This is a genomic window from Streptomyces sp. NPDC059832 (assembly GCF_042731715.1).
Taxonomy (GTDB): domain Bacteria; phylum Actinomycetota; class Actinomycetes; order Streptomycetales; family Streptomycetaceae; genus Streptomyces.
Window position 1 is genome coordinate 206,554 of the sequence record NZ_JBHWIY010000012.1, and the last position, 55,085, is coordinate 261,638.

At 70.8% G+C, this 55,085-nt stretch carries 52 protein-coding genes; 23 read left to right on the forward strand and 29 right to left on the reverse strand.

The window, feature by feature from the left end:
• Positions 1–24 precede the first annotated feature (24 nt).
• From ACFV8T_RS22950 to ACFV8T_RS22970, 5 genes are all read left to right on the forward strand, one after another.
• Positions 25–1,062, forward strand: a complete 1,038-nt coding sequence (locus tag ACFV8T_RS22950; protein WP_385330475.1) for a FecCD family ABC transporter permease — start codon at positions 25–27, stop codon at positions 1,060–1,062.
• Positions 1,059–2,123, forward strand: a complete 1,065-nt coding sequence (locus tag ACFV8T_RS22955) for a FecCD family ABC transporter permease (protein WP_385330326.1) — start codon at positions 1,059–1,061, stop codon at positions 2,121–2,123. The genes ACFV8T_RS22950 and ACFV8T_RS22955 overlap by 4 nt, the downstream gene beginning before the upstream one ends.
• A 125-nt stretch (positions 2,124–2,248) precedes the next feature.
• A complete protein-coding gene (locus ACFV8T_RS22960; RefSeq protein WP_385330329.1) occupies positions 2,249–3,103 on the forward strand; it encodes a YndJ family protein in 855 nt (284 codons plus the stop codon).
• Positions 3,100–3,624, forward strand: a complete 525-nt coding sequence (locus tag ACFV8T_RS22965; RefSeq protein ID WP_385330331.1) for a DUF1990 family protein — start codon at positions 3,100–3,102, stop codon at positions 3,622–3,624. The genes ACFV8T_RS22960 and ACFV8T_RS22965 overlap by 4 nt, the downstream gene beginning before the upstream one ends.
• A 37-nt stretch (positions 3,625–3,661) precedes the next feature.
• Positions 3,662–5,098: a lipase maturation factor family protein gene (locus ACFV8T_RS22970; protein WP_385330333.1), complete on the forward strand. Its 1,437-nt coding sequence runs from the start codon at positions 3,662–3,664 to the stop codon at positions 5,096–5,098.
• Here the strand turns inward: ACFV8T_RS22970 and ACFV8T_RS22975 are convergent.
• The 10 genes from ACFV8T_RS22975 to ACFV8T_RS23020 all read right to left on the reverse strand — a co-directional run bounded on the left by ACFV8T_RS22975 (position 5,076) and on the right by ACFV8T_RS23020 (position 15,764).
• Positions 5,076–7,439 carry an alpha-L-fucosidase gene (locus tag ACFV8T_RS22975; RefSeq protein ID WP_385330335.1) on the reverse strand — a complete coding sequence of 788 codons (2,364 nt, stop codon included), beginning with the start codon at positions 7,437–7,439 and terminating at the stop codon, positions 5,076–5,078. The genes ACFV8T_RS22970 and ACFV8T_RS22975 overlap by 23 nt on opposite strands.
• A gap of 143 nt (positions 7,440–7,582) precedes the next feature.
• Positions 7,583–8,932: an ammonium transporter gene (locus ACFV8T_RS22980; protein WP_385330338.1), complete on the reverse strand. Its 1,350-nt coding sequence runs from the start codon at positions 8,930–8,932 to the stop codon at positions 7,583–7,585.
• Between the two features lie 57 nt (positions 8,933–8,989).
• Positions 8,990–9,955: an urease accessory protein UreD gene (locus ACFV8T_RS22985; RefSeq protein ID WP_385330341.1), complete on the reverse strand. Its 966-nt coding sequence runs from the start codon at positions 9,953–9,955 to the stop codon at positions 8,990–8,992.
• 1 nt (position 9,956) lies between these two features.
• Entirely contained in the window at positions 9,957–10,577 is a 621-nt protein-coding gene (gene ureG / locus ACFV8T_RS22990) for an urease accessory protein UreG (protein ID WP_385330344.1), read from the reverse strand.
• A gap of 30 nt (positions 10,578–10,607) precedes the next feature.
• Complete coding sequence (locus ACFV8T_RS22995; protein ID WP_385330347.1) at positions 10,608–11,375, reverse strand: urease accessory protein UreF; 768 nt, start codon at positions 11,373–11,375, stop codon at positions 10,608–10,610.
• A gap of 4 nt (positions 11,376–11,379) precedes the next feature.
• Positions 11,380–13,104, reverse strand: a complete 1,725-nt coding sequence (gene ureC / locus ACFV8T_RS23000) for an urease subunit alpha (protein WP_385330350.1) — start codon at positions 13,102–13,104, stop codon at positions 11,380–11,382.
• Positions 13,104–13,616, reverse strand: coding sequence for an urease subunit beta (locus ACFV8T_RS23005; RefSeq protein ID WP_385330352.1), 513 nt, complete (start codon positions 13,614–13,616; stop codon positions 13,104–13,106). The genes ureC and ACFV8T_RS23005 overlap by 1 nt, the downstream gene beginning before the upstream one ends.
• Positions 13,613–14,434: a cobalamin biosynthesis protein CbiX gene (locus ACFV8T_RS23010; RefSeq protein WP_385330355.1), complete on the reverse strand. Its 822-nt coding sequence runs from the start codon at positions 14,432–14,434 to the stop codon at positions 13,613–13,615. The genes ACFV8T_RS23005 and ACFV8T_RS23010 overlap by 4 nt, the downstream gene beginning before the upstream one ends.
• 4 nt (positions 14,435–14,438) lie before the next feature.
• Positions 14,439–14,744, reverse strand: coding sequence for an urease subunit gamma (locus ACFV8T_RS23015; protein ID WP_385330357.1), 306 nt, complete (start codon positions 14,742–14,744; stop codon positions 14,439–14,441).
• A 57-nt stretch (positions 14,745–14,801) separates the two neighbouring features.
• Positions 14,802–15,764: an urea transporter gene (locus ACFV8T_RS23020; protein WP_385330360.1), complete on the reverse strand. Its 963-nt coding sequence runs from the start codon at positions 15,762–15,764 to the stop codon at positions 14,802–14,804.
• 198 nt (positions 15,765–15,962) lie between these two features.
• Between ACFV8T_RS23020 and ACFV8T_RS23025 the strand changes: the two genes are divergently transcribed.
• Entirely contained in the window at positions 15,963–16,433 is a 471-nt protein-coding gene (locus ACFV8T_RS23025; protein ID WP_385330363.1) for a fluoride efflux transporter FluC, read from the forward strand.
• Positions 16,430–16,804 carry a fluoride efflux transporter FluC gene (locus ACFV8T_RS23030; protein WP_385330366.1) on the forward strand — a complete coding sequence of 125 codons (375 nt, stop codon included), beginning with the start codon at positions 16,430–16,432 and terminating at the stop codon, positions 16,802–16,804. Before ACFV8T_RS23025 ends, ACFV8T_RS23030 begins: the two co-directional genes overlap by 4 nt.
• Before the next feature lie 84 nt (positions 16,805–16,888).
• On the opposite strand, the gene ACFV8T_RS23035 is transcribed toward ACFV8T_RS23030, so the two are convergent.
• Positions 16,889–17,065 (reverse strand): hypothetical protein, encoded by a 177-nt coding sequence (locus ACFV8T_RS23035; RefSeq protein ID WP_385330480.1) that lies wholly within the window; start codon positions 17,063–17,065, stop codon positions 16,889–16,891.
• A 348-nt stretch (positions 17,066–17,413) separates the two neighbouring features.
• Complete coding sequence (locus ACFV8T_RS23040) at positions 17,414–18,898, reverse strand: SDR family NAD(P)-dependent oxidoreductase (RefSeq protein ID WP_385330369.1); 1,485 nt, start codon at positions 18,896–18,898, stop codon at positions 17,414–17,416.
• Positions 18,899–19,158: 260 nt separating this feature from the next.
• Here ACFV8T_RS23040 and ACFV8T_RS23045 point away from each other — a divergent pair, with 260 nt between their 5' ends.
• From ACFV8T_RS23045 to ACFV8T_RS23055, 3 genes are all read left to right on the forward strand, one after another.
• Entirely contained in the window at positions 19,159–20,433 is a 1,275-nt protein-coding gene (locus ACFV8T_RS23045) for a PP2C family protein-serine/threonine phosphatase (protein WP_385330372.1), read from the forward strand.
• Complete coding sequence (locus tag ACFV8T_RS23050) at positions 20,430–22,055, forward strand: ATP-binding protein (protein WP_385330375.1); 1,626 nt, start codon at positions 20,430–20,432, stop codon at positions 22,053–22,055. The genes ACFV8T_RS23045 and ACFV8T_RS23050 overlap by 4 nt, the downstream gene beginning before the upstream one ends.
• A gap of 99 nt (positions 22,056–22,154) precedes the next feature.
• Positions 22,155–22,610, forward strand: a complete 456-nt coding sequence (locus ACFV8T_RS23055; RefSeq protein WP_266430109.1) for an ATP-binding protein — start codon at positions 22,155–22,157, stop codon at positions 22,608–22,610.
• Between the two features lie 41 nt (positions 22,611–22,651).
• Here the strand turns inward: ACFV8T_RS23055 and ACFV8T_RS23060 are convergent, their stop codons facing one another.
• The 3 genes from ACFV8T_RS23060 to ACFV8T_RS23070 form a co-directional block, all read right to left on the reverse strand.
• Positions 22,652–25,015, reverse strand: coding sequence for a GH92 family glycosyl hydrolase (locus tag ACFV8T_RS23060; RefSeq protein ID WP_385330378.1), 2,364 nt, complete (start codon positions 25,013–25,015; stop codon positions 22,652–22,654).
• Between the two features lie 134 nt (positions 25,016–25,149).
• Entirely contained in the window at positions 25,150–27,759 is a 2,610-nt protein-coding gene (locus tag ACFV8T_RS23065; RefSeq protein WP_385330381.1) for a PA14 domain-containing protein, read from the reverse strand.
• 159 nt (positions 27,760–27,918) lie between these two features.
• Entirely contained in the window at positions 27,919–28,599 is a 681-nt protein-coding gene (locus ACFV8T_RS23070; RefSeq protein WP_385330384.1) for a (2Fe-2S)-binding protein, read from the reverse strand.
• Between the two features lie 224 nt (positions 28,600–28,823).
• Between ACFV8T_RS23070 and ACFV8T_RS23075 the strand changes: the two genes are divergently transcribed.
• A complete protein-coding gene (locus tag ACFV8T_RS23075) occupies positions 28,824–30,110 on the forward strand; it encodes a DMT family transporter (protein ID WP_385330386.1) in 1,287 nt (428 codons plus the stop codon).
• On the opposite strand, the gene ACFV8T_RS23080 is transcribed toward ACFV8T_RS23075, so the two are convergent.
• The 3 genes from ACFV8T_RS23080 to eat form a co-directional block, all read right to left on the reverse strand.
• Positions 30,080–31,390: a transglycosylase family protein gene (locus ACFV8T_RS23080; protein WP_385330389.1), complete on the reverse strand. Its 1,311-nt coding sequence runs from the start codon at positions 31,388–31,390 to the stop codon at positions 30,080–30,082. The two genes, ACFV8T_RS23075 and ACFV8T_RS23080, sit on opposite strands and share 31 nt — an antisense overlap.
• 128 nt (positions 31,391–31,518) lie before the next feature.
• On the reverse strand, positions 31,519–32,241 hold the full coding sequence (locus ACFV8T_RS23085; RefSeq protein WP_385330392.1) for a gamma-glutamyl-gamma-aminobutyrate hydrolase family protein: 723 nt from the start codon (positions 32,239–32,241) through the stop codon (positions 31,519–31,521).
• A 107-nt stretch (positions 32,242–32,348) separates the two neighbouring features.
• Positions 32,349–33,818, reverse strand: a complete 1,470-nt coding sequence (gene eat, locus ACFV8T_RS23090) for an ethanolamine permease (RefSeq protein ID WP_385330395.1) — start codon at positions 33,816–33,818, stop codon at positions 32,349–32,351.
• Between the two features lie 281 nt (positions 33,819–34,099).
• On the opposite strand from eat, the gene ACFV8T_RS23095 reads away from it, so the two are divergent.
• From ACFV8T_RS23095 to ACFV8T_RS23105, 3 genes are read left to right on the forward strand one after another with little or no spacing between them, the layout of a single operon-like run.
• On the forward strand, positions 34,100–35,464 hold the full coding sequence (locus tag ACFV8T_RS23095) for a glutamine synthetase family protein (protein WP_385330398.1): 1,365 nt from the start codon (positions 34,100–34,102) through the stop codon (positions 35,462–35,464).
• A 38-nt stretch (positions 35,465–35,502) separates the two neighbouring features.
• Positions 35,503–36,891 carry an aldehyde dehydrogenase family protein gene (locus ACFV8T_RS23100; RefSeq protein ID WP_385330400.1) on the forward strand — a complete coding sequence of 463 codons (1,389 nt, stop codon included), beginning with the start codon at positions 35,503–35,505 and terminating at the stop codon, positions 36,889–36,891.
• 5 nt (positions 36,892–36,896) lie between these two features.
• Entirely contained in the window at positions 36,897–37,682 is a 786-nt protein-coding gene (locus tag ACFV8T_RS23105; protein WP_385330403.1) for a 3-oxoacyl-ACP reductase, read from the forward strand.
• A 246-nt stretch (positions 37,683–37,928) separates the two neighbouring features.
• Here the strand turns inward: ACFV8T_RS23105 and ACFV8T_RS23110 are convergent, their stop codons facing one another.
• From ACFV8T_RS23110 to ACFV8T_RS23120, 3 genes are all read right to left on the reverse strand, one after another.
• Entirely contained in the window at positions 37,929–38,219 is a 291-nt protein-coding gene (locus tag ACFV8T_RS23110) for a phospholipase domain-containing protein (protein ID WP_385330406.1), read from the reverse strand.
• 197 nt (positions 38,220–38,416) lie between these two features.
• Positions 38,417–39,304 carry an alpha/beta fold hydrolase gene (locus ACFV8T_RS23115; protein WP_385330408.1) on the reverse strand — a complete coding sequence of 296 codons (888 nt, stop codon included), beginning with the start codon at positions 39,302–39,304 and terminating at the stop codon, positions 38,417–38,419.
• Positions 39,297–39,893 (reverse strand): TetR/AcrR family transcriptional regulator, encoded by a 597-nt coding sequence (locus tag ACFV8T_RS23120; protein ID WP_385330411.1) that lies wholly within the window; start codon positions 39,891–39,893, stop codon positions 39,297–39,299. Before ACFV8T_RS23120 ends, ACFV8T_RS23115 begins: the two co-directional genes overlap by 8 nt.
• Before the next feature lie 171 nt (positions 39,894–40,064).
• On the opposite strand from ACFV8T_RS23120, the gene gndA reads away from it, so the two are divergent.
• The 3 genes from gndA (at position 40,065) to ACFV8T_RS23135 (ending at position 43,621) form a co-directional block, all read left to right on the forward strand.
• On the forward strand, positions 40,065–41,507 hold the full coding sequence (gndA, locus tag ACFV8T_RS23125) for an NADP-dependent phosphogluconate dehydrogenase (RefSeq protein WP_385330413.1): 1,443 nt from the start codon (positions 40,065–40,067) through the stop codon (positions 41,505–41,507).
• A gap of 216 nt (positions 41,508–41,723) precedes the next feature.
• Positions 41,724–42,824 (forward strand): Dyp-type peroxidase, encoded by a 1,101-nt coding sequence (locus ACFV8T_RS23130; protein WP_385330416.1) that lies wholly within the window; start codon positions 41,724–41,726, stop codon positions 42,822–42,824.
• Positions 42,824–43,621: a family 1 encapsulin nanocompartment shell protein gene (locus tag ACFV8T_RS23135; protein WP_385330419.1), complete on the forward strand. Its 798-nt coding sequence runs from the start codon at positions 42,824–42,826 to the stop codon at positions 43,619–43,621. Before ACFV8T_RS23130 ends, ACFV8T_RS23135 begins: the two co-directional genes overlap by 1 nt.
• A 13-nt stretch (positions 43,622–43,634) precedes the next feature.
• On the opposite strand, the gene ACFV8T_RS23140 is transcribed toward ACFV8T_RS23135, so the two are convergent.
• A complete protein-coding gene (locus ACFV8T_RS23140; protein WP_385330422.1) occupies positions 43,635–45,047 on the reverse strand; it encodes a M64 family metallopeptidase in 1,413 nt (470 codons plus the stop codon).
• Positions 45,048–45,262: 215 nt separating this feature from the next.
• Between ACFV8T_RS23140 and ACFV8T_RS23145 the strand changes: the two genes are divergently transcribed.
• The 3 genes from ACFV8T_RS23145 (at position 45,263) to ACFV8T_RS23155 (ending at position 48,128) form a co-directional block, all read left to right on the forward strand.
• A complete protein-coding gene (locus tag ACFV8T_RS23145; protein WP_385330424.1) occupies positions 45,263–46,639 on the forward strand; it encodes a tetratricopeptide repeat protein in 1,377 nt (458 codons plus the stop codon).
• Between the two features lie 527 nt (positions 46,640–47,166).
• Entirely contained in the window at positions 47,167–47,682 is a 516-nt protein-coding gene (locus tag ACFV8T_RS23150; RefSeq protein WP_385330427.1) for a MarR family winged helix-turn-helix transcriptional regulator, read from the forward strand.
• Positions 47,683–47,684: 2 nt separating this feature from the next.
• A complete protein-coding gene (locus ACFV8T_RS23155) occupies positions 47,685–48,128 on the forward strand; it encodes a hypothetical protein (protein ID WP_385330430.1) in 444 nt (147 codons plus the stop codon).
• A gap of 351 nt (positions 48,129–48,479) precedes the next feature.
• On the opposite strand, the gene ACFV8T_RS23160 is transcribed toward ACFV8T_RS23155, so the two are convergent.
• The 3 genes from ACFV8T_RS23160 to panD are packed head-to-tail and all read right to left on the reverse strand — an operon-like array spanning position 48,480 to position 49,957.
• Positions 48,480–49,106, reverse strand: a complete 627-nt coding sequence (locus ACFV8T_RS23160) for an arylsulfatase (RefSeq protein WP_385330433.1) — start codon at positions 49,104–49,106, stop codon at positions 48,480–48,482.
• Positions 49,107–49,138: 32 nt separating this feature from the next.
• Positions 49,139–49,501: a GNAT family N-acetyltransferase gene (locus tag ACFV8T_RS23165; RefSeq protein ID WP_385330436.1), complete on the reverse strand. Its 363-nt coding sequence runs from the start codon at positions 49,499–49,501 to the stop codon at positions 49,139–49,141.
• 30 nt (positions 49,502–49,531) lie between these two features.
• Positions 49,532–49,957, reverse strand: a complete 426-nt coding sequence (gene panD / locus ACFV8T_RS23170) for an aspartate 1-decarboxylase (protein WP_385330439.1) — start codon at positions 49,955–49,957, stop codon at positions 49,532–49,534.
• A 646-nt stretch (positions 49,958–50,603) separates the two neighbouring features.
• On the opposite strand from panD, the gene ACFV8T_RS23175 reads away from it, so the two are divergent.
• Entirely contained in the window at positions 50,604–50,774 is a 171-nt protein-coding gene (locus tag ACFV8T_RS23175; RefSeq protein ID WP_307797638.1) for a helix-turn-helix domain-containing protein, read from the forward strand.
• 225 nt (positions 50,775–50,999) lie between these two features.
• Positions 51,000–52,178, forward strand: a complete 1,179-nt coding sequence (gene tcmP / locus ACFV8T_RS23180) for a three-Cys-motif partner protein TcmP (protein ID WP_385330442.1) — start codon at positions 51,000–51,002, stop codon at positions 52,176–52,178.
• A gap of 6 nt (positions 52,179–52,184) precedes the next feature.
• Here the strand turns inward: tcmP and ACFV8T_RS23185 are convergent, their stop codons facing one another.
• Positions 52,185–52,931 carry a DUF5131 family protein gene (locus tag ACFV8T_RS23185; RefSeq protein WP_385330444.1) on the reverse strand — a complete coding sequence of 249 codons (747 nt, stop codon included), beginning with the start codon at positions 52,929–52,931 and terminating at the stop codon, positions 52,185–52,187.
• 807 nt (positions 52,932–53,738) lie between these two features.
• Here ACFV8T_RS23185 and ACFV8T_RS23190 point away from each other — a divergent pair.
• Complete coding sequence (locus tag ACFV8T_RS23190; RefSeq protein ID WP_385330446.1) at positions 53,739–53,951, forward strand: hypothetical protein; 213 nt, start codon at positions 53,739–53,741, stop codon at positions 53,949–53,951.
• 91 nt (positions 53,952–54,042) lie between these two features.
• On the opposite strand, the gene ACFV8T_RS23195 is transcribed toward ACFV8T_RS23190, so the two are convergent.
• The 3 genes from ACFV8T_RS23195 to ACFV8T_RS23205 all read right to left on the reverse strand — a co-directional run bounded on the left by ACFV8T_RS23195 (position 54,043) and on the right by ACFV8T_RS23205 (position 54,844).
• On the reverse strand, positions 54,043–54,225 hold the full coding sequence (locus tag ACFV8T_RS23195; RefSeq protein WP_385330448.1) for a hypothetical protein: 183 nt from the start codon (positions 54,223–54,225) through the stop codon (positions 54,043–54,045).
• Positions 54,226–54,266: 41 nt separating this feature from the next.
• Complete coding sequence (locus tag ACFV8T_RS23200) at positions 54,267–54,500, reverse strand: hypothetical protein (RefSeq protein WP_385330451.1); 234 nt, start codon at positions 54,498–54,500, stop codon at positions 54,267–54,269.
• Positions 54,501–54,649: 149 nt separating this feature from the next.
• Positions 54,650–54,844, reverse strand: a complete 195-nt coding sequence (locus ACFV8T_RS23205; RefSeq protein ID WP_385330453.1) for a hypothetical protein — start codon at positions 54,842–54,844, stop codon at positions 54,650–54,652.
• Positions 54,845–55,085 lie beyond the last annotated feature (241 nt).

Here is a 55,085-nt window from a genome sequence, read left to right on the forward strand (position 1 = left end):
CGCCTGGGCCAGACCACCACCCCCATGGCCACCCCCACCCACCCCCCCCCGACTGGTCCCGGCACCTCACGGGCCGGCACCGCTCGGCGGGTGTCCTCCCTCGTCGTCGCACTCGTCGTTCTCGTACTCGCCGTCTTCGCGAGCATCATGTTCGGCAGCCGGACCACCTCGTTCGGCGATGTGCTGCACGTGCTGTCCGGCACCGCCGATCCGAATGTCACCACCATCGTCGAGAGCCGCTATCCGCGGACCGCGCTCGGTGTGCTCGCCGGTCTCTGCCTGGCCGTCGCGGGCACCCTCATGCAGGGAGTGACCCGCAATCCGCTGGCCGATCCCGGCCTTCTCGGGATCAACGCGGGCGCCTCCGCGAGCATCGTCGCCGCGACGGCGTTCCTCGGGGCGACGGGCAGCACGGAGACCATGTGGTGGGCGCTGCCCGGTGCCCTGATCGCCGGCCTGCTCGTCCATGCGATCGGCTCGGCGGGTTCGGGCAGCGGGCCGGTGCGGCTGGTGCTCGCCGGTGCGGTGCTCTCCGCCGTGCTGATGGCATTCATCCAGGCGGTGACCCTGAGCCGCCCGAAGGTGTTCGACAGCTACCGGTACTGGGTCGTCGGCGCGCTCGGCGGACGGGACTTCGACGTCTTCTGGTCGGTCCTGCCGTTCGCCGTGGCCGGTCTGGTGCTGGCCGCGGTGCTCGGCCCCGGCCTCAACACGCTCGCCCTCGGTGACTCGACCGCGGCGTCCCTGGGGGCCCGTCCGGCGCTGGTGCGGGCGGGCGGGCTGCTCTCGGCCACGCTGCTGAGCGCGGCGGCCACGGCGGCGGTCGGCCCGATCGCCTTCGTCGGACTGGCCGTTCCGCATGTGGTGCGGGCGCTGGTCGGGGTCGACTTCCGGGTGCAGATCCTCTTCTCGGCGCTGGTCGGCCCGGCTCTGTTGCTCCTGGCGGATGTCGTGGGGCGGGTGGTGATGCGCCCGCAGGAGCTGATGGTCGGCGTCGTGACCGCGTTCATCGGGGCACCCGCACTGCTCATTGCCGTACGCAGGATGAGGGGCAACTCATGACGTCGCATCAAACCGCGATCCGCACCGCCTCGCCGCGGAAGGTCCTCACGGCCGGCGGGCGGGTGGCCCTGCCGGTCCGGCGGGTGTCCGTGCTGACGGCGCTCGTCCTGTTCCTGCTGCTGCTGGCGGGGGCCGTCGCCACGCTGTCGCTCGGGCGGCTGGGCATTCCGCTCTCCGAACTCGCCGGGGCGGTGACCGGCGGGGCCGAGGGCAAGAACGCATTCGTCATGGAGCGGCTGCGGGGGCCGCGGCTGGTGGTCGCCGTGGGTACCGGCGGTGCGCTCGGGCTCTCCGGGGCGCTTTTCCAGTCCGTCACCCGCAATCCGCTCGGCAGCCCCGACGTGATCGGGCTGGCGTCCGGCGCCGGGGCGGGCGCGGCGATCACCGCGCTGCTGTTCCCGGACACCGTGCCGGTGGCGCTCGGAGCGCTGCTCGGCGCCGTTCTCGCCATGGTGCTGGTCCATGTGTCGACCGGGACCGGATTCCGCAACCCGGCCCGGCTCGTCATCGCCGGAATCGGGGTCGCCGCGATCGGCACCGCGATCACCCAGTACGTCGTCTACGCCATGGAGCGGGACCGGGCCGCCGTGCTCACCGCCTATGTCAACGGCAGCCTGTCGGCACGGTCCTGGGGCGACGCCACCACGATCTGGCTGGTGCTGCTGGTCGTCGCCCCGCTCACGGCACTGATCGCGCGGCGGCTGGACATCGGGGAGATGGGCGACGACATCGCGGGCGCGCTCGGATCGGAGCCCCGCAACACGAAGACCCTCGCGGTGGTCCTCGCGATCGTGCTCTCCGCCGGTGCCGTCAGCGTCGCCGGACCCATCGCGTTCATCTCGCTCACAGCTCCGCAGATCGCCAAGCGGATCACCCGGGTATCCGGCCCGCATCTGGTGCTGTCGGCGCTGACCGGCTCGTTGCTGCTGGTGCTCGCGGATCTCTGCGCCCAGCAACTGCCGCTCTTCGACAACCTGCCCGTCGGCATCTACACGATGGCCATCGGGGGCGTGTACCTCGGGTATCTGCTGATACGGGAGTGGCGCCGGGGAGCCCTCTGAGGCGCCCGGCGCCGGACCCGCCCCGTCCGCCCTCCCCGCGCGGCCCCGCTTCTTGAACACGTTCAAGAAGCGTCGTAGAGTCACCACCGAACGCGCTTGAACACGTTCAAGCCGAGGGGGTCGTGATGTCGGTGCTGGTCGGTCTGATCGTGATGCTGGGCATGCTGGTGGTGGTCCCGGTGGGGCTGCGGCTGGCCGGTGCCCCCGAGCTGGACCGGATACGCCGTCTCTGGCCGCTCTTCGCCGTGCCCGGCGCCGTCGCCCTCTGGCTGCCGCGCGGCGGCCCGGCCACCGTCCTGGCGGCCTGCTACGCGCTCGGGGCCCTACTCCTCGCCCTGCACGCACCGCCGCGGCTGCTCCGCAACCACCGGACGCCCGGGACGCCCACGGTGACACCCGCCGAGATCGCGCTGCTGACCGCCCTGGTCACACCCTCCGTCGCCGCCACGGCCCTGGTCGCCGAACGCTCGGGGCACCCGCTCTTCGGCTTCGGGCTCGGCATCCTCGCGCTGACCGTGCCGCACTTCCACTTCGCCGGATTCGCCGCCGCGCTGGTCTCGGGGCTCGTCTGCCGGATCACCGACAGCCCGGCGGGGAGGTTCGCCGCGCTGAGCGTGCCGCTGGGCACCCTGCTCGTCCTGATCGGCTACTTCATCGGGGACTGGGCCGAACTGGCCGGCGCGGTCGTGCTGACCTCGGGAATGTGGACCGTCGCCCTGCTCACCTGGCGATCGATCCGCGACCGGAACCGGGACGGGATCACCCGGCTGCTGCTCGCCGTCTCGTCCGCCGTGCTCGCGGTCACCATGGTGCTCGCGCTGAGCTGGGCACTCGGCGAAGCAACCGGGCTCCCCCACCCCACACTGACCTGGATGGCCGCCACCCACGGCCTCGGCAACGCACTGGGCTTCGCGCTCTGCTCGCTGCTCGCCTGGCGAAGGCTCCAGAACCGCACCGACCACGAAGGCAGGACGGCATGACCGCACTCACCTACCCCGAGGTCGGAGCCACCCGGCTGGGCCCGCTCCCCGACGGATACCACCACCTCCACCACCGGACCCGGGTCGGCCGCGGCCGGGCCGACTTCGAAGCGGCGGGCGCCGCCGTCACCCGCTGGCGCATGCACCGCGTCTCCGGGGCCGGGGTCCACGCGTCGGCGGACCGCGCCGAGGCCGGGGTCACCGTCCGGGTGTCGCTCGGCGCCGGACCGTTCCGGTTCACCGCTCCCTGCCGCGTCGTCTGGGCGGCCTACGAGAAGGACCTCGTCGGATTCGCCTACGGGACACTGGCCGAGCACCCCGAGTGCGGTGAGGAGTCCTTCGTGGTGGAGTCGGCGGACGACGGGACGGTGTGGTTCACCGTCATGGCGTTCAGCCGCCCGGCCGCCTGGTACACCCGGCTCGCGGGCCCGCTCGTACCGTTGACCCAGCGGTGGTACGCCCGCCGGCTCGGATCCACCCTGCGCCGGATCGTCGCCGAGGGCCGCGCCGAGCGGGGCTGAAGGGCTGAGCGGAGCCGGTGGGCCGATACTGGAAGCGATGGAATGGTTCACCGCAGACGGGTACTGGCTCAGCCGGCTGGTCTTCCAGCGGGCTCTCGCCGGTGTCTATCTGGTCGCCTTTCTCACCGCCGCGCTCCAGTTCAGGGCGCTGATCGGCGAACGCGGCATGCTGCCCGTACCCGATTTCCTGCGGCGTACGGACTGGCGCAGTGCACCCGGCCTGTTCCGGCTCCACTACAGCGACCGCTTCTTCGCCTTCGTCTCCTGGACCGGCTGCGCAATCGCCGCCGCCCTGCTCGCGGGGGCGGACTCGTACCTGCCGCTCTGGGCCGCGATGGCGCTCTGGGCGCTTCCCTGGGCGCTCTATCTGTCGATCGTCCAGGTCGGCCAGACCTGGTACGGCTTCGGCTGGGAATCGCTGCTGCTGGAGACCGGATTCCTCGCCGTCTTCCTCGGCAACGCGCACACGGCGCCGCCGGTCCTGGTGCTGTGGCTGCTGCGCTGGGTGCTGTTCCGGGTCGAGTTCGGCGCCGGGCTGATCAAGATCCGCGGCGACGAGTGCTGGCGCAAGCTGACGTGTCTGTACTTCCACCACGAGACGCAGCCGATGCCGGGGCCGCTGAGCTGGTTCTTCCACCGGCTGCCCAGGCCCGTCCACCGGGCCGAGGTGGCGGCCAACCACGTCACCCAACTCCTGGTACCGGTGCTCCTCTTCACTCCGCAGCCGGTGGCGAGCGCGGCCGCGGGGCTGATGATCGTCACCCAGCTGTGGCTGGTCGTGTCGGGGAACTTCGCCTGGCTGAACTGGCTGACGATCGCCCTCGCCCTGTCCGCCGTCGACTGGTCCCTGTTCGCCGCGCCGCCCGCGCAGTCCGCGCCGCCGCTCTGGTACGAGATCGTCGTCCTGGCGGTGACCGCGCTGGTCCTCTTCCTCAGCTACCGCCCGGCGCGCAATCTGATCTCCCGGCGCCAGGTGATGAACCGCTCGTTCGACCCGCTGCATCTGGTCAACACCTACGGCGCGTTCGGCAGCATCAGCCGGGTCCGGCTGGAGGTGGCGGTCGAGGGCACGGACGAGGAGGTGCTCCACGACGGCACCGTCTGGCGGGAGTACGGCTTCCGCGGCAAACCGGGCGATCCGCGCCGGATGCCCCGCCAGTTCGCCCCGTACCATCTGCGGCTGGACTGGCTGATGTGGTTCGCGGCGCTGTCCCCCGCGTACGCCCACCCCTGGTTCGGCCCCTTCGTGGAGCGGCTGCTGGAGAACGACCGGGACACCCTGCGGCTGCTGCGTCACAACCCCTTCCCCGACGCCCCGCCCGCGCATGTCCGCGCCAGGGTGTACCACTACCGGTACACGACCTGGCGCGAACTGCGGGCCACCGGACGCTGGTGGCACCGGACCTATGTGCGGGACTTCATGCCCCCCGTCTCACTCGGTCCCTCCTGGCTCAGCCCGACCAGGCGATCTTGAACACCCAGGCGTGCTTCCCGGTCCTGCGGGCCGCCGCGGGTACGTCGATCACCAGCGAGCCGCCCCGGACGCGCCAGTTGAGCGGCCGGTCGTGACCGAGCAGGGTGATCCGGTCACCGCTGCGGACCGGCACCGGTGCCTCGACGGTGAGGGTCGCGCCCGGCCGCACCAGGGAGTGGATGTAGAACGCCCGGTTCGGCCGCAGGGTGAACCGCAGATCCTCACCGAGCTGCGGCATCCGTGACCAGTACGTGGTGTCGTAGATCGCCTCCCCGTTCGTCTTCAGCCACTCCCCCGTCTCGCGCAGCCTGCGCTGCATGATGTCGGGGATCGTGCCGTCGGCCCTGGGCCCGATGTCCAGCAGGAAGTTGCCGTTCTTGGAGACGATGTCGACGAGCGAGTGCACGACCTCCTCGGCCGTCATGTACTTCTCGTCCGGCGTCTGGGCGTTGTAGCCGTAGCTGTACGGGTCGAGGCCTCGGCTGGACTCCCACTTGGCGGTGACGATCTGGTCGTACGTCGTGTACTCGGGCGTGGTGAAGTCGTACGGGCCGATCCCGGAGCGGTTGTTGACGGTGACCTCGACCGGGCGGGCCCGGTTCTTGGCGTGGTTGAAGTACTCGGCCAGCACCCGGTGGCTGTCGTTGTCGCCGCCGATGTCGCACCAGAGGATCTCGGGGTCGTAGCCGTGGATCAGCTCCAGCATCTGCGGTCCCTGGAACTCGGTGACGTAGTCCTTGCCCGCCGTGTGCCCGGTGTACGGGACGGGCTCCAGGGTGTACGGATTGCGCGGGGCGTGACCCATCCACGGGTGGTCGGGGTTGAACCATTCGGGCATCGAGAAGTACAGCCCGGGGTGGAGCTCGGGGGTGTAGCGGCGCGAGGCGTCGAAGAGCTCCTTGACCAGGTCGCGCCCGGGGCCCATCTTCACCGAGTTGCGGTCCGAGAGCTTGGTGTCCCAGAGCGCGAAGCCCTCATGGTGCTTGGAGGTGAGGACGTGGTACTGGGCACCGGCGTCCCGGAACAGCTCCACCCAGGAACGCGGGTCGAAGCGTTCGGCGCGGAACCTCGGGATGAAGTCGTCGTAGGCGAAGGACTCGCCGTAGGTGTCGCGGTGGTGGGCGTGGGCGGGGTTGTCGGGGTCCTGCATCTGGTTCCAGTACCACTCCGCGTACTGGGTGCCGACCGGCGCCCAGGCCGGTACGGAGTAGACCCCCCAGTGGATGAAGATCCCGAACTTCGCCTGCTGGAACCAGTACGGCGCCTGGTGGGTGGAGAGGGAGGCGTCCGTCGGTGCGTAGTCGGGGACGCCGAGGGTGAGCGAGCGCCGGACGGTGGCCGCCGCCGCTCCGCGTCCGCGCGCGACAACGTTGCCTTCCTGGGTGGTGCCGGGTGCGGTGCCGGGTCTGCTGCGGATACCGATGCGGACGCGGGCCTGCTCGCCGGGGGCGAGGCGCAAGACGCGGGCGGGCGCGACGGTACGGGCTCCGGGCACGTCCACGGAGAGGGTGAGGCCGTCGGCGGCGAGAATGCCGACCGTGCCCGCGTTGACGACGGTGGCCTCGACGCTCTGGGTGCCGGAGTCCAGCAGCGAGGTGGTGGAGTGGGCATCGCGCAGCGCCAACGCCCTTCCCTGCGCCGCCGGTTGGAGCGAGAGGGCGAAGATGTGCAGGGAGGACTTGTTCGCCTCGGCGGGCTGGGTGGTGGGCAGGGTGAGCGCGACGGCTTCCCTGGCCGGGTCGAGCGCGATCTCGCTGACGGCCATGGACACCTGGTGCGGGTCCTTGGCACCGTCGGCGCTGTAGCGGTACGCGGCGGTGAGGGCGCCGCTGCCGCCGTACCAGTCGGGCCCGCCGAGCACGGGGGTCGCCGTGGTGCCGTCGGCGTAGTGGACCGTGGCCCTGCCGGACGCGGCGCCGTAGCTGCACGAGGTGAGGAAGAGGCCGGAGAGATAGCGGCCGGGCGGCAGGTCGATGCGCTGGCCGAGGGCGACGACGTTGTTCCCGGCACCCGCCGCGGAGCCGGGGAAGAGGAAGACGGTGCCGCCGATCTCCCGTTCCCCGGCGGGGAGTTCCTCACCCGGGAAGGTGTAGCCGGAACCATCGAAGTCGCCGCCACGGGCGTCGGCGGTGTCGATGCCGTCATTGTCGAACCACTTGTCGAGAGGCACGGGCACGGCGGCGGGAACGGTGCCCCACCCGCCGTCATCGGTGCCGGCTCCGGTGCGCGGGGCGGCCGCGGGGTGCGGGGCCGCATCGGCGGTGGCGGGGGTGAGCAGGGCGGCGCCGACTGCCGCCCCTGCCGTCATTCCGAGTACATGGCGTCTGGGAAGTTCGGTCATGACATCCGATGATTGGAGTGCGACTCGAACCTGTCAATGCAATCTTCCAGACAGAACGAAACACGTTCCCCAGACTCATCCGATGACTGTGCTGGGCGGCGATGAGGGCCGCCCCCTGACGGGCCCGGCCCCGGCAGGGCCCGTCACTTGGACTCCTCCCGGGCCCGCAGCAGCCTGGTGATCTGCCTGACGAGTTCGTCGTCGCTGGTCACAGCCTTTCCGGAGACCAGGGCGCCGAGGCGCTCGGCGGTCTGGAAGTCGTAGGCGCGCTCCCGCTCCGTACCGGGAACGCTGTCGTACTCGTCCTTCGCGCGGAAGCCGACGGCCAGATCGACCACCTTCGCGATGATCCAGGTGAGGATGAAGGAGAACGCGATCACGGAGACGATGGCGATGAGCTGCTTGCCCAGCAGTCCCCAGCCGCCGCCGTGGAAGAGCCCCTTCTTGCCGCTGATCCGCGCGGTGGCGAACAGGCCGACCATGATCAGGCCGACCAGACCGCCGACGCCGTGCACACCGACCACATCGAGCGTGTCGTCCACGCCGAAGCGGTACTTGAGCGTGATGGCGAAGGCGCAGACCGCCCCCACGACCAGGCCGGTGATGACGGCGCCGAGTGTGTTGATCTCGCCACAGGCGGGAGTGATGGCGACCATGCCCGCGACGGCGGAGGAGACGACACCCATGGTGGTGACCGTCCCGGTGCGCCATTTCTCGACCAGCGGCCAGGTGATCATGGCGCCCGCGGCGCCGAGCTGGGTGTTGATGAACGCCGCGGCCGCGGTGCCCTGGTCACTGAGCGCCGAGCCGGAGTTGAAACCGAACCAGCCGAACCAGAGCAGCCCGACACCGATCACCACGAGCGGAACGTTGTTGGGCCGCTCCTCGCGACGGGCGAAGTCGCGCGGTGCCCGCAGCACCAGTGCGACGGCGAGCCCGGCGACCCCGGAGTTGAGTTCCACCGGCAGACCGCCGGCGAAGTCCAGGGCACCGAGGTGCTTGACGATCCACCCGTCCTGGTCGAACACCCAGTGCGCGAGCGGGATGTAGACGATGAGCAGCCACAGGACGACGAAGACGAGCCAGCCCTTCATCGTGGCGCGGTCGGCGATCGAGCCGCTGATCAGCGCGACCGTGATGATCGCGAAGCCCATCTGGAACGTGCTGTAGACGAAGGTGGGAATGTGACCGGTGAGGGTGGTCAGTCCGATGTCGTGCATGAACACGTGATCGAGGTTGCCGATGAGTCCGGCGCCGCCGACATCCGGTCCGAACGCCAGCGAGTAGCCGATCACCCACCAGACGAGCGTGCCGAAGGCGAGCGCGGCGAAGCTCATCTTGATCATCATCAGGATGTGCTGGGTGCGCACCATGCCGCCGTAGAAGAACGCCAGTCCCGGCGTCATCAGCAGCACCATGGCGGTGGAGGCGAGCAGCCAGGCGGTGTCGCCGGAGTCGTACGCGGGTGGCATCGGCGCGGGAGCGGTGTTCATCTGCGGAGACCTCGTCGTGGGGGGGCGGGAGGGGCACGGGGGCTGGTCGGTGATGTGTTACGGCTTGCGCAGATCGGGGGCCGGGTGACCGGTGAGCAGCCGGCGCACGGCGTCCCAGGCGGCGGCGTGCGCCGCGGCGACCCTGACGGGACTGTCGCCCAGGAGCCGGACCCAGGCGCCGCAGTCGCGGGGCAGCACGCTGACTCCGTGCAGGACGCCGAGCCCGGCCAGCGCCTCGTGGAGGGTGTCGGCCAGCTCGGTGGCCGGGGTGCGGTCGGTGACGACGAAGAGCGACGCCACATGGTCGTGCCCGGCGAACACGCCGGGGCCGACGACGCCGTTGCCGCCCGGCCCCGCACCCGGTGCCAGGCGCAGGGTGTCGATGGCGAGGAGGGTGCCGTCGGGCCGGGCGATGTGCAGATCGGTGGCGAGGACCCGGTAGTCGTGACGCTCGCCGCGGGCGAGCCGCCCGGCGGTCAGGGTGTCGCCGACGACCACGGTGGCGCCGGGTGCGACCGTGACCTCGGTGCGCTGGTAGAACCGCGAGTCCTTGAACGGGATCAGCGGGTCCGGCAGATACTCCACGTAGGCGCCCTCGTCCGCCGTGAGGTGCACGCGCTGGCTCGCGTAGTCGTGCTCCATGCGGAAGACCTTGGTGGCCGCCTGGGTGGTCAGGTGCACCTCGGTGCCGGGTCCGCAGCGGAAGTCCATCCGATAGCGGTCGGCCTGGGCGATGCCGCCGCCGGTCGCCATCAGATAGACGTAGCTCATGCCGGGCATCGCCGGGTCGATCCACAACGGCCGCATGATCTGCAGCGGGGTCTTCTGGTAGCGCTCCACGAGTTCGGTGCGACCGCCCCGTACGGCGAAGGCCAGGTCGAGGATGCCGACCTTGGCCGGCGAGCCCGGCCCGAGCGTGTCGGGCACGGACGCCAGGGCCGCCACGTCCGGGGGGACGCGGGCCGCGGTGTAGTAGTCCGGGGCCAGCCGGTCCGGCCGGGGCGGCGACGGGGTGGGGTGCATGTCAGATCAGCGCCTTGCGGCGGGATTCGAGGAATCCCACGACATCCTCGACACCGACGCCGGTGAGGCAGTCGGTGAGGACGACCGGGCGGTTCTCGCGGACCCGGTGGGCGTCGGACTCCATGACGTCGATGTCGGTGCGCACGTATGTGGCGATGTCGATCTTGTTGATGACGAGCAGATCGGAATCGGTGATGCCCGGACCGCGCTTGCGGGGCATCTTCTCGCCCTCGGCGGTGTCCAGTACGAAGATGAACAGGTCGACCAGGGCCGGGCTGAACGTGAGCGTGAGGTTGTCGCCGCCGGACTCGTAGAGCAGCGTGTCGGTGTCGGGGAAGCGCTCCAGCATCTCGGCACCGGCCGCCAGATTCATCGTGGGGTCGTCGCGCACGGCGGTGTGCGGGCAGGCTCCCGTCTCGACGCCGACGACGCGCTCCGGTTCGAGGACCCCGTCGAGGGTGCGGCGGATGTGCTGGGCGTCCTCCTGCGTGTAGATGTCGTTGGTGATGACGGAGGGGCGGTGGCCGCGCTCGATCAGTACCGGTACCAGTGCCTCGATGAGCGCGGTCTTGCCGGACCCGACCGGTCCGCCGATGCCGACCCGCAGTACGTTGTCGTCCATGGTGCTCCCTGGTTCGTGGGGATGGATGGATCAGCTCGCGAACAGCCGTGCCTCGGCGCGTTCATGACGGCCCGACATGATGTCCGAGGCGAAGACGGTGGCGCCGACGTCGGCGAGTTCGCGCCGCAGCGCCGCCTCCGCCGTCGCCTCGATGACGGGTGCGGCGTCCCGCAGCAGCCGCTGCGCTCTTCGGTGATCGGTGAGCCGCAGCCTCAGGGCGGCTCCCGCGAAGCTCGCGCAGAACGCGAACAGGTCCGCGGCGACCGCCTGGCGGACCGGCACACCGGTGGCCGCGTAGATGACGCCCGCGGCCACCGCCTGGGTACCGGGGGCCTCTCGGCGTACGACACGGTCGAAGTGTTCGGTGATCTCCGGGCGGTCGAACACCTCGGCGGCGAGGTCGAGGAGCTGCTGGCCGGTCCGGGTGGCCGCCTGGCGCATCTCGCGACCCAGCTTGGTGGCGAACAGGTGCTCGTCGACTCGGACGACGGCCGCCGCGTCGCCCGCCCGGGTCGCCCGGTGGGCGAGTGCGAGTGCGGTGGCGTCGGCCGGGCCGACGCCGTGCAGCAGCAGATCCTCCAGCAGCAGCGGGAGGCTCTCCCGGTCGACCGCCCCGGCGTGGGCGAAGCCCTCCAGGCTGTGCGACAGCGTGTAGAAGCCGCTCGGGAACGCCGAGTCGGTCAGCTGGAGGCTGACCAGCAGCGGCCCGAGCGCGGGCTCGGCGGCCGGTGTCCCGGCGATGGCCTCGCCCGACGCCCGGCCGGGTTCGCCCAGGAGGTCGCTCTCGTCGCGATACATCGGCCTAGACCAGGAAGAACAGGTGGTTGAGGGGAAGTTCCTCGGCCGGGTCGATGGTGGCGATCTTGCCGTTGAGCGTGACCTTGAACGTCTCCGGGTCGACTTTGATGTCCGGCAGCTCGTTGTTGCGGATCATGTTGTGCTTGCCGATGGTCCGGGTTCCGCCCACCGGAAGGATCTTGCGTTCCAGGCCCAGTTCGGCCGGTACCCCGGCGGCGATACCGGCCTGGGACATGAAGGTGACGTGCGTCGCCTGCAGGGCCTTGCCGTACTGCCCGAACATCGGGCGGTAGATCACCGGTTGCGGGGTCGGCAAGGAGGCGTTGGGGTCGCCCATCTGCGCCCAGGAGATGATGCCGCCCTTGATCACCATCTTCGGCTTGGCACCGAAGGAGTGGATGGGCCAGAGCACGATGTCGGCGAGCTTGCCCCTCTCGATCGAGCCGACGTGGTCGGAGATGCCGGTGGCGATGGCCGGGTTGATCGTGACCTTCGCGAGGTAGCGCAGCACCCGCTGGTTGTCGTTGCGGGCCGAGTCGCCCTCCATCGTGCCCAGCTTGTCCTTGCAGTGGTGGGCGATCTGGAAGGCCCGGGTGACGGACTCACCGACCCGGCCCATGGCCTGCGAGTCGGAGGAGACCATGCTGATCACGCCGAGGTCGTGCAGGACCGACTCGGCGGCGATCGTCTCGGCGCGCACGCGGCTGTCGGCGAAGGAGACGTCCTCCGGAATGTCGTGGCTGAGGTGGTGGCAGACCATGACCATGTCGAGCAGTTCGTCCACCGAGTTCTTGGTGTACGGCAGCGTCGGGTTGGTGGAGGAAGGCAGTACGTTCGGCTCGCCGGCGACCCGCAGGATGTCCGGGGCGTGGCCGCCGCCCGCGCCCTCGCTGTGGAAGGTGTGGATGGTGCGGCCGTCGAACGCGGAGCGGGTGTCCTCGAAGAAGCCGCCCTCGTTGAGGCTGTCGGTGTGGATGGCCACCTGGACGTCGTACCGGTCCGCGACGCTCAGCGCGTTGTCGATCACGGCGGGGGTGGCGCCCCAGTCCTCGTGGACCTTCAGGGCACAGGCCCCGGCCTCGATCTGCTCATTGAGCGCCTCCGGCAGGCTGCCGTTCCCCTTGCCCATGATGCCGAGGTTGACCGGGAAGGTCTCGGCCGCCTGGAGGAAGCGGGCGATGTTGTACGGGCCGGGTGTGCAGGTGGTGCCGTTCGTGCCGTCGGAGGGACCGGTGCCACCGCCGATGAGGGTGGTGATGCCGTTGGTGAGCGCCTGCTCGGCCTGTTGCGGCGCGATCAGGTGGACATGGGTGTCGATGGCGCCCGCGGTGGCGATGAGGTGCTCACCGGCGATGGCCTCGGTGCCCGGCCCGATGACCAGGTTCGGGTGGACGTTGTTCTGCGTCTGCGGGTTGCCCGACTTGCCGATGCCGGCGATGAAGCCGTCCTTGATGCCGATGTCGCACTTGACGACACCGACGACGGGGTCGATGACCACGACGTTCGTGATGACGGTGTCGAGCGCGCCCTGGGTGGAGGTGGCCTGCGGGTCGGAGGCCATGCCGTCACGCATGGTCTTGCCGCCGCCGTAGAGGACCTCGTCCCCGTACAGGCCCTCGCTGAAGTCCTTCTCGACCTCGACGACGAGGTTGGTGTCGGCGAGGTGGAAGCGGTCGCCGACCGTCGGGCCGAACATGTCGGTGTACTGCTTGCGCGGCAGGACGGGCATCAGCGCGAACCCTTCTTCTTTGCCTTGGAGTCCTTGGAGTCCTTGGAGTCCTTGGAGTCCTTGGAGTCCTTCGAACCCTTGGTGGTCTTGCTGCTCCCGGGGCCCTTCCGCGGTGCCCCGGAGTCGTCGCCGTCACCGTCCTGCGTGCCCTGGAAGCCCAGCTCGATCGCCTTGCGGACGGCCTCGACCTTGACCGGGTGCGAGGCGAGGCTGCCGTTGAGCAGCCCGCTGAACCCGACGAGCCGGCCGGTTCCGGCGTACGCGCACAGCTCCACGTCGCGCGTGCCGCCGGGCTCGATGCGTACCGACGTGCCGGCGGGGATGTTGAGGTGCATGCCGAGCGCCTTCCGGCGGTCGAACGACAGCGCCGAGTTGACCTCGAAGAAGTGGTAGTGCGAGCCGACCTGGACCGCGCGGTCCCCGGTGTTGTGCACGGTGAGTTCCACCGTGCGGCGACCGGCGTTGATCTCGATCGGTTCCTTGCCGTAGAGGTACCTCTGACGGAACGTCATGCGATGCTCCTGATGACTTGGCCCGCACCATGGACGTGCGGGTGCCGATGCGGGTGCGGATGTCCGTGACCGTGGTCGTGTCCGCCGCCCGGTGGGTGGCTGTGGGAATGACCGTGGTTGTCGGCGGCGGTAAGTCCGGCCGCGATGCCGTCGTCGCCGTGCTCGCCCCGGTGCCGCCGGGCATCGGCCACGCGCTCTGCGAGCACCCGGGCCAGTGCCGCGGGAGCGATCAGCGGACCGGCGGATTCGACCCGTGTACCGGGTACGTCGGGCACCTCGGGCCGCGCGAACGCCGCCGGGAGCAGCACCACGTGCCGCGCGCCCAGCAGCCGGCAGCGCCGGACCCCCTCGGCGGGATCGGGGTCGCCCCCGGCGAACGCGACCTCGACCAGGTCGTGGCTGCCGTAGCGGCGGACCAGGCTCGCGACCCGGTACAGCTCGGCGTCCTCGAACGGGTCGCCGGCCGGGGCCGTGACCAGCAGCGCGGAGCTGTCCGGGGCACGGCCCGCCGCCGCGCGCAGCCAGGCGGTCAGATGCTGGGAGGTGCCGAACGGCTCGGCCAGCACGGTCGCGGCGCGTTCGGCGGCGGGCAGTGCGCGCAGTGTGCGGGCGGCGTCCGCGACGAGTTCCGGGTCGCGGCCGAGCGTCATCGGGACGACGCAGCTCTGCTCGCCCCGGCGGCTCAGCGCGGCGATGGTCCGGAACAGCGCGCGCCCGTTGGGTACGACGGTCACCTCGGGGTCCACCAGGCCGTGCAGCGCCTCTCCGTACGCGGCCTCGTGGCCGCACACGGCGATCACCCGGCAGTGGTCGGACACCGGTTCAGCCGCCGATGGGGTCGTGGCAGGACACCAGTTTGGTGCCGTCCACGAAGGACGCTTCGATCTGGAGCAGTCCGAGCATGTCCCGTACGCCCGGCATGGTGTCGTCCTCGCCGACGACGTGACGGCCGAGTTCCATGCAGTCGGCGACGCTCTTGCCGTCGCGCGCGGCTTCCAGGATCGCCTCGCTGATCAGCGCCACGGACTCGCTGTAGTTGAGCTTGAGGCCACGGCCCCGGCGCTTGCGGGCCAGGTCGGCCACGACGTACACCAGCAGTTTGTCGATCTCGCGAGGTGCGAGGTTCATCGTCAGTACCTTCCTCTGGGATGCGAAAAGGGGGCGGGGTGGGTACGGGCCGGGCGGTCAGCCGCTCCTGCGGAAGCGGGGCAGCAACGGGACGGCCGCCATGAGTACCCAGGTCACGAGGATGAACGGCCAGGTGAAGGTGTGGCCGCCGAACGGTTTGAAGAACGAGGTCAGTGAGGCGGTCAGGCCGGTGGAGGCCGCGGCGCCGAAGAGCGCGTACGCCCCGTTCCACACCGTGGCGGTGAGGAAGACCGCGCCGACGGCGATGGCGACGAGCACGGCGTTGTATCCGTAGATCCCGTCGGCGATCAGCGCGGTGGGGGCGCCGAGCGCCCAGGCGGCGAAGATCCCGACGACGCTGCCGGCCGCCGCGTACAGCACCACGCGCACTCCGGCGAAGGCGAGGCCGACGAGCATGATGAGCCCGACGTACCACGCGTCCACCAGGAAGACCTGCGAGACATTGGTGAAGAAGGCGTGCCACAGGTCGTCCCAGGAGATCGCGGTGTCCCCGCTGGTGGTGCTGGACACGGGCTTCGGCGCTCCGTGCCAGATCCGGCCGAAGGACGGCGCCCCGAGCACCATGACGCCGGAGACCAGGCAGAACGGTGCGGTGAGCGCGGTGAGTCCGTACGGCTTGAGCAGGGTCGTCAGCGTCATGGTCAGTACGGTGCACAGGATCGAGCCGATGACCGCGAGCACATAGGTCGCGGGGTGGTTCCCGAGCGAGGTGACCAGCGCGATGCCGGTGAGGCAGCCGGAGTACCCATGGAGGCCGAGGGCGATGCCGGACCGGTCGACGCGGAGCACGTAGGCGGTCAGCGTCGAGACGGCGGTGCCCAGGGTGGCGAAGAGCCCGATCTGCCAGCCCGCCGCCCACAGCCCGGCGAGGATGAACGCGCCTGTCCAGATGCACGGTTGGAGGTCCACCTGCCCGACTCCGCGGACCGAGGCCAGGAGGAAGGCGGTCGGTTGCCGGCTTTCGAGTTTCCGGACGACAGCCGGCTCGGCGATGGGCAAGGGGAGCTCCAACAGCTCGACGGAGAAGGGCCGCTCCCCTCACGGGACGAAGAGGGCGGAAATTGGCCTACCGCCATCAATGCATATGCCGGGCGGCTCTTCTCGCCGTGCGGTGTTCTGCTACTCCGGTCGAGTCCGTGAGCGCGCCGTTCCGCGTGCTGGGCGTGTGCGTCCGGGTCCGCTCGCTAGGTTCGCCGGATGTTCCCGAGGATGCGACTGCACCACCACACCCATCCCGATCACCATCCGGGGGCGCAGCCGGCCGTCGTGATGGCCGTCGCGATCGGCGGCGCCGCGGGGGCCGTGGCCCGCCACGGTGCCGAGCGGCTCTGGCCGACCGGCACTTCGGCGTTCCCCTGGACGACTGTGCTGATCAACGCCGTGGGCTGCTTCCTCATGGGTGTCCTGATGGTCACCTTGAAGCTGCGCTTCCCCGGATCGCCCCGGCTGATCAGTCCGCTGCTGGGCACCGGTGTGCTCGGCGGGTTCACCACGTTCTCCCACTACACGAACAATGTGCGGCAGCTCTTCGAGAACGGCCGGCCCGGCCATGCGGTCGGCTATCTGCTGCTGACGGTCGTCGTGGCCCTTGCCGCCGTGACGGCGGGCGCCTTCGCCGCGCATTTCGCGCTCGGACGCGGCTACGCGGACCGTGACGGCGTCCTGTGACCGACTGGCTGCTGGTGCTCGCCGGCGCACTGGTGGGGGCTCCGGTTCGTTATCTGCTCGGCGTGGATGCCAAATTCCGCCTCCACACCGCCTTTCCGTGGGGCACCTTCGCGGCCAACGCGGCGGCGGCGTTGCTCCTCGGCTTCCTCTCCGAGGCGGTGACCGACGGGGATCTGGGGCCCCGGGCCCAGCTGCTGCTCGCCACCGGCTTCTGCGGCGCGCTGTCGACCTGGTCGACGTTCTCGTACGAGCTGCTGACCCTCACCTCGGCCCGCCGGCTGGCCATGGCGGCCGGATATCTGGTGCTCACCGTCGGTGCGGGCGTCGGTCTTTCGTTCGCCGGGGCGGCCGTGGCGCATGCGGTCCGGTGAACGGCGCACGCCCCGACCGGCAGAGCTCCGGCCCGCGCGATGCGGGCCGGAGCTCGGGTGTTGGTGCCGGGGTGCGAAGCGGAGTCAGTCGACGCTCGGCAGGATGTGCGGCTCGGCGAGGTCGTCCTCGTAGCCGGCCAGCCGGATCGGTGCGGACCTGGCCCAGACCTCGATGTTCCGGAGCTTCTCGGGCCTGCGGGCCCGGTCTCCGTGCCGTTCGGCCGGTCGCTTCTCGTGCTTCGTCATTTCCGGTGTCGTCACCGCGCACTCCTTTGTGTCGCGTAGCCCCGGGCGTCGCCGATGCTCCGGCCTCATTACCGGGAATCAGCCACCCGTGTGGGGCAGGGGCAAAGAACGGTTCGGTCGCGGTGGCGCCGGGTACGGGGCGGGACGGCGACTTGGTTGACAAGCCTGTCCCGGGACGGTCGAGGAAGGTTTGTGGACTCCTCGATTACGTCCGTTCACATCAGGGTAACCAAATGAGCGCTTCCGCGCTCGATGGAACGTGTGCTCTAGGTCACTTTCAGCCACCGCATATGGAAAAGACCCGACCAGGATCGACTCCCGGCCGGGTCCACGGCGGCGCATCCACGCCGCCTCACCGGGCGACTACCAGTTGGCCGGCGCGTAGTCCTTGAGGAAGCAGCCGTACAGATCCTCGCCGTCCTCGCCGCGCACGATCGGGTCGTAGACGCGGGCGGCGCCGTCGACCAGGTCCAGCGGGGCGTGGAAACCCTCCTCGGCGAGGCGGATCTTGTCGGGGTGGGGGCGCTCGTCGGTGATCCAGCCGGTGTCGACGGCGGTCATCAGGATGCCGTCCTTCTCGAACATCTCCTGGGCGCTGGTCCGGGTGAGCATGTTCAGGGCGGCCTTGGCCATGTTCGTGTGCGGGTGGCCCGCGCCCTTGTAGCCGCGGCTGAACACACCCTCCATCGCGGAGACGTTGACCACGTAGGCGCGCTCGGCGGCCGTCGCCGCCATGGCCGGACGGAGCCGGCTGATCAGGATGAACGGGGCGGTGGAGTTGCAGAGCTGGACTTCCAGCAGCTCCATCGGCTCGACCTCCTCGACCGTCTGGATCCAGCTGTTGGTGTCGTGCAGGTCGGGCACCAGTCCGCCCGCGTCGATCGCCGTCCCGGCGGCGATCCGCTCCAGGGAGGCGGAGCCGGTGACCAGGGCGAGCTCGGTGACGTCCTGCGCGCTCAGGCCTTCCTTGCGCGCGGCCGGCAGGGCCGCGACCCGGTCGACGGTGCCGCTGCCGAAGGTGCCGATGACCTCGGCGGGGGGCAGCTCGCCCGCCGGGAGCGGCGCGGACTCGGCGTTGACCAGCTCGCTGTACGCGTTCGCGGAGCGGCGCACCGTCTGGGCCGCGTTGTTGATCAGGATGTCCAGCGGGCCCTCGGCGGCGACCGAGTCGGCGAGCGCGACGACCTGGGCGGGGTCGCGCAGGTCGATGCCGACGATCTTCAGCCGGTGGATCCACTCGTCGCTGTCCGGCATCGCCTTGAAGCGGCGGATCGCGTCGTTGGGGAAGCGGGTGGTGATGGTGGTGTGGGCCCCGTCGCGCAGCAGCCGCAGCGCGATGTACATGCCGATCTTCGCCCGGCCGCCGGTCAGCAGCGCGCGTCGGCCGGTGAGGTCGGTCCGTGCGTCGCGGCGCGAGCGGTTCTCCTTAGCGCACTGCTGGCAGAGCTGGTGGTAGAACGCGTCCACTTCCACGTACCTGGTCTTGCAGATGTAGCAGGACCGGGGCCGCTGGAGCACGCCCGCGATCTCGGCGCGGGCGGACGACGAGGGCAGGACACCCTGGGTCTCGTCGTCGATCCGGTCGGCCGAGCCGGTCGCGGTGGCTTCGGTGACCGCCTTGTCGTGCGCGGTCTTGGCGGCGCGGCGCTCCTGGCGGCGGCGCTGCTTCACCGTCCGGTAGATCCCGGCCGTGGCACGGCGCACGACGATGGCGTCGGGGTGGTCGACGTCGATGGTGTCGAGTTCGTCGAGCACACTCAGGCAGACGGCCAGCCGCTCCGGGTCGATACCGGGACCGAACTCCTCAGTACCGGGAGCGAGCTCCGGGCTGTCCTCTGTCACCGTCATTGCCGTTCCTCTGTCATCCGTCTCTCGTGGCGCCGACCGCCGTACCTGCTCCTGCCGGGCCGAACGCCCCGATCAAGTCTGCCATGCAACGGATGCTGCTCCGTTCGCGTGACTTCACGGCCGTTCGGCGCGGTTGCCGGGCACGGGTGGTGGACGACCGCGCCGCCCGTGCCCCGCCGCCCCCTTCACGGGTCGGTCACATATGCTTCGCTGCCATACGGCCGGGGTCGGGCCGTGCCGTACGTACAAGGGGGTGCAGAGTGGCCGGGCTCCCCGCGGGCGGTTCTCCGGCGAAACCGGTGCGCTCGGACGCCTTCCCCGCGCAGCAGGGGCCTCCCCCGCTCGGCAACGGTTCGGTGTGGGACGTCGACGCCGTGATCCTGCTGGTCGAGGACGACGCCGGTGATGCGCTCCTCGTCGAGGAAATGCTCGCGGACAGCGAGCTGGACTCCGCCCTGACCTGGTGCAAGACGCTGACGGAGGCACGCCGGTTCCTGGCCGGGAGCCGGACCCCGTGCTGCGTACTGCTCGATCTGCATCTTCCCGATGTGTTCGGTCTCGACGCCGTCACCCAGATCGTCGAGTCGGCGCCGGACGCGGCCATCGTGGTGCTGACCGGCCGGGCCGAGGCCGATACGGGCCTGTCGGCCGTGGCGACCGGGGCCCAGGACTATCTCGTCAAGGGGCGGCTCGATCCGGAGGCGCTGGGCCGCTCGGTCCGGTACGCCCTCCAGCGCAAGCAGGTCGAGCGGGCGTCGGCGGCGCTGCGTGCCAACCGGCTGATGGCGCAGGAGAACGCCCGCCTCGAACGCGGGCTGCTGCCCGTGCCCCTGCTGCTCGACGACTCCTTCGAAGCGGTGGCGCGGTACGAGCCGGGCCGGGCGCACGCCCTGCTCAGCGGGGACTTCTACGACGTGGTGCAGACGTCCGACGGGACGGTGCACGCGGTGATCGGCGATGTGTCGGGGCACGGGGCGGCGGAGGCGGCGCTGGGGGTCTGTCTGCGGGTGGCGTGGCGTACTGCGGTGCTGTGCGCGACCGGCCAGCTCGAACAGGTCAGGCTGCTGGAGGAGATCCTGGTCGCCGAGCGCTCCGACCCGCATGTCTTCGCCACCGTCACCTCGCTCGCCTTCGCCCCGGACCGGCGCCGGGTGCGGGTGGTGCGGGCCGGACACCCCGGACTGCTGCTGCGCGGCGGTGCCCGGGTGAGCTGGGAGGAGCCCGAGCCCGGGATGGCGCTGGGTCTGGTGCCGGGGACGGGGACGGGGCGGTGGAGCGCCTCGGAGCTGTCGCTGCCCGAGGACGGCAGGGTCGTCCTGTTCACCGACGGTCTCTTCGAGGGGCGGTCCGGCCCGGGGTCCCGGCTGGGCGAGGAGGGACTGCTCGCCCTGGCCCGCCGGCACGGGGCGCTGGCGGCCCGTGCCTTCGTCGACACCCTGGTCGACGAGGCCGCGGACGCGGCGTCCCCGTACGGCGGTCTGGCGGACGACGTTGCCGTGCTCCACCTGGGCTGGGGACGGAGCGGCGCACGATGAGCCGCCGCTCCGTGGCGCCGGACACCCGGCGCGGCCCGGCCGCGCGCCTGTCGGTCCAGCACTGGGTGCATCTGATCCTTGCCGTCTTCGTGCTGATCGTCTGCGCCGGATCGATCGTCGGCGGCCTCGTGCTGTCCCGGATGTCCGACCGCACCACCGAGCTGGTGGACCGCATCCAGCCCGCCCGCTCGTCGTCCTTCCAACTGCAGAACGCCTTGCTGGACCAGGAGACCGGGGTGCGCGGTTTCGCGCTCACCGGTGATGCGACCTTCCTGCGCCCCTACGAGCAGGGGATGCGGGACGAGAGCCTCCGGCTGGCCCGGGTGCGGGCGCTCGTCGGGGACGAACAGCCCTTCGCCGACGATCTCGACCGGATCGCCGAAGCCGCGCGGGAGTGGCGGGGCCAGCACGCCGAGCCGCTGGTCACCACGGTCCGCCGGGACGGCCCGGCCTCCGAGTCCTCGGTCCCGATCCGGCAGAGCAAGGACGAATTCGACACGCTGCGGCGGCTGTACACCACCCAGCAGGCCCATCTCGACGTGGCGCGCGACCGGGCCCGTGCCGATCTGAGCACCGCCCGCACCACCCGGGACCGGGTGTTCATCGCGCTGGTCGCGGGTTTCCTGCTGGCCGTGGTCTCGCTGAGTCTGCTGCTGCACCGGATGGTGGGACGGCCGCTGAACCGGCTGACCGCCGCCTCCGACACGGTCCGTTCGGGGGCGTTCCGCAACCGGATCGAGGTCGGCGGACCCTCGGACGTGCGCGCGGTGGCGGCGGCCGTCGAGGACATGCGCCGCCGTATCGTCGAGGAGCTCGCCGATTCCCAGGAACGCGAGAAGCTGCTGGCGGAGCAGGCCCAGGAGCTGCGCCGCTCCAACGCGGAGCTGGAGCAGTTCGCCTATGTCGCCTCGCACGATCTGCAGGAGCCGCTGCGCAAGGTCGCCTCGTTCTGCCGGCTCCTGGAGAAGCGGACCGCTCCATCGCTCGACGACCGGGCCCGGCAGTACATCGACTACGCGGTGGACGGCGCGGACCGGATGCAGGTGCTGATCGACGATCTGCTCGCCTTCTCCCGCGTGGGACGGGTGCACGACAAGTGGAAGCCGGTCGGTCTCGACCGGACCCTCGACCGCGCGCTGGCCGATCTCGCGCTGGTCGTCGAGGAGTCCGGTGCCGCGGTCGTACGGGAGGGCCCGCTGCCCGAGGTGACCGGGGACGCCACGGCGCTCTCCATGGTCTGGCAGAACCTGATCGGCAACGCGGTGAAGTTCCGCCGGCCGGACGTACCGTGCCGGATCACCGTCGGCTGCGTACAGCAGGGCGGGGACTGGCACTTCCTGGTGGCGGACAACGGCATCGGCATCCCGCCGGAGTCCGCGCAGAAGGTGTTCGTCATCTTCCAGCGTCTGCACGGCAGGGACGAGTACGAGGGAACGGGCATCGGCCTGGCCCTGTGCCGGAAGATCGTGGAGTTCCACGGGGGCCGAATCTGGCTGGAAGAGGATGCCTCCGAGGGCACCCGCGTCCGTTTCACGCTGCCGGTCGCCCCCGAAGCACCCGCGCGCGCCGTGGCGGAACCGCTCGTCACGGAGACCGCGGCCGGGCGGACCGGCCATGGCTGAGATCTGCCGGGTCCTTCCCGGAGTGGGACCGTTCGTCGCGGGTAGGCGGACATCGAGAAGCTGTCACCGAACACCCCTGCGTCGCCCTGGCTGGAGCACATGAACGAACAGGTCACCTCGCGACCGGCCGGCTGCCCCTGCCCGGACCGGTCCACGGAGGTTCTGCACAGCGCCGAGGTGTTCGACGGCGAGCCCGGCTGCATCGCGCAGGCACGGGCACTGGCCGACCGCTTCCTGGTCCGGCTGGCCGCCGAATGGCTCGCGGTCTTCGGTGAGCACACCCGCAGCGATCTGCTGCTGGCGGTGAGCGAGCTGGTCACCAACGCGGACCGCTACAGCCAGGGCCCGTATCTGCTGGAACTGGAGGGCACCGCAGAGCGCGTCAGCGTCACGGTGTACGACTCCAGCACCGCCCTGCCGCTGTTCTACTCACCCGATCCGACGCGCCCCGGCGGCCATGGCATGGAGATCGTGGTGGCGCTGTGCGACCGGCTGACCGCCGAACGCGTGCCGGTGGGCAAGCGCATCCGGGCCGAGTTCGAACTGAGCAGCTGAGCTGTGGGGCGGGCGGGACGCCGCCCGCCCCACGACCACCGTCAGCCCAGGGCGGGCGGGGCGTCCGCGGCGGAGGTGCCCCAGGCCGACGGCTCGCTGCCGACCGTGAAGGAGAGCGAGCGGGCCGAACGGATGTCGTCGGTGGTCAGGTAGGTACGCGACCGCGCCGTGCCGTCGAGGCGGGCCGACCGGATGTACCGGTCCGTGGCCGAGGCACCGGGTGCGCTGACCGTGAACGAGCCGCGCGGGTAGTAGCGGCGGTCGAGGCTGATGTCGACGCGCTCGAAGGCGGGTGTGGACAGACCCCAGGTGTCGGTGCCGGGCTGGACCGGGAAGACGCCGATGGCGGACAGCACCATCCATGCGGACATGGTGCCGAGGTCGTCGTTGCCGGTCATGCCGGTCGGGGTGTCGGTGAACAGGGTCAGGGCCGCGTGCACCACGTCGGTGGTCTGCCACGGCCGGCCGGTGGAGAGATAGGTGTACGGGGCGATCAGGTCGGGTTCGTTCTGCGGGTTGTACTTGTCGGCGTTGTAGTACGCGTACGGGCCGTTGACCCAGACCTCACGGGCGGTCTTCGCGGGGTCGGCGAGCAGTTCGTCGTACGCGAAGAAGGAGTCGAGCCGCTGGTTGGCGGCGTCCTTCCCGCCGATCAGCGCGACCATGCCGGGCAGGTCCTGCGGGACGAGCCACTGGTACTGCCAGGACGTGCCCTCGTGGAACCCTTCGCTCTCAGCCGGGTCGGCGGGTCCGGTGAAGGCCCCGGCGGCGTCGCGGGCGCGGAAGAAGCCGGTCGAGGGGTCGAAGATCTTCCGGTAGTTCCGGGCGCGTTCCGCGTACCGCTTCGCGTCGGCCTCGTGGCCGAGATCGCGGGCCATCTCACCGAGCATCGCGTCGGACAGCGCGTACTCCAGGGTGGCGGAGGCCCCGTGGTCGTAGTCCGAGTCGCCGGGCTTGGCGTGCTGCCGGTCCTTGATGTACGGGGCGAACCCGTCCTTGAGGTACTGGACGTTGGCCTCGCGGCCGACGGGTGCGGAGTCGGCGGGCGGGACGCCGTCGGCGTTCTTCTTCAGGGCGCGGTACGCCTCTTCCTCGTGCCCCTTCAGCAGCCCCTGCTGGTAGGCGTTGGTGAGGAAGGGGGTGACCGGGTCGCCGGTCATGATGTTCGTCTCGACCGTGCCGTAGCCCCACTTGGGCAGCCAGCCGCTCTCGGCGTCGATGCGCAGGACCGAGAGCGCCATGTCCCGGGACTCGCGCGGGGCGAGGAGGGAGAGGAGCTGGGCCTGGGTGCGGTAGGTGTCCCAGAGCGACCAGTTCTGGTAGTAGGTGAAAGCCCCGTCGGCGGCGACAGCTCGGTGGACCTTCTGGTCCCAGCCGGTGTAGCGGCCGTCGGTGTCGCTGCCGATGTTGGGGGCGAGGAAGGACCGGTAGAGGGAGGAGTAGAAGGTGCGGCGGAGCCGGTCGCTGCCGCCCTGCGCCGTCACGCCTTCGAGCCGCTTCTCCCAGGCCTGTTGAGCGGCGTGCTCGACGTGGTCGAAGCTGCGGCCGCCCTCGGCATGGAGGTTGAGTGCGGCGCCCCTCGCGTCGACGTAGCTCAGGGCGGTGGTGGCCTCGACCGTGCGGTCCTTCGTGGTGTCAAAGCGCAGCCAGGCTCCGTTGCGTGCGCCGGTGGCCGAGGATTCCTCGGAGCCTTCGGTGACGGTGTCGCCGTTCCAGGTGCCGGAGGTGGTGAACGGCCGGTCGAAGCGGGTGATCGTGTAGAGCGTGTACGGCTTGGTGTCCTGGCAGAATCCGCTGCCGGTGATCGCGGTCCGTACCGTGCGGTTGTCGAGGATCTCCACCTCGGACGAGAGCGTCCGGTGCAGCGACTGGCCCGCGTTGAGCAGGACGTTGGCCTTGTCGGTGGCGGGGAAGGTGTAGCGCTGCACACCGGTGCGCCGGCTCGCGGTGAGTTCGGCGTCGATCCCGGTCTTCAGCCCGACCTTGTAGTAGCCGGGCCTCGCCTTCTCGTCGTCGTGGCTGAACTCCGCCGCGTACTTGGCGTAGTCGGTCTGCCTGATGTCGCCGGTGGTGGGCAGGGCCGGCAGATCTCCGCCGAGCCCGCAGCCGACACCGGAGAGATGGACGGTGGAGAAGCCGCGGATGTGGTTCTCGCCGTAGTCGTAGCCGGTGTTGTGGCCGGTGTCCGGGGAGAACTGCACCATGCCGAACGGCACGGAGGCGCCGGGGTAGGTGTTGCCCTCGTTCTGGGTGCCGATGAACGGGTTGACCAGGTCGGTCAGTTGTTCATCGGCACGGGGCGCGGCCTGGGCCGTGGCCCCGGTGGTGAGGAAGCCGCCGAGGAGCGCGACGGCGGCGAGTGCGGCCGCCGGACCGCGAAGTCGCGGCCGTGGGGTCCGGTGCATGGGGTACTCCTCCTTGGACAACGTTGTCAGAGCGCGATCATTCTTGGTTCCCCGGTGAGGTGCGTCAAGGGTTCGGGCACGAACGCCGCGGTCCGGCCCGGGGCGGACGGGACGGGCCGCGGCGGTGTCACGGGTCAGGCGGCGGGGCACCCCGCCACGACCGGCTGCGACGCATCGCGGACGAGTGCGTCCTGCGCCGCCCGGATCCGTTCGACGTCGGGCTTCACGATCCGGCGGTCGTAGGTGAGGAGCCCGTTCAACTCACCCTCGACGTCCGAGATCTGGGTGTAGACGGCGCCGTTGCTTCCCTTGCAGGCAAGCCTTCGCACCTCGTCGAGCCTGGCCAGGTAGTCGTCGGTGTAGGTGGCCGGGTCGACCGCGATGTACGACTGCTGTACGGCCCAGGCGTGCCCGGGTACGGCCAGCCCCAGCCCTCCGTACTCACCGCTGACCAGGGCGCGTTGTCCGTCGGGCCGCGGCAGCGCGGGGCTCGGGTAGCCGTGCGCGTCGGCGATGTCGCCGTTGCCGCCGTCCACCGCGCCGCAGCAGTTGAGCCCGCTCATGTTGTTCACCGGCCGGGTCGGGTCCCAGGACTTGGCCCGGTCCGCGATGCGGGCCTGGTCGTACTGGCCCCAGCCCTCGTTGAAGGTGACCCACATGACGACGGACGGGTGACCGGAATGTTCGTCGATCATCTCCTTCATCTCGCGCTCGTACTCGGCGCGGGCGGCGGTGGAGGGGTCGACGGTGTTCATCGCGGGCATGTCCTGCCAGACCAGCAGGCCCAGCCTGTCCGCCCAGTAGAACCAGCGGTCGGGCTCGACCTTGATGTGCTTGCGGACGGAGTTGAAGCCCATCGCCTTGTGCATCCGCAGGTCGTACGCGAGGGCTTCGTCCGTGGGTGCGGTGTGCAGCCCGTCGGGCCAGAATCCCTGGTCGAGGGTGGCCATCAGGAAGACCGGCTTGCCGTTGAGGACGGTGCGCGGGGTGCCGTTCACCTTCTCGACGGCGATCGACCGCATCCCGAAGTAGCTCCCGACCCGGTCCGATCCGACGCCTACCTCCAGCCGGTAGAGATGCGGATCGTCCGCGGACCACGGATGCGGTTCCGGCACGGGCAGCTCCAGCGCGGCGCCGGTGCGTCCGCCGACACGTCCGACCTTGCGCTTTCCGTCGTACGCGGTCGCCGTGACGGGCACCCCGTCCCGTACGCCGCGCACCTCGACGGTGACCTTCTCGCCCCGGACATCCGGGGTGATCTTCAGTGAGTCGGCGTGGTCGGCGGCGACCGGCTCCATCCACACCGTCTGCCAGATGCCGGACGACGGGGTGTACCAGATGCCGCTCGGATCGAGGCGCTGCTTGCCCATCGGCGGGTTCTCGCCGTTCGCGGAATCGGTGGGGTCGTAGACCCCGACGATGAGCTCCTGGGTCCGGCCGGGCTTCAGCGCATCGGTGATGTCGGCGCCGAACTTGTCGTAGCCACCCTGGTGTTCGGCCACCCGCCTGCCGTTGACGTACACCTCGGACCGCCAGTCGACGGCCCCGAAGTTCAGCTGGAGCCGCTTGCCGGAGCCGACCTTCCAGTCCTTGGGCACGGTGAAGGTGCGGCGGTACCACATCCGGTCCTCGTGCCGTTCGATCCCGGAGAGCTGCGACTCGACCGGATACGGGACGAGGATCCTCTCGCCGAGCTTCCTGCCGACCGGGGGCCGCACCCCCGCCTTCGCCGTGGCGAACTCCCAGGAGCCGTTGAGGTTCTGCCAGTTCTCCCGGGTCAGCTGGGGCCGCGGGTACTCGGGCAGCGCGTTGTGCGGCCCCACCTCGTCGGCCCACTCGGTGCGGAGCTGGTGCGTGGAGCGGTTCGGCCCACTGGACCAGAAGGCCCCGACGGCCTTTCCGTCCTCCCCGGCCAGCGCCCCCGCGCCGTCGTACCGGACATCGGCGAGCCCCTTGGCGTCCCCGGCCCTGTTGCCGACCACGGGTTCCTTGAGGGCGACGGTGAGGCTTCGCGGGTCGGCGGGATCGGCCTCGACGGCGCCGAGCGGCCACTCGGCGCCCCCGATGACGGCGTCGAGGTGGTTCGCCAGCCCGGCGGGCAGGGGTGCGAGCTTCTGCGCGAAGTCCAGCTTGAGCGTGCGGCCGTCGGCGAGGACGGTGGCGGCGATGGCCCCGTCGTACGCGATGCCGTCGGGCAGCCGGAAGGCGGACTGCGGCACCGGAACCTTGCTGCCACCGGGTTCGGTCCACTTCAGGTGGAGGTTGGATCCTCCCTCGTGCTCGAAGAACTCCACCTTGAGGTCGTACGCCCTGCCCGCGGTCAACTCGACCGGCTGCGAGGTCTGTTCCTTCTCCCAGTCGTCGACCCAGTGGTCGATGACCGGCTTCCCGTCGATCCAGAGCCGGAAGCCGTTGTCCCCGATCATCGAGAAGAGATGGGCGCCGGTTTCCTCCGGCACGATCTTTCCGGTCCACCGGATGCTGGCGTCGTCGCTCCGGCCGGTGGCCGACGCCAGCCGCGGTTCCAGCGTCGGGAAGTCGATGTCCGGGTCGAATCCGGTCGCCTTGAGCTGCCCGAAGTCGAAGGCGCCGGGGGCGGACTGGGTGTAGTACTCGCCCTTCAGACCATGTACCTCGCCGGAACCGGCGGGATCGGGGGCGGCCGATGCGGTGGGTACGGCGGCCGGACCGGCGGCGCCGAGAGCTGCGGCGAGAAGCAGTACCAGGTTCTTTCTGATGCGCACGGATCCTCCTGACTGAGGAAGGGTGGCGGCTCGTTGCAACAGGATGTACAACGTTGGAAGGAACGGCAGTTGGCATGACAGCACGACACCCGAGCCGGTGTCCAGGTGCATGACAAACCAAGGGGGATGCAAGCCTGGTGCCCGGAGGGCGGGGGTGTGTCAGGCGCTCTCGAAGACGCAGTCACCGCACAGGCCGCCGGCCGGTGCGCGGTAGTACAGACAGCAGCTGCGCCGGCGGAACGCCGCGTCGTGCGGGGCGCCGGTGTTCCGGAGGTCGGGGTGGTCGAAGAGTTCGGCGGACAGTGCGCGGGCCCGCGCGGCCACGTCGGGGCGGCGGTGCGTACGTGCCCAGGCGAGGAGTTGGCGCAGGGCTCCGGCCAGTGCGGACCCCGCGTTGCCCCACAGCAGCCGGTCGGACAGCGGGCCGTCCCGGTGGATCGCCTCGGCAAGGGGTACGAGGTGGCCGTACTGGACGACTTCCCGGATCCGGCAGGCGGTGCCGGGCAGCGATTCGGCACCGTCGAGCCACAGATCGTCGGGGGCCGGGTGCTGCGGGTCCCAGTGAAGAGCGCCGGGCGCAAGACCGGGAAAGCGGCCGGTCAGTGCCGCCGGTCCGAGAGCGACCGACCAGAGACGGGAGGCCAGTCCCAAGTGCGCGACGGAGGCGGCCACTCTGCGCTCGGAGGTGCCCAACCGGGCGGCGACGGTGTCGATACGGGCCGTGAGCGGGGTCGACTCCCCCGCGTACAACCGCGCCAGCGCGCGGTGCGCCCCGTCGGGCGGCGCGGTGGTGCGCAGCGCGAAGAATCCGCCCACCGAGGCCGTGGCGGACTCGTCCATCGCATGTGCTCCTTCCCGGCAACCGGCCGTCGGCCCCGACTGCGCGGGCACTGCGGCATGCCACGGCCCGCGGTCCACCGTAACCCGCGGGGTGAGAGCTCTTGAGTCCTCCGGAGGGAGGACTACCGTCCGGAGGAGGACACCGGGACTACGGCCGTACTACCAAAGCAGTACGCCGAATCGCCGCCTCAAGGACGACGACGCAGCCGCGTCGAAGGGACATCGTGGTGTACATGAGTTCCCTTGCGCTGTCCGTGCTGCTGTCACTGGTCTCCGCGGTCGCGTACGCGGCCGGGGCGATCGTCCAGGAGCGCGTGGCGACGACCGGCGACGGCAGCTCGCTCGCACCGCTGCGCAACCGTGTCTGGTGGGCCGCCGTGGCGCTGAACGGCGGGGGCGCGGTGCTCCATGTCGTGGCGTTGGCCTTCGGTCCGCTCAGTCTCGTCCAGCCGCTCGGCGCGCTGACCATCGTCTTCGCCCTGCCGATGGCGGCGCTCTTCGTGCGCCGGCGGGCGGGGGCCACCGCATGGCGGGGCGCGATCATGGCCACCGTCGGTCTGGCGGGTCTGCTGGCGCTCACGGGGAACGCCGAGTCCCACTCCCTGAACGGCTCGGATCAGCTGGTGGTCGCCGGTGTGGCGCTCGGTGCGGTCGCGCTGCTCGCCCTGATCTCCACGGGCGTGCGCCGACCGGTGGTACGGAGCGTGGTCCTGGCCGGAGCGGCGGGCATCGCGTTCGGCATCGCCTCGGTGTTCGTGAAGACGGTGGCGGTGGGGTGGGCCTCCGGCGCACTGGCGGCAGAGCTGCCGGCGCTGCTGGCGATCACCGGTTTCGCGGCCGCCGGGCTGCTGCTCTCCCAGGCCGCGTACCGGGGTGCCGGACTGACCGCGCCGCTGGCGACGGTGACCGTGGTGAACCCGGTGATAGCCGCGATCGTCGGCATCACGATGTTCGGCGAACAGTTCCGGCACGGCACGGCCGGAACGATGCTCGCGCTGGCCTGCGCGGTGGTCGCCGCGGGTGGTCTGATACTGCTCACCACGGAGCGCCTGGGCGCGGAGCACCGCGCCGCACAGGCAACGGGCAGCGGGCTCCCAGGGGCTCCGGTGGACGGAACGGACGCCGAGGGCGAGGAGAGCGAGGGCGCGGAACCCGGTGCCGAGGGCGCCGCCGAACCTGCTCGGGCACCCGGGGTCGCCGGGCTTCCCGGCCCCGTCCCCTCGACGCCCGCCGCCCCGGCGGCCACCCCGTCGGTGCCCGCCTCTTCGGCACCCGTGGCCCCGATGCCTGCCGGGACCGTCGAAGCGGTCCCCGGAACGTCCTCCGCGGCGCGTCCGCTGCCCGTGCTCATGCCGCTGGAGCGCCTGGGCCGGGTGGCGTTCGGGCCGGGTCCGTCGTCCTCCAGCGGCACGGAGCGGCGGGGCCGCCCGTCCGCCGGGCCCGCCGATCCCGATGACGCGGCCGAACGCCAGGGAGCGGTTCAGACGCTGACGCCGCCCGCCCTGAGGTAGGCCAGCGGGTCGACATCCGATCCGTAGCCGGGGCCGGTGCGGACCTCGAAGTGCAGGTGCGGGCCCGTGACATTCCCGGTGGCGCCCGAGCGCGCGATCCGCTGGCCCGCGGAGACATGCCGGCCTTCACGCACGTGCAGGGCGGACAGATGCGCGTACTGGCTGTACTTGCCGTCGCTGTGCCGGATGACGACCTGGTAGCCGTACGCCCCGCCCCAGCCCGCCGAGACGACCGTGCCGGAGGCCACCGCCCTGATCGACGTGCCGGTCGGGACGGGGAAGTCGACCCCGGTGTGATAGCCGCTGGCCCAGGAACCGGCCTGGTGGTACGGGGTGCCGATGCCGGCCGCCACGGGTGCGACGAGACCGGAGTGCTTCTCCGTCCGCTCCTTCGGCCGGTGGCTCTCGGTCTTCTTGGGGTGCGGCTTCGGCTTCGCGGTGTCGTGGTGGGGCTTCGCCGCCTGGTGCTGCGCCGCGGCCGGTCGCTGCTTCGGTTCGGCGGCCTTCCGGGGCTTCGGTTCGGCCTTCGGCTTCGCCTGCGCGGGCGTGCCCGTGCGGGGCGCCGTCCTCGGCGACCGGGCCGTGTCCAGGCTCAGGCGCTGCCCGGGAAGGATGAGGTCGGGGTCATCCCCCACGACCTCGCGGTTCTGTGCGTAGAGGTGCTGCCAGCCGCCCCGGAGGCGCTCGGTCGCCGCGATCGCGGAGAGCGAGTCGCCGCGTGCCACGGTGTACGACGCACGCTTGCCGGGCACGGTGGTCGGGGTGGCGGGGGTGGACGTCCGCTTCGTCGCCGGCTTGCCGGAGGCGGTCTTGCCGGAGGCGGCCTTGCCGGAGGCGGCCTTGCCAGGGGCCTGCACGTGACTGGTCCGCTGCGACTGCGGGGCGATGTCGGCGGCGCCCCCGCCACTGGTCAGCCCCGCCCTCGTCGAGCAGCCCGGCCACGCGCCCGGCCCCTGCGCGTCGAGCACCTTCTCGGCGATGGAGATCTGCTCGTCCCTGGTGGCCAGGTCGGCGCGCGGGGCGTAGACCGTGCCTCCGTAGGCCGCCCAGGTCGACCGGGTGAACTGCAGCCCGCCGAAGTAGCCGTTGCCGCTGTTGATGTGCCAGTTGCCGGTGGACTCGCAGGCGGCGACCTTCTCCCAGACATCCGCCGACGCGGCGCCCGCCGAAGCCGCTGCGATGAGCGGGAGCGCAATGCCCGCACCGCCCGCGGTGACCGTGAGCGAGGCACGGTTGATCCGGCTGGGCTGATATCTGCGGTGCCGTCCGTTCGCGGCCATGACTTGGCTCCCCCACTGGCAGTAGGACACGTCGCAAGCGCCCAACTTATGTGCAGGCAAAGGCCGATGACAAGAGAGCGGCCGGGCCCGCCCGTCCCGGCGGCGCCGCCCCGCCCGGCGTCCGGCGGCTACGGCACGGGCGCGCCCGTCCGGGTGGCGGAGCTTCGCCGGGCCGCCGCGTTCACGAGAGCGGTCATGACCCGGATGTCGTCGCCCATTTCGGGGTGCCACTGGACGCCCAGCACCAGGCTCTCGTGGTCGGTGAGTTCCACGGCCTCCACGGTGCCGTCCGACGCGTGCGCGCTTGCCGTGAGGCCGGAGCCCAGGCGGTCCACGGCCTGGTGGTGGTAGGTGGGCACCCTGCTCTGCTCGGCGACGGCCGCCGCGTACACCGTGCCCGGAACGGGTGTGACGGTGTGTTCGCCGAAGACTCCGGTGCCTCCGGTGTGCCCGTCCAGGTGCTGGTGCAGGGTGCCGCCGCGAGCGACGTTGAGCAGCTGCATGCCCCGGCAGATGCCCAGCAGCGGGACGTGCCGGTCGATCGCCGCCTCGATCAGGGCGAGTTCCCACGCGTCGCGGGCGCGTGCGGGCGCACCGGTGCGGGGGTCGGGCGACTCGCCGTAGCGTGCCGGTTCGACGTCGGCGCCGCCCGCGATCACCACGCCGTCCAGCGCCGCCACGGCCTCCCGGGCCGCGTCGGCGGTGTCGTCCGGCGGCAGCATCACCGCCAGGCCGCCGGCCGCCCGCACCAGGCGCGGGTAGGAGGCGGGCAACAGGGCGGCCGGCATTTCCCACACGCCCCACCGGGCCGGTTCCTGGTAGGTGCTGATGCCGATGACGGGCCGGGTCATGGCCCCCTCCTCCGGTTCGTTCGCTGCTCGGTCGTGGTGCGGCCCCTGTCGCGTACGGGTGCGGCAGGGGCGGGTGTACGTACAACGCCCGTACGTCGCGGTCCCGTTCAGTCCCGCGACAGTTCGGCCTCGGCCGCCGCCAGGGCGGCGAACTCCTCCTCCGGGGCGCTCGCGACGAGGCGGTGACGGCTGTAGAAGGCGAAGTAGGCCAGCGCCACCACGTACACACCGAGAGCGATGAACGCCGCGTCGCGGTCCACCAGGAAGGTCGCCACCAGTGCCGAGCATGCCAGTACGAATGCCACGGACGAGGTGAGCGCGCCACCGGGCGTGCGGTAGGGACGTTCGAGGTGTGGTTCGCGGCGGCGCAGCACGATGTGGGAGAGCGCCATCAGCGCGTAGCTGATGGTGGCGCCGAAGACGGCGACGTTCAGCATCCGGCCGCCGTTGCCGATCCAGGCGGCCAGCGCGAAGCCGATCGCGCCGGAAATCAGCAGGCCGAGGTAGGGGGACTTGCGGCGGTTGGTCAGCGAGAGGAAGCGCGGCAGGTAGCCGGCCCGGGAGAGTGCGAACAGCTGGCGGGATCCGGCGAAGATCAGCGAGAAGAACGAGGCCACCAGACCTGCCAGGCCCGCGTAGTTGACGAAGCGGCTCAGGCCGGTGGGACCGCCGCTTCCCTCCAGCGCGACCACGAGGGGGTTGCCCGCTTCCTGGATTGCCTTCGCGCCCTGGGCGCCGGTGGCGGAGAGGAAGGTGAGCACCGCCAGCCCCACCAGCACGGTCAGCGAAATGGCGAGCGCCCTCGGCATCGACCTGACCGGGTCCTTGGCCTCCTCGGCGGCGAGCGGCACGCCTTCGACGCCCAGGAAGAACCACATGCCGAAGGGGAAGGCGGCCCAGATGCCGAGCAGCCCGAAGGGCAGCCAGGACGAGGAGCCGAACGCGCCGGTGTCCACCGGGATGTCGTCGAGACGGGCCGCGTCGAAGTCGGTGAACGCGCCGATGGCGAAGACGAGCAGAGCGGCCACGGCGACGGCGGTCACGATCAGGCTGAACCGCAGCGCCTCGCCGACGCCCCAGAGGTGGATGCCGATGAAGACGGCGAAGCAGGCGAGGTGGACGGGCCGGCCGGAGGTGAGTCCGAACAGGCCGAGGGATTCCACGTAGTCACCGATGAACAGCGAGATGGCGGCGGGGGCGAGGATGTACTCGATGAGGATGGCCGTACCGGTCAGGAAGCCGCCCCAGGTGCCGAGGGCACGGCGCGCGAAGCCGTAGCCGCCGCCGGCGGTGGGCAGGATGGCGGAGAGTTCCGCCAGCGCGAAGACCAGGCACGCGTACATCAGCCCCATCAGCACGGTGGCCGCGGCGAGTCCTCCGAAGCCGCCCTTGGACAGGCCGATGTTCCAGCCGGAGTAGTCGCCGGAGACGACGTACGCGACGCCGAGTCCGGTCAGCAGGAGCCAGCCCGCGCTGCCCCGGCGCAGGGTGCGACGGTGCAGGTACTCGTCCGTACCGGTGACCGCGCCGGCCGTGCCGCCGGGTGGGCTGGTGGGGGTGTCGGTTCCCTGGGCCATGGGGCGCTCCAGATGTGGGTCGACGGCGCTGCGTCGAGGCGTGGGAGGCGAAGCGGGCCTTCATCAAAGGTTCACCAGCACACCTTTGTGGAACGCCAGGGGAAACACAAGAGGCACGCATCAAACAGCGTTAAGCAGTGGTTACGGATGTGCGCCGCGCTTGCGACGGGTACGCCGGGCACCTCGCCGAAGCCGATTCGCCACCACCGAGCGGACCCTCTTCCCAAGCAATGGTCCCCTGCCATACCTTATGGCTCTCGGTGCACCCAAGGAGGAATCCCGTGGCAGACCGCACACCCCCGCTCGCCGTCGAGGAGCTGCGCTCACTCGTCGCCAGCGGGTCCATCGACACCGTCGTCCTGGCCTTTCCCGATATGCAGGGCCGGCTCCAGGGCAAGCGGTTCGCCGCCGGGTTCTTCCTCGACGAGGTTCTGGAGCACGGTAGCGAGGGCTGCAACTACCTGCTGGCCGTGGACACCGACATGAACACCGTCGACGGCTACGCGATGTCCTCCTGGGAGCGCGGCTACGGCGACTTCGCCATGCTCCCGGACCTCGCCACCCTGCGCCTGCTGCCCTGGCACGAGGGCACCGCGCTGCTCGTCGCGGATCTCGCCTGGAACGACGGCAGCCCGGTCGTCGCCGCACCGCGCCAGGTCCTGCGCCGGCAGCTGGACCGGCTGGCCGGCCTCGGCTACCGGGCCCAGGTGGGCACGGAGCTGGAGTTCATCGTCTTCAAGGACAGCTACGAGGAGGCCTGGGACCGCGACTACCGCGGACTGACCCCGGCCAATCAGTACAACATCGACTACTCCATCCTCGGCACCGGCCGCGTCGAGCCGCTGCTGCGCCGGATCCGCAACGAGATGCAGGCGGCCGGGCTGACCGTGGAGTCGGCCAAGGGCGAGTGCAATCTCGGCCAGCACGAGATCGCGTTCCGCTACGACGAGGCGCTGGTCACCTGCGACCAGCACGCCGTCTACAAGACGGGCGCCAAGGAGATCGCCGCGCAGGAGGGCGTCTCGCTCACCTTCATGGCCAAGTACGACGAGCGCGAAGGCAACTCCTGTCACATCCACCTCTCGCTCACCGACGACAACGGTGACAACGCGATGGCGGGTGACGGCCCGGACGCCATGTCGGACCTGATGCGGCACTTCCTCGCCGGGCAGCTCGCCGCCCTGCGCGACTTCTCCCTGCTGTACGCGCCGAACATCAACTCCTACAAGCGGTTCCAGCCCGGCTCCTTCGCGCCGACCGCCGTCGCCTGGGGCCACGACAACCGCACCTGCTCGCTGCGCGTGGTCGGCCACGGCCGCTCCCGGCGCTTCGAGAACCGGCTGCCCGGCGGCGACGTCAATCCGTATCTCGCCACCGCCGGACTGGTCGCCGCGGGGCTGTACGGCGTGGAGCACGAGCTGGCTCTGCCGGAGGCCTGCACGGGCAACGCCTATACCTCCGAGTACGAGCAGGTGCCGACCACCCTGCGCGAGGCCGCCGACCTGTGGGAGGCGAGCCCCATCGCCAAGGAGGCGTTCGGCGAGGAGGTCGTCGCGCACTATCTGAACATGGCGCGTGTCGAACTCGCCGCCTACGACGCCGCCGTGACCGACTGGGAGCTGCGACGCTCCTTCGAGCGCCTGTGACCTCCGTCCCGTCCCCCACTCCCGATCGAGGCCCGTACGTGTCCCACCAGCCCGCACCGCACAGCCTGGACGTCCTGGACCCGGCCACCGCCGAGGTCATCGCCACCGTCCCGGCCGCCACCGCCGCCGACGTCGACGCGGCCGTCGCCCGCGCCGCCACCGCCCAGCGCGTCTGGGCCGCGGCGGCACCCGCCGACCGCGCCCGGCTGCTCCGCCGGTTCGCCGCCGTCGTCGACGAGCACATCGAGGAACTGGCCCTGTCGGAGGTCCGCGAGGCCGGTCACACCATCGGCAACGCCCGCTGGGAGGCGGGCAATGTGCGCGACCTCCTCGACTACTGCGCGGGCGGTGTCGAACGCCTGCTGGGCCGCCAGATCCCGGTCGCCGGCGGCATCGACTTCACCGTCCTGGAACCCCTCGGCGTCATCGGTGTCATCGCCCCCTGGAACTTCCCGATGCCGATCGCCGCCTGGGGCGCGGCTCCGGCGCTCGCCGCCGGCAACGCCGTCCTGCTCAAGCCCGCCGAGACCACACCGCTGACCGCGCTGCGCCTGGCGGAACTGGCCCTGGAGGCCGGGCTGCCCGGCGGACTGTTCCAGGTGCTGCCGGGCGAGGGGCCGGTGGCCGGCAGTGCCCTGGTGGAGCACCCCGGCGTGGCCAAGATCGTCTTCACCGGCTCCACCCGCACCGGCAAGCACATCATGACCCGCTGCGCCGAACGCGTGAAGCGCCTCACCCTGGAACTCGGCGGCAAGAGCCCGAACGTGGTCTTCGCCGACGCCGATCTGGAGGCCGCGGCGGCCGCTGCCCCGATGTCCTTCCTGGACAACGCCGGCCAGGACTGCTGCGCCCGGACCCGCATCCTGGTCGAGCGCCCGGCCTACGACCGCTTCCTCGACCTGCTGGCACCGGCCGTCGCCGCCGTGGTGGTCGGCGACCCGTCGGACGAGAAGACCCAGATGGGTCCGCTGATCTCGGCCGTCCAGCGGGAGCGCGTGAGCGCGTTCGTGGAAGACCTGCCCGACGGCGTACGGACGATCCTCGGCTCGGCGCCGGACGGCCCGGGGTTCTGGTACCCGCCGACCGTCCTCGCCGGGGTGTCGCCGGACGCCCCGGTGGCCGTCGACGAGGTCTTCGGCCCGGTCGCCGTGGTGCTGCCCTTCGACGACGAGGCGGACGCCGTACGGCTGGCGAACGCGACCGACTACGGTCTGGCCGGATCGATCTGGACGCGTGACGTGGCCCGTGCCCTGCGGGTCGGTCAGGGCCTGCGGGCCGGAAACCTCTCGGTCAACTCGCACTCCAGCGTCCGCTACGCCACGCCCTTCGGCGGCTACAAACAGTCCGGACTGGGCCGCGAACTCGGCCCCGACGCACTCGCCGCCTTCACCGAAACCAAGAACATCTTCATCAGCACGGAGGCCTGAGCACCATGACCGACACCACCACTGTCTGCCGCCGCCTGGTCGGCCGCACCGCCGTAGTCACCGGAGCCGGAAGCGGCATCGGACTGGCCACCGTCCGGCGCCTGGCCGCCGAGGGCGCGCACGTCGTCTGCGCCGATGTGGACGAGGTGAGCGGCAAGGCCGCCGCCGAGGAGGTCGACGGCCTCTTCGTACGTACCGACGTCACGGACGCCGAACAGGTGGAGGCCTTGTTCAAGGCCGCGTTCGACACGTACGGCTCGGTCGACATCGCCTTCAACAACGCGGGGATCTCGCCGCCCGAGGACGACTCCATCCTGGAGACCGGCCTCGACGCCTGGCGCCGGGTGCAGGAGGTCAACCTCACCTCCGTCTACCTGTGCTGCAAGGCCGCCATCCCGTACATGCGCCGCCAGGGCAAGGGCTCCATCATCAACACGGCCTCGTTCGTGGCCCGGATGGGCGCCGCCACCTCGCAGATCTCCTACACCGCGTCCAAGGGCGGCGTGCTGGCCATGTCGCGCGAACTGGGTGTGCAGTTCGCACGGGAGGGCATCCGGGTCAACGCGCTGTGCCCGGGACCGGTCAACACCCCGCTGCTCCAGGAGCTGTTCGCCAAGGATCCGGAGCGGGCCGCGCGCAGGCTGGTGCACATCCCGGTCGGCAGGTTCGCCGAGCCCACCGAGATGGCCGCCGCAGTGGCCTTCCTGGCCAGCGACGACTCCTCCTTCGTCAACGCCACCGACTTCCTGGTGGACGGCGGGCTCACCGGCGCCTACGTCACACCGCTCTAGACCGTGTGCGGACGTGGGGCGGGGCGCCCGGCCGCCCCGTCCCGCGTCCGCGACGACCGCCGACACCACAGGAGTCTTCGCGGCTGACGCACGGTGCGCGCAGGGGCCGGGGGGGGAGGAGTCCGGGCGGCCCAGCAACCGGCACACCCCCCAAAAGCTCGGGTTGTGGGGAGGCAGGAGCGGGTTGTGCCTGGGTCGTGTTTCCCTCTTTCCCCCCCCCCCCCCCCCACCTGCGCGCTCTGCGTATCAGCCGCCGACGCTCGCCGCGCCGGTCTCGATGTGTCCGCTGTACCGCCGCGACCAGGAGGCGTCGCCGCCGACCTTCACCGTGAAGTCGTACCAGCCGTCGGCCGGCGCCACCGCGTTGAAGTGGTCCTGCTCGCTGCCGCCGGCCGCGACGGTGTACGTCCAGGGGCCGTCGGCGCGGTACTGGCCGGAGGTCACGGTGAACGTGACGGCGCTCGCCGATGTGTTGGTGAAGGTGAACCACGGGGCGGGCCTGCCGGTGTCCGGTGCGTTCGCGTACCGGGCGGCCACCTCGCAGGGTCCGGCACGTGGTGGCGCTGGATGCGTCGTTGTGAGCTCGAAGCCAGCACGCCGCGCCGCATGGTCTGCCACCAGATCTTTGGCAAAAGGGTTAAGTGAATAATTGCCGATCCATCAGTGATGCGCGCAGACCCAAAGGTGCCATTGGGGATGTTTGCGGGATGAGCGTCATCGGCCGCCCTCCGGGGTCACCCTCGCGCCCCACGGAATGTCGGGTCGAGCAGTACCGCCCGCAGCCGCTCGGCGAACGCTTCGGGGTCCTCGGCGCAACCGGTGTGCCCACCGGGAAACTCCACGAGCCTGCCGCCCGCTTCGTCCGCCAGCCGGGCGCCCGGAATCGCCGTGAGCAGGGTGCGGGAGTCCTGCCCGACGCCGATGACCAGTTGCTCCGCACCGCGACGCAGGGCCGCCAGGTCCGGTACGTAGCCGCTGAACGAACACAGCACATGCTCCAGGAACACCGGAAGGTTGGCCCGCATCCGCCGGAACGCCTCGGCCTCCCGCGCGGACGGTTCGGGCGCCGCCCGGCGCTCTCCCCCGGCCGGCGGCCCCGCATCCGGGTCCGTCAGGCCCTCGGTCATCGTGGCCAGTGCCGCGGCCACCCCGTCCCGGCGGAAGGATTCGCGCACCGCGGCGAAGAGCTTCCGCCCCCGATCCGGATCGGGCATCAGTGCCACCAACGGCGGTTCGTGCGCGACCACTCGGTGCAACCGTTCGGGGTGGCGGGCGAGCAGGTCCAGGGCGACGATCGCACTCGAACTGGAGCCGAAGACGGCCACCGGCCCGCCGTCCGGCGACAGCAGTTCGATCAGCCGGTGGGCGTCCTCGCTCTGCACCGCCGCCTGCTGGTCCGCCGCCGCGCCGTCGAGCAGGCTGCGCGAGTAGCCGCGCGGGTCGAAGGCCGCGACGGTCCAGCTGTCGGCCAGCCGCTCCGCCATCCGGTCGTAGAGCCCCGCGTCGGCGCTCCCGCCCGGCATCATCAGCAGCAGCGGGCCCTGGCCGCGCACCTCGTAGTACAGCGTCGCCCCGGGCACCTTCAGATGTCCGGTGCGCTCCGGCACCGTGCGGTCAGCCATGATCGGTCTCCCTCTCGCCCGTCGCGGACGGCCAGTGCTCCAACAGGAAGTGCAGGGCCTCGACGGACCGCTCCCAGGACGTCTGCACGTCACGGGGCGCGCCGAAGCCTCCGCTCGCCTCCAGGGCGCAGTAGCCGTGAAAGGTGCTGCGCAGCAGCCGTACCGCGTCCGTGAGATCGGGCTCGGCCAGGCCGTAGCCCCGCAGCATCGCGCCCGTGGTCTCGATGGTGCGGTGGTACGCGGACGACTGGGCGACGATGTCGGGGTCGACCCGCATCTGCGTCGCCTCGTACCGTCCGGGCCGCTCCAGCGCGAAGGCCCGGTAGGCGTCGGCGAACGCGACCAGGGCGTCCCTCCCGGCCCGGCCCGCCACGGCGGCGCCGATCCGGTCGATGAACTCCCCGGCGGCCAGCAGCGCGACCCGGGTCCGCAGGTCGTGCAGATTCCTGACGTGCGAATACAGGCTGGCGTCCTTGACCCCGAAGCCGCGGGCCAGCGCGGAGATCGTGACCTTGTCGAAGCCGATGGAGTCGGCCAGATCGGCCGCCGCCTCCACCACGCGTCCGGTCGTGAGACCCGCGCGAACCATCCGCCACCTCCGTCGAAGCATACCTAGAGCCTCTAGGTATTTTCCTAATATACACAGGAGGGTCCATCCGGGCGATGCCGAACAGGCCGTTCCTGCACCCCGTATCCATACTGAAGATCCCGGCATTGCTGAAGATCCAGGCATCCCCGAAACAGATTGCAGAGCACACAGATGAGCGGCACTGCACAGATCGGCGTCACAGGGCTCGCGGTCATGGGCCGCAACCTCGCGCGCAACTTCGCCCGCAACGGATTCACCGTCGCGGTGCACAACCGGACCACCGCCAAGACGGACGCCCTGGTCGAGGAGTTCGGCGACGAGGGCTCCTTCGTCCCCGCGCGCACTCCGGAGGAGTTCGTCGCGGCGCTGGAACGTCCGCGCAGACTCGTCATCATGGTGAAGGCGGGTGATCCCACCGATGCCGTGATCCAGGAGTTCGCCCCGCTCCTCGAAGAGGGCGATGTCATCATCGACGGCGGCAACGCGCACTTCGAGGACACCCGCCGGCGGGAGAAGGAGCTGCGCGGGCGCGGGATCCACTTCGTCGGCGTCGGCATCTCGGGCGGCGAGGAAGGCGCGCTGAACGGGCCGAGCATCATGCCGGGCGGGTCAACCGAGTCGTACGAATCGCTGGGGCCGCTGCTGGAGAAGATCGCCGCCAAGGCGAAGGACGGCACCCCGTGCACCACGCATATCGGTCCCGACGGGGCCGGGCACTTCGTGAAGATGGTCCACAACGGCATCGAGTACGCGGACATGCAGCTGATCGCGGAGGCGTACGACCTGCTGCGTGCCGTGGCGGGCTACTCCCCCGCGAAGATCGCCGAGACGTTCCGCAGCTGGAACACCGGCCGCCTCGACTCGTATCTGATCGAGATCACGGCGGAGGTCCTCGCCCACACCGACGCGGCCACCGGGAAACCCTTCGTCGACATCGTGCAGGACCGGGCCGAGCAGAAGGGCACGGGCCGCTGGACAGTGCAGATCGCGCTGGATCTCGGGGTGCCCGTCTCGGGTATCGCGGAGGCCGTCTTCGCCCGTTCGCTGTCCGGGCACGCCGACCTGCGCGAGGCCGCGCGGGACCTGCCGGGCCCGTCGGCTTCCCCGCTCGGCGAGGAGGCCGCCGCGGCCTTCGCCGACCGGGTGGAGCAGGCGCTGTACGCGTCCAAGATCGTTTCGTACACCCAGGGATTCCACCAGATCCGGGCGGGCAGCGAGGCGTACGACTGGAACATCGACCTGGGCGCGATGGCGTCGATCTGGCGGGCCGGATGCATCATCCGGGCCGCGTTCCTGGACCGGATCCGGGCCGCCTACGACGCCCGCCCGGACCTGCCGAGCCTGCTGTCCGACCAGCAGTTCGCCGAGGAGATCGGCGCGGCTCAGGACGACTGGCGAGCGGTGGTCGCCGAGGCGGTGCGGCAGGGGGTGCCCACACCGGGATTCGCCGCCGCGCTCGCGTACTACGACGGCCTGCGCGCCGACCGGCTGCCCGCGGCGCTCACCCAGGGCCAGCGCGACTTCTTCGGCGCGCACACCTACCGCCGCACCGACCGCGAGGGCTCCTTCCACACCCTCTGGGGCGGCGACCGGTCGGAGGTCGTCGCGGGCTGACACGGGGAGGCCGGTGCGGGCGGCCCCGCCGGGTCTCCGGTGCGCCCGCCCGTCCCCGGCGGGCCGGCCGCGTTACCGCCGCCGTGGTCGCCCGGCCGGGTGACCCGGAGTGCGACAGCTTCCTGTCTGTGCGTAAGTAACAGCAAGCCCCTTCTTGTTGCCCCTGCCCCGAGCCTGTCGCCGCAGCCCGCCTTTGCCGCCCCAGGGAGCCCACGCATGCCCGACGCCACCCCGGAACCCGCCGCAGCCGGGCCGGACACCTCTCCGGAGCCGGCCGCGGTCCAGCCCGTCGTCGCGCCGCTGACCAGCGCCGCACTGATCCTGGTCGCCACGATCGAGCCCGGTGGCGAGCCCGCCGTGCGCGAGGTGCTGCCGGATCTGGCGGCCTTCTCCCGCTCGATCGGATTCCGGTACCCCGACGCCGGCCTGGTCTGCGTGACCGGCTTCGGTTCCGGGGCCTGGGACCGGCTGTTCGCCGGGCCGCGGCCGGCCCGGCTCCACCCGTTCCAGGAATTGCACGGCGCCCGGCACCACGCTCCCGCCACTCCGGGGGATCTGCTGTTCCACATCCGGGCCGAGCGGATGGACGTGTGTTTCGCATGGGCGGCCCGCCTGCTCGACCGGCTCGGCAGCGCGGTGACGGTCGTCGACGAGACGCAGGGGTTCCGCTACTTCGACCACCGGGATCTGCTCGGCTTCGTCGACGGCACGGAGAACCCCGTGGGGGCGGACGCGCAGTCGGCGGCCCTGGTCGGCGCCGAGGATCCCCCGTTCGCGGGCGGCAGTTACGTCATCGTCCAGAAGTATCTGCACGACCTCGCGTCCTGGAACGCGCTGAGCACCGAGGAGCAGGAGCGGGTCATCGGCCGCACCAAGCTCGACGACGTCGAGTTCGCCGACGACGTCAAGCCCGCCGACTCGCACATCGCCCTCAACACGATCACCGACCCGGACGGCACGGAGCGCGACATCCTGCGCGCCAACATGCCGTTCGGCAGCTTCGGACAGGGCGAGTTCGGCACGTACTTCATCGGTTACGCCGCCGATCCGGAGGTGACCGAGCAGATGCTCCGCAACATGTTCCTCGGCAGTCCGCCCGCCACGCACGACCGCATTCTCGACTTCTCGACCGCGGTCACCGGCACGCTCTTCCACGCCCCCAGCGCCGACTTCCTCGGCGCCCCGCCGCCCTCGCCCTCATCGGCCGGGACCGACGCCCTGCCGGAGCCCGCGTCCGCGCCGGTGACGGCGAAGGCCCCGGCCCGTCCGGCCGACGGTTCGCTGCACATCGGCAGCCTGCAAGAAAGCGCCCAGTGATGAACAATCTCCACCGCGAACTCGCCCCTGTCACGGAAGCCGCCTGGGACCAGATCGAAGAAGAGGCCCGGCGCACCTTCAGCCGCCATGTGGCGGGCCGCCGGGTCGTCGATGTCACCGACCCGGACGGCCCCGGACTGGCGGCCATCGGCGACGGTCATCTGCGCGAAATCGATCCGCCCGCCCCGGACGTCATCGCCCGCGCCCGCACATCGGTGCCGGTCATCGAGTGGCGGGTGCCGTTCACGGTGACCCGGTCGGCCGTGGACGACGTCGAGCGCGGCTCGGACGACAGCGACTGGCAACCCGTCAAGGACGCCGCCCGCACCTGTGCGTTCGCGGAGGACATGGCGATCATCGACGGGTACGCCTCGGCCGGGATCACCGGGCTGCGGGACGGCTCCTCGCACTCGCCGCTGACACTGCCCGCGGATGCCCGCGACTACCCGACCACCGTCAGCCAGGCACTCACCCAGCTGCGGCTGGCCGGCGTCGACGGCCCGTACCGGCTGCTGCTCGGCGCCGACGCCTTCACCGAGGCCACCGAGACCTCCGACCACGGATACCCGGTGGCCACCCATCTGGCCCGGCTGCTCGACGACCAGATCCTGTGGGCGCCCGCCGTCAGGGGCGGTGTGCTGCTGTCCACCCGTGGCGGCGACTTCGAGCTGCGCCTCGGACAGGACCTCTCCATCGGCTATCAGGACCACGACGCGACCAGCATCCGGCTCTATTTCCATCAGGCCTTCACCTTCCGGATGCTGACGCCCGAGGCCGTGGTCCCGATCATCGCCTGAGGCGTTCGAGACCCTACCGCCGGTGCCCGGTCGCCCTGACGTTCCAGGTCAGGGTGTCGGTGGCCAGGGCGCGGACGGCGGGGTCACGGATGGCGTCCGTACGGTCGACGGCCTCGGCGGTCAGCTTGTGCCCGCGACCGTCCGCACGGACTCCGAGCGATGCGGGGGTGACGGAGGTACGCCCCCGGGCGAAGACCCTCTCGACGCCGTCCACGTACCAGCGCAGATCCGTCCTGGCGAGGCCGGTGGCAGCGCCCGGCCGGTGGGTGCGGGTCCCGGCACCGGCGGCATCGAGGTCCGCCAGGCTCACGGCGATGCGCCGGCCCGGCCCGACGGCGGTGCCGGTGTCGACGGCGCTGCTCAGTGCGTTGCCCGCGCGGTAGAACCCGGCGATCATCGCCTCGCGCCCCGGCAGGTTGAACTCGGTGTTGCTCAGCTCCCGCATGATCGATGACTCGGTGGGGCGGTAGAGCCCGAGCGGGTAGTAGGCGCTGCCCTCGTACGCACCGACCGTGCCGCCCGCCGGATCGGTCCGGCCGAGCCAGCGGTACCACTTGGCCCGCTTCTCGGTGAGCTGCGCGGGTGTGTACGTGGTGGAGTTGATCCCGCCCGGCTCGCCGCCGGTCCAGGTCCCGTACCCGGCGTAGGTGTACTCGTCGTCCAGCAGGCCCACCGAGTGCCCTATCTCATGGGCGGCGATCAGGCTGGACGAGGGGTGGTCGGACGAGAGGGTGGAGACTCCGTTGAAGGGCCGGCCCTCGGCCTGGAGTCCGGAGTAGCCCGCGCCCCCGTACTTGGTGGAGTTGGCGATGACGACCACGAGGTCGGCGGCCGGGGCCTTGGCGGCGTACGCGGCCACCTTGTCGATGTCGGCGCAGATCAGCCGCTCGATGTCGGAGCACCAGAAGTAGCTGCCGAGCGCGGTGTCCTTGACGGTGTCCGCGCCGGGATCGCCGCTGATGCCGGACTCGTTGGAAACCGCGTCGACGGTCCACACGTTGAACAGGCCCTGGTAGCTCTTGTAGGGCTCCAGAGCGGTGATGTCGGCCCACTTGGCGGTGGCGTCCGCGTGGAAGTCGGCCTGCTGGCCTGCCGTGTAGCCGTCTCCGATGATCACGACGTCCAGGCGGTCGTCGGACGGGCCGGTCACCGCCTGTTCGCCCACCGTGCCGTCGACGGCGGCCTGGGCCGCGCTCAGCGGGGCGGCGGCTGCGCCCTTCCGGACGGGAGCGGCGACCGGGACCTCGACGGTCCTGCCCGAGCCGCCGGGATCGGGGAAGTACTCGGCCGCGATGCGACGGCCGCCGTCGGAGCCGGTGGGGGCGGCCGACGCCGGTGCGGTGGCAGCGGTCGCCGCCAGGAGGCCGACGAGAGCGAGCCCCGCCGTGGCTCCTGCTGTTCGGCGCGCGCGGAGGCGTATGCGCATGGACAACTCCTTCAGGTCCGGGGGACTTCGCCGGGAAATCCCAGGGCACGACCATCACGTAACTCATGAGTTAAGTCGAGTTAATGCGATGCTTAACCTAGAGGTGCGCGGACCGCCGAACAAGGCCCGGAAACGTGGTGGTTGAGGTTCGTATCCGGGCATTTACGATGCATGGACCGCATTTCGAGGCGGGACGAAGCAGAAGGGGCGGCGCGATGAACGCGAGGCGCACAGCGGGACGGGACGCGGGGCCGGACGAGGATCCCGGCGCCGTCGGCCGCCGCGTCCAGCAGCTGCGCACCGAACGCGGTCTGACGCAACGACAACTGGCGGAACCCGCCTACACGCCCGCCTACATCTCCACGCTGGAGGCGGGCCGGGTACGCCCGTCGGAGGCGGCCGTACGCCACCTCGCGGACCGGCTCGGCGTCACGTACGAGGAACTGGTCACCGGACGCCCCGCCCACCTCGCGACCGCTCTGCGGCTGAAACTCGTCGAGGCCCAGCGGACACTGGCCACCGGTGCCGCCGAGGACGCCGCCGCCGCCTACAGCCGGCTGCTCGCCGAGGCCGGCCGGCACGGGCTCGACGACGAACGCGCCACGGCCACGCTCGGCCTCGGCCACTGCGCGCTGGAGACGGGCGATCTGCCCACCGCCCGCGAGCACTTCGAGGCCGCGGAGCAACTCCTCGCCGACGCTCCGCTCCCCCGGCGCGCCCCGGCCGTCCGGGGCAGGGCGGTCGCCCACCTGCTGGCCGGCGAACTCCGGTACGCCTGCTACCTGCTGGAGAGCGCCATCGACGAGCTCAACACCTCGGGCCTCCAGGATCCCGGCGCGCTCCTGCTGCTGTACACGGCCGCCATCGCCCCGTACATGGACATGGGCGCCCACGCCCGCGCCGCCCAGGCGGGCGAGCTGGCGCTGGCCCTGGCACCGCAGGTGTCCGATCCGGAACTGGTCGCCGGACTGCACCGCAGCGTCGCCCGTACGCTCATCGCGGCGGGCCGTACCGCGGAGGCGGACGCCTCACTCGCCAAGGCGGCCGAGATCTACCAGCAGCTCCAGATCCGTACGGAGCTGGCGCACTGCCACTGGATGCGCGGCTATGTCCACGCGCAGAACGGCGATCTGTCCGGCGCCGAGACCGAACTGCGCGCCGCCCGCGACATGCTGGCATCGAAGCGGGCCGCCCTGTACACGGCCCAGGTCGAGGTGGAGCTCGCCGATGTGCTGCGTCGGCGCGGCAAGGCCGACCAGGCCAGGGAGCTGCTGCACAGGCTGCTGGGCGAACTGCACCCGGACCGGGGCTCGGTCCATGCCGGCGGCGCGCACCGGCTGCTCGGCCTGATCCACGAGGACCAGGGCGATCCGGAGTCCGCCGAGGAGCACTACGTCACCGCGCTGGCCCTGCTGGAACGGGCGGGCGCCGCCGGTGATCTCGCGGACATCTGCCGGCTGCTGGGCGATCTGCTGCGGCGCACGGGCCGGACCGAGGCGGCCATGGACGCCTACCGGACCGGGCTCGGCCACCGGGCCTCCCCCGGCACCACCACACTGGGACCGTCCCCGGTCCGGCCGCCCACCGCCTGATCCCGGCCCCCGCCCGGAATCGGTCAACGGCTCATCGGGACCGGGCGAGAAACGCCTCGACGGTCCGGGCGAATTGGCGGGGGTCGTCGAGCCACGGGAAATGACCGGCACTCAATTGGACGGCCGGTTCGCCCGCGGGAAACAACTCCGCGATGCCGACGGCGACACGGGGAAGCGGGCCGCCGTCCAGCTCGCCCGCCAGGACCAGGACCGGAACCTCCCGTCCGGCCAGTGCGGCGCGGGCCGCTTCGGGGTCGAAGGCGCCCGGGGCCGCGTAGCCCGCCGAGATCGCCGAGGTAGGCGGCGCCGCGCATGGGACCGCCGGGTAGACAGAGCAGCGGTTCCCCCTCGCCCACCACCCGATAGGCGAGTCGGGTTCCGTCGGGGGCGGTGAATGCGGTCATGGCGCGATCCTCATCGCCGGCCCGCCACGCATCAAGCCGTTTGTTCCGTACGCCTCTTGGTCCACACCCTCCACGATTCGTTCCGCACACTCAACGATTTAGTAGCCATGTACTCTATCTGCCATGAGCAACGCACCCGAGGGACCGACCCCCGGCTTCCTGGTATGGCGCCTGTCGATGAAATGGCGGGTCGCCGTCGACCGGGCAGTCGGGCCGCTCGGTCTGACACACGCGCAGTACTCACTGCTGGGATCGCTGCTCGGGATGCAGCGGTCGGGGCTGCGGCCGAGCCAGCGCAGGCTGGCGGATCACACCGGACTGGAGCCGCTGTACGTGTCGAAGCTGGCCCGCGCCCTGGAGGGCGCCGGCCTCGTGGAGCGTACGACCGATCCGGACGACACCAGGGCGGTCCAGCTCTCGCTCACGGAGGAGGGGCGCTCGGTCGCTGTTCGCGCGGTCGACGTCGTGCGGGAGCTCCTGGACCAGCAGTTGGCTCCGCTGGGCGGCCTGGACGGTGCGGACACCGAGGCGTTCGTGCGCACGGTGACGGCGCTTCTCGACGTACCGATCCCCGGAACCCCCGCTCCACCGAAGGAATCGCAGAAACCCAAGGCACCCGATCAACCGACCAAGGAGTAGCCATGTCTGCCACACCGACCGTCAACGGCCAGATCGTAGGCCGGGCCCACTACGCCACGCGCGCCGTCCTCGAACGGCTGCTCGCGGCCACCGGAACCACGTTTCATCAGTCGTTGGCGCTGAACGCCGTCGCGGGCAACGGCGGGGCGATCGAGCGCGGCCGGCTCGTCGACCGCATGACCGACGCGCTGAAGATCGACGTGTCCGTCGTCGAGGCGACCCTGGCCGAACTGACCGCCGCAGACCTGCTGGCGGAGGCCGACGGCACCGTTCCCCGGATCGGCCTCACGGCGGCGGGCCGGGACCGTCAGCAGGCCAACGGGGCCGAGGTCGCCGACCTCACGACCCGGCTGTACGCGGACCTGCCGGCCGAGGACCTGGAAGCGGCGGGTCGCGTGCTCATCGAGGTCACCGCGCGGGCGAACGCCGTCCTGGCAGGGGCCTGAGGCCTACCACCCGGGGACACCGGTCATCCGGCCCGCCGGGGTGACGGCTGCGGTTCCGGCACCGGGTCGGGGCGCGGGGTGGGCGGCTGCGGGATCGGATCCGGCGACGGGCCGGGCGGAACGGGGCCGGGCGGCGGAGGCGGCGGCTCCGGCAGCGGCGACGGCGGTCCGGGCATCGGCCCGGGGGTGGGCGCCGGCGGCACCGGGTCGGGGTACGGATTCGTCATCGAAGGCCTCCGAACGGTTCGGGTGGATCTCCTTCCACCGTCTCCCGGAGCGGCTGCCCGCGCCTGGTGAGTCCCTACGCGCGGGTTCCGGATGATCGCCCGGATTCCGGGAGCCGTACCGAGGTCAGCGCGCGGCGACGGCCGCGGCGGCGAGACCCGGCCGGGGGCTGGAAAGCACCGGGATGCGGGTGACCGTACGGGTGACCGCGTCGGCCATGGACGCCTGCGCCAGCACGATCACATCGCTGTCCGTGACCGCGTCGGCCGCGGTCGCGACGAGGTCCAGATAGCCGTCGCGGTCACCGGCCTCGAAGCGCGCCCAGGCGCCGTCCACCACGACGGTCCGTACGTCGACGGGCCGGTCCCCCGCCTCTTCGGCGAGCAGCGCGAGGGTCGGCGCCAGAGTGCCGGTGATCGACGCGAGAACGACCACGCGGTCCTGTGCCGCGGCGGCGGCTGCCATCGGGCGGTCGACGCGCAGCACGGGAACACCGAGCGTCGCCGACTGCGACTCGGCGACGGCTCCGATCGTCGAGCAGGTGCAGAGAACGGCGCGGACACCATCCGCGACGGCGCCCGCGAGCAGGTCCCGGATCTCGCCCGACACCGCTTCGGGGCCCGCTTCCCTGGCCTTGGCGAGCAGGTCCTCGTGCACGAGATGGCGCAGGGCGAGCCCGGGATGGTCGGCGTCCCGGAGCGCGTCGAAGACCGGTACGTGGACCGGGGAGGTGTGCAGCAGGGCGAGTGTCATCGCCAAACGGTACAGTCCCCGGCCGACGTGGGTCAGTACAGCTCGGGGTGCGCCTTGAGCTGCGTCTTCGCCTGTTCCACCAGTGCTGCCGGCGCCTCGGGAGCCCGGTCGGGGTGGCGCGTCGCCCACTTCGCGGCGTACGGGCAGAGCGGGACGACGGGGACCCCCTCGCGTCCCGCCATGGCGTAGAGCTCCTGGACGAGGGCACCGGCGATGCCCCTGCCCTCGTGGCCGGGTTCGACGACGGTGTGCACGGCGACGAGCGCGGCGGGGTCGCCGTCCATCACGAAGTACGCGACGACGCCGACCGCCTTGCGGTTCTCGTACGCGAGCAGATTGCCGCTCGCGCGGTCGTCGCGGATGTCGGGTTCGATCCGCTCGGTCCGTTCTGCCATGACGGGTGCCCCCTCGGTGGTCGGACCGGGTCAGCGCGCCGCGGGAACGGCGTGCGGGCCCCGTTCGGTGCCGGTGCCGGGCACGGGCGCGGAGGCATCGGCGTCGAGCGCGACGATACGGTTGCCGGAGTCGACGTGCACGATGCGCGGGACCAGGCCGCGCGCCTCGGCGTCGTCGACCTGGGCGTAACTGATCAGGATGACCAGGTCACCCGGGTGGACGAGGTGGGCGGCGGCGCCGTTGATGCCGATGACACCGGAGCCGCGCTCGCCCTCGATGACGTACGTCTCCAGACGGGCGCCGTTGTCGATGTCGACGATGTGCACCAGCTCGCCGGGCAGCAGATCCGCTGCTTCCATCAGCTCGGCGTCGACAGTGACGGAACCGACGTAGTGCAGGTCGGCCTGGGTCACCGTGGCACGGTGGATCTTGGACTTGAACATGGTACGCAGCATCGAGGCGCTCCCAGGCTAGGCTCCCTGCCTGCGTTTTTGCAGGTCAAGTGCTGTTTCCTGCCTTACAACGAGTCGCAAGTTCGGTCAGCTTCCCCCAGGTATTTGAGGACTGATGCTCACCACTTGCTCACTTTTCTGACCCCCCGTCAGGCAGATCGGAGGTCATCCACGGACAACCTGTGGCCGTCTCACCGCGACGACGACGCCAGCCTACGCAACCACCTGGGGCATCCTCGGGGCCGCCCCCATCCCCCCGCCACACCCTGGCTCCGCTCCTGGCGCGAGGGGGCGGGTGACCACGGAGCCGGGCTACGCCTCCGCTACCGAGACGCCCCCTGCCCACCAGCTACTTACGAGACGGCACGGGCGAAACAAATCGCGGGCGGCGCGGGAACATAGCAGCAAATGACCGGCTGGGGAAACCGGTGATTCTCAGGACCATTTCTGTTGTCCGCGCGCCGGCACTTGGTGGTGGCAATCGGCGGACGCTCGCGCGGCACACGGATCGGACCCGCGGTGAGCGAATTTCACTGTTTGATCAGGACATCAGGGAGTCATCTTGCACGAATCGACACGCGCGGCTTCACACCAGCTGAGCTCCACGGCCTACTCGGCACGCGAACGCCACCCTGTCGCGCCGGTTCTTATGGATACAGCCGAGGTAGCGACCATGCTGAACATGTCCGTCAGCTGGGTCTACAAGGAAGCTGCGAAGTTGGGCCTCAAGGGATACAAGCTCGGCCGAGGCCGGAACGCCAAGGTCCTGTACAAAAGGACTGAGGTCTTCAAATGGCTGGAGCAGCAGAAGATTCACTAGTGTGATGCGCCAGAAAAGGCGGTCTTATTGATCCGAAACGCTTTGTGTTCATGCTCGTTGACGATGTGTGAGTGATCTGGTGGGGAATGCGCGGACGTGGTCGCCGGGCGCGCAGGAGGCCGTGCGGTTGCTGGCGGTATCCGCGCTGGCGGAGGGCCGGGACCGGGCGGAGGTCGCTTCCTTGTTCAAGGTGTCGGCCAGGGCCGTGGACAACTGGTGGGCGAAGTGGCAGAGAAAGTCATGGCAACGGGCACGGACAAGGACTATTGGGCTTCGCAGGCGCTGCCGAGTGTTCTCAAGCACAAGCTGCTGGGCCAGTACATTCCCCGCTTCGGCGGGATGACCGGCTCCCGTGGTCGGCACCAGGTCGTGTACCTCGACGGCTATGCGGGCGAGGGACGGTACGAGAGCGGCGACCGCGGCTCTGCGGAGATCGCGATGCAGGTGGCCGCTCATCACCTGGAGAAGAACGCGCTGTTATGGAACTGCTTCTTCGTGGAGCAGAAACCCGATTCCGTTGCCCGTCTGGACCTGGTTGCCGCCCACTACCGCGCCCTGGGCGTGGACGCGAGGGTGCACCACGGCGACGTGGACGGAGTTCTGAGCGAGGTTCTACAGGTTGCCGAAGGGCTCCCGCTGTTCCTGTTCCTTGATCCGTGCGGCCTGGGGCTGCCGTTCGACCGGATCGTTCAGACGCTGAACCAGCGGCGTAGTACTCCGCGGCGGTGGCAGCCAACCGAGTTCTTGATGAACTTCAGCATGGACGCAGTACGGCGCCTGGGAGGCAATGCCCGGTCCGCCCGCGGTCTGGAACGCTCCTCCGAGCGCTTCGATGAGGCGTGTGGCGGCCGATGGTGGCGTGAGTACTTCCGGCCGGATGAGCCGGCCGAAGCGGACGTGGACGAGATCGTGGCAGCCCAGTACGCCCAGCGGCTGAGGGAGAAGACCGGCATGTTCGTGCAGTCGGTGCCGGTCGCCAGAAAGCCCGGGCAGAAGGCGGTGTATCACCTGGTCTTCGGCACGCGCAGCGAGCACGGCCTGTGGTTCCTCGGCGACGCTGTTGCCCGGGCTCGCGACGCGTGGTGGGAGGGGCTTGAGATCAAGGAGGAACAGGAGGACCCGGACACTCTTTTCTCCGCTACCTCGGTGGTCCGCCCGGATCCGCAGGAGGTCACCGACGCTGCCGTGCCCGCCATGGCCGACAACATGGAACGGATACTGCACCAGCAGAAACGGCCCTTCAAACTGCTCAACCACACACTGGACGTGTTCGGTGCCTACTACGGACAGGTCACCGAACCCGCCGCGCGCAAAGCCGTCAAGCTGCTGCACAGCAGCGGCCGGACGGCCAGCACGGGCGTCGGAGGGAAAACCCACGAACTCGTCGTGCAGCCCCCTCGGTGAAAACGGTCAGACGCCGGTAAACGCAGGCATCTGATCCCAGGTACGGCCTTGCAGGGTGCGGCCGCCGGCCTTGGGCGTGTGGCCGCCCCACTGCTTGAAGAAGAACGCGACCCGCTCGTCCAGGCACAGATCACGGATCTGTGTCACCCAGGCCTCTTCCATCGGCCGGCGCCGCGGGCCGGACTCGCCGCCGGCGATCACCCAGTGGATGCCGTCCAGGTTCAGCCCGTCCAGCGGACCCAGCAGCGGCTCACAGGACAGAAACCGGACCGATGCGGGTACCTGCCGCAGATCGTCAACCCGGGGAAGTTCCTTCGCCGTTTCCACTGAGACACCCATCCAGAGGTTCCCCGGCCACACCAGCTGATCGGCGACCTGCCGCAGGCGCCTGGCCCGCTTGGTCAGCACCTGGTACGTATGCTGCGGCGTGTCCGCCATGACCTCGAAGACCTGCCGTACGAAGTCCAACGGCACCCGGGCATGGAACAGATCCGACATGGAGTTCACGAACACCGTCCGCGGGTTCTTCCACCCGTACGGAACGTCCAGCGCATCGGGATGCACGGTCAGATCGAACCCCGGCCCCGACGTCCGTGGATCCCCGTCATTCTGATACTTCGCCGCCCCCATCGCCTTTAACCGCTTGGCCAACGTCAGCGCGTAGCAGTTGTCGCACCCGGAGGAAACCCGGTCACAACCTGTCGTCGGATTCCACGTCGCCTCGGTCCACTCAATTGCGCTTCGATCGCTCATCAGTTACCTCCCCGCCGTCCAACCGCTCCCACCAGACGCGGGACGGCATGTTCAACGAACCAGAACGGGCGTTGACACCCGGCCATCCAATCACCCCAAACACCGCCCGCCCATCGGCTACCTCCAACCTGCGGACATCGCCAGGGAGACCGTCGGCGGGCCGCGAGCACCACGCATCCATCACCCCGGCCACCGGGAGCTGAGCGCCCTTGTAACCCCACCGGCTTCATGCCATAGGCTTCAGCGGCCTCCGGTCAGCAACACGCCTTTCTTTCGCCAGCCGTCTCTTGGTGCGCGCACGGCATTGTGGCGACCGCTCCGGCTTGCTGGGCGCGCTCGGCACGGGCGCGGCGAAGTGCGGCCGCGTGGGTGGCGGCAACTTCGCGGCGGCGCTGAGCGCGGGCCGCGTTGATCGGCCACAGCTGCTCGGCTGACGCCTCCTCAGGCTCCGGGAACACGCGCCGACTCAGCTCGCGCATCGGGCGGGTCTGCCGCTCGACTGCGTCCGCGATGCCCTGTCCACGCCTTGTGTGTCGTGTCTGCTCGCTGCGCAACCGAACCGCTGATCAACGGCGTTCGGGCCCTGACCCAAGGCCCTTCCCCTTCCCGGCCAGACAGCTTTCTGCTGCCATGACGTGGACGGTCAATTACCCGCCTGGCAGCGGGGACACAAAACAGCCTTGGGCGCCCGCCCGGGGCCGGTTGTCTCAACGGAAGGGAGCAATCAGATGCAATTCCGGGCGCCTGACCCTGCTGGCGTGGCGCCGGGGCGGCGGCCGGTACGCCGACCCGGGCTTCGTCGTTCCCGTGGCTGTTCACGACCATGCAGGGCGTCGCCTACAGCTCCCCGCGCAGCGAGCGAACGTCTTCGTGCTGACCTTCGGCTGGGGCGCGTTCATCTACGCCGGGATGGTCGCCCTGTACTTCCTCGCCCGTGCCCTGTGGTCCGTCGATGACGAGATCGGCGAGGCTGTGCCCGGCGAGGGAACCGCTCTGCGCGAGCCGAAGGCCGGCGCCTGAGCTCTGCTCAGTCCACAGCCCGTCGGTCGTCGTCCAGGTGGCCCATGGCGTAGTCGCGCTCGTCAGGGTGGCGGGGCAGGCGGGCCATCACTCACGCGGTCCGGGCGTCCATCCCCTCGCCGAAGTCGGCGGCCAGGCGGCGCGCCTGCCACGTCGTACGCGGGGCGAGGATCCACCGCGCGAGCGGGAAGCGGACCTTCCCAATGCTGGCCGTTGTCGGGCCTGCCCCGTCGGGATCGTCGGCGGAGGGGAGATGGGCATGGGGATCGGGCACGATCGTGAGTCTGGCGTCGGCTCTGATCAAGAAGGCGGCTCTCACTTGGAGATCACCTTGGCGACGACGAACTGGCCCGGCACCCCGACCCCGCCGCCGTCCTGCAGTCCTGGCTCGACTCCCCCGCCGTAGACGAAAGCCTCTCCCGCTCCGAGGTCTACCGGGCCCTGGTCAAGTCCCGGCACCACACCCTGGAGCACCTGCGCCAGATCCCCGCTGACGAGGTCCTCTCCCGCCACGAACCCGAACTCGCGCTGAAGATCCTGCTGGAACACTGCGGGCGCAGCACCGGCCGGTGGGAGGCGCTTGTCACCGCCATGACCTTCGAGTACGACGACACCAAGCTCACCTTCGGCGAGCTCCTCGACTCCTTGGACGGCGCACCCGCAACGGCGCAGACATCCTGACCTGGCTGCTTCGTACGTCACGCGGTCCGCTCCAACGGCTGCGGTGCAGGCAGCGGGCGGCCGGCCTTCTCGGCACGGGCCCGGCGCAGGGCGGCGGCCTCGGTCACGGCCGCCTGACGACGGCGCTGGACACGGGCCTGGTCGATCGGGGCCGGCGCATCGACCGGCACGGCGGGCGGCTCGGGGAACGCCCGGCGGGACAGCTCACTCATGGCGCTCTGCCGCCCCACCTCTGCCGCGATGCCCGGGCGGCGCTCTGCCGGGTCAGGCGACGGTCGCGACGCCGACCGCGGTAACGTGCTCCGTACGGTGGCGACCAGGTGAGACGCAGAACGGGCCGGGCGGGCGCAGCTGGGCGCTGTCGGGCCGACGCCGGGCGGCACCTCCCGGCAGCGCCCTCCTCGACTGCCTTCCCGTCCGGCCTCATCGCCCTGGCGGTGGGCGATTCCCACT

Bases quoted from the DNA above. Each gene is read 5' to 3' on its own strand.
- ACFV8T_RS22995 (WP_385330347.1), bottom strand. From the start codon at position 11,375: ATGTATCGCGACGAGAGCGACCTCCTGGGCGAACCCGGCCGGGCGTCG.
- ACFV8T_RS23105 (WP_385330403.1), top strand. From the start codon at position 36,897: ATGACCGACACCACCACTGTCTGCCGCCGCCTGGTCGGCCGCACCGCC.
- panD (WP_385330439.1), bottom strand. From the start codon at position 49,957: ATGCTGCGTACCATGTTCAAGTCCAAGATCCACCGTGCCACGGTGACC.
- ureC (WP_385330350.1), bottom strand. From the start codon at position 13,104: ATGCCCGTCCTGCCGCGCAAGCAGTACACCGACATGTTCGGCCCGACG.
- ACFV8T_RS23055 (WP_266430109.1), top strand. From the start codon at position 22,155: ATGAACGAACAGGTCACCTCGCGACCGGCCGGCTGCCCCTGCCCGGAC.
- ACFV8T_RS22970 (WP_385330333.1), top strand. From the start codon at position 3,662: ATGGAATGGTTCACCGCAGACGGGTACTGGCTCAGCCGGCTGGTCTTC.
- ACFV8T_RS23115 (WP_385330408.1), bottom strand. From the start codon at position 39,304: ATGGCTGACCGCACGGTGCCGGAGCGCACCGGACATCTGAAGGTGCCC.
- ACFV8T_RS23145 (WP_385330424.1), top strand. From the start codon at position 45,263: ATGAACGCGAGGCGCACAGCGGGACGGGACGCGGGGCCGGACGAGGAT.
- ACFV8T_RS23155 (WP_385330430.1), top strand. From the start codon at position 47,685: ATGTCTGCCACACCGACCGTCAACGGCCAGATCGTAGGCCGGGCCCAC.
- ACFV8T_RS23015 (WP_385330357.1), bottom strand. From the start codon at position 14,744: ATGAACCTCGCACCTCGCGAGATCGACAAACTGCTGGTGTACGTCGTG.
- ACFV8T_RS23185 (WP_385330444.1), bottom strand. From the start codon at position 52,931: ATGAGCGATCGAAGCGCAATTGAGTGGACCGAGGCGACGTGGAATCCG.
- ACFV8T_RS23160 (WP_385330433.1), bottom strand. From the start codon at position 49,106: ATGACACTCGCCCTGCTGCACACCTCCCCGGTCCACGTACCGGTCTTC.
- ACFV8T_RS22975 (WP_385330335.1), bottom strand. From the start codon at position 7,439: ATGACCGAACTTCCCAGACGCCATGTACTCGGAATGACGGCAGGGGCG.
- ACFV8T_RS23080 (WP_385330389.1), bottom strand. From the start codon at position 31,390: ATGGCCGCGAACGGACGGCACCGCAGATATCAGCCCAGCCGGATCAAC.
- ACFV8T_RS23165 (WP_385330436.1), bottom strand. From the start codon at position 49,501: ATGGCAGAACGGACCGAGCGGATCGAACCCGACATCCGCGACGACCGC.
- eat (WP_385330395.1), bottom strand. From the start codon at position 33,818: ATGGCCCAGGGAACCGACACCCCCACCAGCCCACCCGGCGGCACGGCC.
- ACFV8T_RS23085 (WP_385330392.1), bottom strand. From the start codon at position 32,241: ATGACCCGGCCCGTCATCGGCATCAGCACCTACCAGGAACCGGCCCGG.
- ACFV8T_RS23040 (WP_385330369.1), bottom strand. From the start codon at position 18,898: ATGACGGTGACAGAGGACAGCCCGGAGCTCGCTCCCGGTACTGAGGAG.
- ACFV8T_RS22960 (WP_385330329.1), top strand. From the start codon at position 2,249: ATGTCGGTGCTGGTCGGTCTGATCGTGATGCTGGGCATGCTGGTGGTG.
- ACFV8T_RS22980 (WP_385330338.1), bottom strand. From the start codon at position 8,932: ATGAACACCGCTCCCGCGCCGATGCCACCCGCGTACGACTCCGGCGAC.
- ACFV8T_RS23120 (WP_385330411.1), bottom strand. From the start codon at position 39,893: ATGGTTCGCGCGGGTCTCACGACCGGACGCGTGGTGGAGGCGGCGGCC.
- ACFV8T_RS22950 (WP_385330475.1), top strand. From the start codon at position 25: ATGGCCACCCCCACCCACCCCCCCCCGACTGGTCCCGGCACCTCACGG.
- gndA (WP_385330413.1), top strand. From the start codon at position 40,065: ATGAGCGGCACTGCACAGATCGGCGTCACAGGGCTCGCGGTCATGGGC.
- ACFV8T_RS23205 (WP_385330453.1), bottom strand. From the start codon at position 54,844: ATGAGTGAGCTGTCCCGCCGGGCGTTCCCCGAGCCGCCCGCCGTGCCG.
- ACFV8T_RS22965 (WP_385330331.1), top strand. From the start codon at position 3,100: ATGACCGCACTCACCTACCCCGAGGTCGGAGCCACCCGGCTGGGCCCG.
- ACFV8T_RS22985 (WP_385330341.1), bottom strand. From the start codon at position 9,955: ATGCACCCCACCCCGTCGCCGCCCCGGCCGGACCGGCTGGCCCCGGAC.
- ACFV8T_RS23150 (WP_385330427.1), top strand. From the start codon at position 47,167: ATGAGCAACGCACCCGAGGGACCGACCCCCGGCTTCCTGGTATGGCGC.
- ACFV8T_RS23070 (WP_385330384.1), bottom strand. From the start codon at position 28,599: ATGGACGAGTCCGCCACGGCCTCGGTGGGCGGATTCTTCGCGCTGCGC.
- ACFV8T_RS23025 (WP_385330363.1), top strand. From the start codon at position 15,963: ATGTTCCCGAGGATGCGACTGCACCACCACACCCATCCCGATCACCAT.
- ACFV8T_RS23050 (WP_385330375.1), top strand. From the start codon at position 20,430: ATGAGCCGCCGCTCCGTGGCGCCGGACACCCGGCGCGGCCCGGCCGCG.
- ACFV8T_RS23060 (WP_385330378.1), bottom strand. From the start codon at position 25,015: ATGCACCGGACCCCACGGCCGCGACTTCGCGGTCCGGCGGCCGCACTC.
- ACFV8T_RS23130 (WP_385330416.1), top strand. From the start codon at position 41,724: ATGCCCGACGCCACCCCGGAACCCGCCGCAGCCGGGCCGGACACCTCT.
- ureG (WP_385330344.1), bottom strand. From the start codon at position 10,577: ATGGACGACAACGTACTGCGGGTCGGCATCGGCGGACCGGTCGGGTCC.
- ACFV8T_RS23135 (WP_385330419.1), top strand. From the start codon at position 42,824: ATGAACAATCTCCACCGCGAACTCGCCCCTGTCACGGAAGCCGCCTGG.
- ACFV8T_RS22955 (WP_385330326.1), top strand. From the start codon at position 1,059: ATGACGTCGCATCAAACCGCGATCCGCACCGCCTCGCCGCGGAAGGTC.
- ACFV8T_RS23140 (WP_385330422.1), bottom strand. From the start codon at position 45,047: ATGCGCATACGCCTCCGCGCGCGCCGAACAGCAGGAGCCACGGCGGGG.
- ACFV8T_RS23175 (WP_307797638.1), top strand. From the start codon at position 50,604: ATGGATACAGCCGAGGTAGCGACCATGCTGAACATGTCCGTCAGCTGG.
- ACFV8T_RS23005 (WP_385330352.1), bottom strand. From the start codon at position 13,616: ATGACGTTCCGTCAGAGGTACCTCTACGGCAAGGAACCGATCGAGATC.